Below are 57,671 nucleotides of genomic sequence, written 5' to 3'. Positions count from 1 at the left end.
ACAAGCTGGGCACGCTGACCACCTTTGCCGACTTGCCCCACACCGGCAAAGCTCACCGGGCCATGGCCGATGCGGAAATGGCGGCCAACTTGACGGCTCACCTGGCTGAGCAACTGCGCCAGAAGCACGGGTTACGTGAATTGAACCACGACCTGTTGTGCAGCTTGCAGAAAGTCCCGGCGGCGAAGATCAATGAGCATCTCAAGCGGTATCGCGGGTTTTAAAAGCGACCCTCTCCCTTTGGGAGAGGGCTATTTGATCTCCATCGAAAAGTGTACGGCCCCTTTTGGTGCGTTCTGTTACTTATTATTTCCCGGCGCCCTGTCTAAACTCTCCAGTCCCCTGCCTCTGCCCTTGAGCTGCCTTCATGCCTGCCGCACGTCGTTTTCCGCTACAACTGATCGGTGCTTTTTTTGCCTTGTACATCATTTGGGGCTCGACTTATCTGGCTATCCGCATCGGTATTGAGTCCTGGCCGCCGTTGATGATGGCTGGTGTGCGCTTCCTGATTGCGGGCAGCCTGATGTATGGCTTTATGCGCTGGCGCGGTGCCCCCGCACCCACTGCCGTGCAATGGCGTTCGGCAGCCATGATCGGCTTTCTGTTGCTGGCGTGCGGCAACGGCGGTGTGACCCTGGCCGAACACTCGGGCGTAGCTTCCGGCGTCGCCGCCCTGGCCGTAGCCACCGTGCCCCTGTTCACCCTGCTGTTTGGTTACTTCTGGGGCAACCGCAACACCCGCCTGGAATGGGCCGGGATTGTCCTGGGGCTGATCGGCATCGGCATGCTCAACCTGGGCTCCAACCTGCAGGCCAGTCCAATGGGCGCGGCGATGGTGATCTTTGCCGCCGCGGCCTGGGCCTTTGGTTCGGTGTGGAGCCGCCACTTGCCACTGCCAGCCGGGCCAATGGCCAGCGCTGCTGAAATGCTCACCGCCGGTGCCGTATTGCTGGCGGGCAGCCTGCTCAGTGGCGAGCGCATGACTCAAATGCCCACCGCTGCAGGCTGGGGTGCGCTGCTGTATCTGGTGTTCTTCGGCTCGATCATCGCCTTCAGCGCCTATATGTACCTGCTTAAGAATGTGCGTCCGGCGGCGGCCACCAGCTATGCCTACGTCAATCCGGCGGTGGCGGTCATGCTGGGGATTGCCTTTGCCGGCGAGAGCATCGGTTTTGAGGAGTGCCTGGCCATGGCGGTCATCATCAGTGCGGTGGTGTTGATCGGTTTGCCACAGTGGCGCAAGCAGAAACCGGCCTGAATTAGGGTAAACTGCGCGCCATTGCAACTTATGCACCCACGCGCTGACCTTTTTCGACGGTATCCCCATGACATTCGCCACCCTTGGCCTGATCGAACCCCTGCTGCGCGCCCTTGAGACGCTCGGCTACAAGACCCCAACCCCGGTTCAGGCCCAAGCGATTCCCGCAGTACTGGCTGGTCGCGACCTGATGGCTGCGGCCCAGACCGGTACCGGCAAAACTGGCGGTTTCGCTTTACCGTTGCTGCAGTCGCTGACCATGGAAGGCCCGAAAGTGGCCAGCAACTCGGTGCGTGCACTGGTGCTGGTGCCGACCCGCGAACTGGCCGAACAGGTTCACGAAAGCATTCGCCAGTACGCCGAACACCTGCCGTTGAGCACCTACGCGGTGTACGGCGGTGTCAGCATCAACCCGCAAATGATGAAAATGCGCAAAGGCGTTGATGTACTGGTGGCCACACCGGGCCGTCTGCTGGACCTCTATCGCCAGAAAGCGATCAAGTTCAACCAGCTGCAAACCCTGATCCTCGACGAAGCTGACCGCATGCTCGACCTGGGCTTCTCCGAAGAGCTGCGTGATATCTACCGCGCCTTGCCGAAAAAGCGTCAGACCCTGCTGTTCTCGGCGACCTTTTCTGACGCGATCCGCCTGTTGGCCGAGCAGATGCTCGACAACCCGCTGAGCATCGAAGTCAGCCCGCGCAACGTGGCGGCCAGCAGCGTCAAGCAGTGGGTCATCCCGGTCGACAAAAAGCGCAAGGCCGAGCTGTTTTTGCACTTGTTGCGCACCCAGCACTGGAAGCAGGTCCTGGTGTTCGCCAAGACCCGCAACGGTGTCGATGAATTGGTAGGCAAGCTGCAAGGTCTGGGGATCAACGCTGACGGTATTCATGGCGACAAGCCACAGGCCACGCGCCAACGGGCGCTGGACCGCTTCAAGGCCAGCGAAGTGCAGATTCTGGTGGCTACCGATGTGGCTGCCCGTGGCCTGGACATCGAAGACCTGCCGCTGGTGGTCAACTTCGACCTGCCAATCGTGGCCGAAGACTACATCCATCGCATTGGCCGTACCGGTCGTGCCGGTCAGAAAGGCGAGGCCATTTCCCTGGTCTGTGCTGATGAAGTGAACATGCTGTCGGCGATCGAGATGTTGACCCGTCAGACGTTGCCACGCCACGAAGAGCAGGATTTCGAGCCTGAGCACCGAGTGCCTGAAACTGATGCTTCGGGGCAGGTGATCAAAAAGCCGAAGAAGCCGAAAAAACCTAAAACCTCGGGCGGTGGCGGCAAGCGCAACCTGGGCAAATGGGTGGATAGCGGCGAAGCAGCACCCGCCGAGCCATCGGTAAAGCCGGTGCGCAAAGTGCCTGTATTCAACACCGGCCCGCGCAAGCGCAAGCCGTAAGCCCGGTCGAGGCTAAAAACTCCAACTGTGGGAGCGAGCCTGCTCGCGAACGGCCTTCGCGAGCAGGCTCGCTCCCACAGGGACGGTCAACGTTTAGCCTTCAACCAGCTTAATACCCCTAACCCTGCGGCACGACCACTGGCAAAACAGCCCGTGAGCAAGTAGCCGCCGGTGGGAGCTTCCCAATCCAGCATCTCGCCTGCACAGAACACGCCGGGTAATTGCCTGAGCATCAGATTTTCATCCACAGCCTCGAATCGCACGCCACCGGCGCTGCTGATGGCTTCGTCCAAGGGGCGGGCTTTTATCAGCTTCAACGGTAGCGCCTTGATGGCCTGAGCCAGTTGCGCCGGGTCATTGAAGCATTCTGCAGGCGCCAGCTCGCGCAACAGCGCCGCTTTTACCCCATCAATCCCCAGCTGGCTGTGCAAATGCTTGCTCATCGAGCGTGAGCCGCGGGGTTTGGCCAAGGCTGCCTGGATTTTATCCACAGGCTTGCCCGGCAGCAGGTCGATCAGGATCGTCGCTTCACCCTGTTGATTGATCGCTTCACGAATCGGCGCCGACCAGGCGTAAATCAAGCTGCCTTCAATGCCTGTGGCGGTAATCACGCATTCGCCCAGGCGCGGCGTGCTGTGTTCCAGGGCAATGGCGATGTTTTTCAGCGGGGCGCCGGCGAACTTGCTGCGCAGCACCTCGCTCCAGCCCGCCACATCAAACCCGCAATTGCTCGGCTGCAAGGGGGCCAGGTCAACGCCGCGCTCAGCCAGCAAGGGCATCCAGGCACCGTCCGAGCCCAGTCGCGCCCAACTGCCACCGCCCAGGGCCAGTAGCACCGCGTCGGGGTTGAGCTGCTTTTGGCCTTCGGGACTGTCCACCAGCAACTGGCCATCGGCCTGCCAACCCAGCCAGCGGTGGCGGGTGTGGATAACTACACCGGACTCGCGCAGGCGCTTGAGCCATGCGCGCAGCAGCGGCGCGGCTTTCATATCGGTGGGGAACACCCGGCCGGAACTGCCGACAAAGGTTTCGATCCCCAACTCATGAATCCACTGGCACAACGCATCGGCATCGAAGGCGCGCAGCAACGGTGCCATCTGCGGTGCGCGTTCGGCGTAGCGCGACAGGAAAGCCGGGTAGGCTTCGGAATGGGTGATATTCATGCCGCCGACCCCGGCCAGCAGAAACTTGCGGCCCACCGACGGCATGCCATCGTAGAGATCGACCTTCACCCCAGCCTGACTCAACACTTCGGCGGCCATCAAACCGGCGGGGCCACCGCCAATAATGGCGACGTGACGGGAAGGGAGTGTGGAGGGTTCAGTCATGGCAGGGCTGCAAATCGGCGAAATAGGCCGGGCATTCTACCTGACTGGGCGGAGCAGATCCCCTGTAGCAGCAGCCTTCGTCCCTCGGCAGCTGCTACAGAGATAGCGATGGCTGTACGAAAAACATACAGCCTTCTGGAGGCCATGTTCTCTGTGCCCTGCAGGCGCTTTCACTCAGGTTATCCACAGGCAGTTCCACAGGCATTGTGGGTAAAATCACACCTCAGTGACAACCTGATGACAGCCAGACCTTCTGTGCACTGTGATGCAATATCCCGTGGCGGCGCGCCAGGGCCTTACGATCCTTGCTGTATCCGCCGCCAATCACCCCGACCACCGGTATGTCGCGACCCAGGCAGTGGCGCATCACGCTCTCGTCACGGGCCGCCACACCTTCATCGGTGAGCTTCAAATAGCCCAGGGCGTCGTCTTTATGCACATCGACCCCGGCGTCATACAGCACCAGATCCGGTTGATACAACGGCAGCAGGTAATTGAGCGCCTCGTCCACCACTTGCAAATATTCAGCATCGCCCATACCCATAGGCAGGCCGATGTCCCAGTCGCTTTGCGCCTTGCGTGCCGGAAAGTTTTTTTCGCAGTGCAGGGAAACGGTAATGGCATCCGGCGTATGTTCAAGAATTCGCGCAGTACCGTCGCCCTGATGCACATCGCAGTCAAAAATCAGTACGCGGTTTACCCGGCCGCTTTCCAGCATATAGCGGCTGATGATCGCCAGATCGTTGAAGATGCAAAAACCCGCCGGGTGATCGTAGTGCGCGTGATGAGTGCCGCCCGCCAGATGGCAGGCCAGGCCGTGCTCAAGCGCCTGCTCGGCGGCCAGCAGAGATCCGCCCACGGCGCGAACGGTACGTCGCGCCAGTGCCTCGCTCCAGGGCAGGCCCAGGCGGCGTTGATCTTCGCGGGCCAGCTCGCCTGCCATATAGCGCTCGATATAGCTGCGGTCATGGGCCAGGGCGAGGATATCCACAGGGCATAATTCGGGACGCAGCAGCTCTGCATCAAGGGTCAGCCCGGAGTCGACCAGGTGATCGCGTAACAGGCGGAACTTATCCATAGGAAAACGATGCTCCGCTGGGAACTGCGGGCTGTAGTCATCGTGGTAAATCAGCGGCACTGGCATAGGGATTTTCGCGTCGTAACGAGCGCTGGATATTACCAGCGCTGTACACTCTCATCATATGTAAAGCCCGGTAACAAATCGGAGAGGACGGATGGAGCAGATCAAAGAGCTCGAAAGTGCCCGTTTGCACTTGCGCCCCTGGCGTGACACAGACTTGCCCGAGTTCGCTGCCATGTGCGCCGACCCTCAGGTGATGCGCTATTTTCCGGCGCCCCTGAGCCGCCTTGAAAGCGCCGCGCTGATTGGCCGGGTTCGTGGTCACTTTGCCGAATATGGCTACGGGGTATGGGCATTGGAGCGCAAGGACACCGGCGCCTTTATCGGCTTTACCGGGCTGATGAATGTGTCGTTCGAGGCGCCGTTTACCCCTGCCGTAGAAATCGCCTGGCGTCTGGCTCCCGAACACTGGGGCCTGGGTTACGCCAGTGAGGCGGCCTGGGCCGCGTTGCGCTGCGCCTTTGATCGTCTGGCCCTGGACCAGGTGGTGTCGTTTACCAGCGAGCTGAACCTGCCCTCGCAAAAAGTCATGCAGGCGATTGGCATGCAGCACGATGTCGACGGTGATTTTGAACACCCCTTGCTGCCCGCAGGCGACCCGCTCAGACCCCATGTGCTGTACCGGATCACGCGGGCACAGTGGCTGGAAACCCTGCACGGCTAGGCGGTGTGTTTAGCGGCGCAAGCCGAAAATTTTGACCTGCGTAACGAAGATTACGACGGTAATGCTCTGTGTGAGGAGAATCTGAATGAGCCAAGTGTTGGATGATCTGGTCAATTTGCTGACCCTGGAACCGATCGAAGAGAACCTCTTTCGCGGGAGCAGTCAGGACTTGGGCTTTCGCCAGTTGTTCGGTGGTCAGGTGCTCGGTCAATCGCTGTCGGCCATGAGCCAGACGGTTGAAGACGCCCGCCATGTGCACTCCATGCACGGCTATTTCCTGCGCCCTGGTGATGCCGGTTTGCCCGTGGTGTATCAGGTTGATCGCGTGCGGGACGGCGGCAGCTTCAGCACGCGCCGGGTGACCGCGATCCAGAAGGGCCAGCCGATTTTTACCAGCAGCGCCTCGTTTCAGTACGACGAAGGCGGTTTTGAACATCAGACGACTATGCCCGACGTTGTGGGCCCTGAGAATCTGCCCTCGGAACTGGACATGATGCGCCTGCGTGCGCACCTGATCCCCGAGTCGATGCGGGAAAAACTGCTGTGCGCCAAGCCTATCGAGTTCCGCCCGGTGGTAGGAGAAGACCCGTTCAACCCCAAGGTCACTGATCCGATCAAGTACGTGTGGTTTCGCGCCGACGGCACCTTGCCCGATACCCCGGCGCTGCATAAGTACCTGCTGGCCTACGCCTCGGACTTCGGCTTGTTGACCACGTCCTTGCTGCCCCATGGCAAAGGGGTATGGCAAAACGATATGCAGGTCGCCAGCCTTGATCACGCACTGTGGTTCCATGCCGACCTGCGTGCCGATGACTGGTTGCTCTACGCCATGGACAGTCCATGGGCGGGCAATTCCCGTGGATTCTCCCGTGGCAGTGTCTACAACCGCGCTGGCCAACTGGTGGCTTCGGTCACGCAGGAAGGGTTGATCCGCCATCGCAAGGACTGGGCATGACACTCAAGGAGGTCAAACACTGGGTTTTCGACATGGACGGCACCCTGACTGTTGCCGTGCATGACTTTGCCCTGATCCGCCGTGAGCTGGAGATCCCGGCGGATGCCGATATCCTCACTCATCTCAACGGCCTGCCCACCGAGGTGGCGGCGGCCAAACACGCCTGGCTGCTGGAGCATGAACGCGAGCTGGCACAGGCCTCCACCGCCGCGCCGGGCGCGGTTGAGCTGGTGCGCGACCTGGCGGCTCGTGGCTGTCGTCTGGGGATACTGACCCGAAATGCCCAGGAACTGGCGCATATCACCCTCAAGGCCATTGGCCTGGGCGAATGCTTTGCGCCCGAGGATGTACTGGGCCGGGACAACGCGGCGCACAAACCCGACCCGGACGGCCTGCTGCAACTGGCGCGGGCATGGGATGTAGCAGCGGCGAACATGGTAATGGTGGGGGATTACTACTTTGACCTGGCGTGTGGCCGCGCGGCAGGCAGCAAAACCGTGCTGGTCAATGTTCCTGAAAACCCGTGGCCGGAACTGACCGACTGGCATGCCAAAGACTGCTACACGCTGCGCCGGTTGCTCGGTTAACGAAATACGCGTAGCAGCTGCCGAAGGAACGAGGCTGCGTTCGACGGCGAAGCCGTCGTTAATCCAGGCAGCGCGGTGAGTCAGTTAAACCGTGCACTCAGACTTCACGATCGCTTTGCAATCGAACGCAGCCTCGTTCCTTCGGCAGCTGCTACACAGGGTGCTCTTACTCGCCAAACAACGCCTTCTGACCTTCAGGCGAGGTAAACATCTGATCGCCGTTGTGCCCCACCCCGGGCACTTCAATCAACCGTTGATTGAGCCCTTGTGGATGGCGCTGGGTCAAATACTCAAAGTAGTTCTTGCCCCTTACCAGCCTGAACGCCCCCTGGGCCTCGGCTTCGCAGCCTTTATCAAGCGCCGGGTGGTTGGGGTCGATGTCCTTGGCGCCTAGCAGATAGGTAATGTCGCGCTCTATATAGGCCTGTTCCAACTGTCGGTGTTTTTGCCCATCTGCGTAGGCTGGCAGATCCTTGAGCCCGTATTTCCAGGTATTGAAGCCCGGGCAGTTTGCAGCATCAAAGGTCGGAATCGGTCGCTGTGCATTGAAGTAGGCATAAGAAGACGGGTTGGCCACTACATAGCGCACCTTGATCCCGTCTGCCTGCAAGGCCTTGTCGGCCTGGGTGGTCAGGGCATAGCGCTGCACCACTTGGGCGCCGCCGGAGTGCCCGGCAATCACCACCTCGCGCAAGGCCGGGAAGCGCTTGCGGTCATCAAGACGCTCAAGGATCTGATCCAGTGCCGCGTAGGAACTCAGTGCCTGGGGGCTCACAGCAGGGGCACCGGCCATCCATTCATTGGCATGCCAGCGCAGCACATTGTCGGGCAAGGTATGGCGGGAGCCATCGCTTTCATTGAGGAACTGCGGTGCAATGACCAGGGTTGTGGACAGCTGCCCGGCCTGCGTCGCGGCTTGCTCGGCGCTGTGTAAATACGTCTGGGCGTTGCGCAGACGACCATGAATCACGATCAGTGCGCGTTGCACCTGAGGCAGTGGCTGTTTCCAGTCCTGACTCACCCCGACACTCAACTCGCCGGGGCCGATCTTGAGATGTTCGGGGCTGAGTTCTTTAACTCCGTGCTCGGCTGCTTGAACCACAGAGCAGGCCAGCATCAGGCCCATTAATGAAGCGATAGAGCGTATTCCCATTTAAAGCCTCGCTGCCGAGAAGGTATCGCACTGGTTGATATTGCCTTGGGCAAAACCGGTCTTGAACCACTTCACCCGTTGTGCCGATGTGCCGTGGGTAAAAGAGTCCGGCATCACACGGCCCTGGCTTTGCTGCTGCAAGCGATCATCGCCAATGGCATTGGCGGCGTTCAAGGCCGATTCTATATCGCCTGCTTCCAGCCAATTGTGACGTTTTTGCGCAAGGTTGGCCCACACCCCGGCCAGACAATCGGCCTGCAACTCCTGGCGCACCAGCAAGCCACCATCGCCTTCCATACGCTTGCCTTGTTGACGGGCCATCTGCATTTTCGACGACACACCCAGCAAGGTCTGCACATGATGGCCAACTTCGTGAGCGATCACATAAGCCTGGGCAAAATCGCCAGCAGCCTTGAAGCGTTGGGCCATTTCCTGGAAGAAACTCATATCCAGATAGACCTTCTGGTCGGCCGGGCAATAAAACGGCCCGCTGGCAGCTGTTGCAAAGCCGCAGGCCGAATTGATCTGGCCGCGAAACAGCACCAGGGTCGGGTCTTTATAGCTGCGTCCGGCTTGCTGAAACACTTGGCGCCAGGTGTCCTCTGTGTCACCCAGAATCGCCCGTACAAAATCGGCCTGCTCGTCATTGGCCGCCGGTGCGCGACCGGCTGGCTGGGTGACCTGAGGCGAAGACTGTTCGGTGAGCTGGCCGCTTAACTGTCCGAGGATCTGCATGGGGTCCTGCCCGGTCAACAAACCGATGCCAACAATCACCACCACGGCCATCAAACTCAGACCTTTGCCGCCGCCAAACCGCATCCCGCCACCACCACCGGTGCCTTGATCGCGTACGTCTTCGACATTATCGCTACGTCGACCTTTTTTCCAAAGCATGGGGGAGTCCTCTGATAAATCGTGTGTTCAAGTGTTGTTGCTGAGTCGGGACAATGCCAGCCCGGCTGTCAGACGTTTCTTGGGTGGGGGGCGAGTATGGCATTGCGCTAAAAAGACCTGAACGCCTTAATACAGTTCCGGGCATCGGGCTGAAGTGGTTGAATACGCCACGCCAATCCCCGCCCCGGAGTTGTTAGCCCTGTGAATATCGATACCCGTATCAAGTACCGCCACCTCGTATGCTTTTTGGAGATGGCGCGCCAGGGCAGCCTGGCGCGGGCGGCGGATGTGCTGGCGGTAAGCCAGCCGGCGATGTCAAAAACCCTCAAGGAGCTTGAGGAGTTACTGACGGTCAGCCTGTTTGTACGCAGTAAAAGCGGGGTCACCCTGACCGAGGCCGGGGTGGCCTTTCTGCGTTATGCGACACCTTCGGTGCAGGCCTTGCGTGAAGGTGTGAATGCTCTGCGGGGTGGCGAATACGTGGGCGGTACGGTGCGTCTGGGGGTGTTGTCGACGGTAGAAAGCCTGCTGATACCCGAGTTGGTGCAGCGCCTGCACGCCAGGCATTCGTCGCTGGTGGTGAGCGTCGTGACCGGGCCCAGCGCCTATCTGTTATCGCAGTTACGGGTAGGCGATGTCGATTTGGTAGTGGGGCGCATGACCGATAGCCCGGAAATTCAGGGTATGAATTTTGAGCATCTCTACAGCGAATCCATGACCCTGGTGGTGCGCGCAGATCACCCCTTGATCCGGGGACCGCTGGACCGCAGCCAGCTGGAAAATTACCCGCTGGTTTTGCCATTGGCCAACACCACCATTCGCACCTTTGCCGACAGCCTGTTTGTGCAGTGCGGCATCAGCCAGTCCCGCCAGCGCCTGGAAACCCTGTCGATCACCCTCAGCCGGCGTTATGTGCTGCGCAACGATGCGGTGTGGATCGCCCCGCTGGATGCCGTGCGCCTGGACCTGGCCAGTGGCGAGCTGCAAGAAATCGACCTGGGCCAGCGTGAGCCGGGCGGTTCGATCGGTATTTGCAGCAACGCCCATGTGCCGATGTCGGTGGCAGCGCAAGGGTGTGTCGAGGTTTTGCGTGAATTGGGCCAAGCTTACGGCGAAGGCATTTATCCATAACCATTTGGTTAAGGATAGGCCTGGCCTTTTCAATAGTCGTTACGCCCCTGTTGGTTAAAACTGGCGCCCAGCCTTTATAAAAACAACAGGAGATCGACATGTCTGATGCAGACAGCCGGCGCTTTATCATCCGTGACCGCAACTGGCACCCCAAAGCTCTGACCCCTGACTACAAGACTTCCATTGCCCGTTCCCCGCGTCAGGCGCTGGTGAGCATCCCGCAATCGGTGAGTGAGACCAGCGGGCCTGACTTTTCCCACCTTAAGTTAGGCAAGTTCGACAACGACTTGCTGCTGAATTTCAATAATGGTGGTTTGCCGATAGGCGAGCGAATCATCCTGGCAGGTCGCGTGCGCGATCAATATGGCAAGCCGATTCCTCATACCTTGGTGGAAATCTGGCAGGCCAACGCAGGCGGTCGGTATCGTCACAAGAACGACCGCTACCTGGCGCCGCTGGACCCAAACTTCGGCGGCGTAGGCCGCACCTTGACCGACAGTGAAGGTTATTACAGCTTTCGCACTGTCAAGCCAGGGCCCTACCCGTGGCGCAACGGGCCAAACGACTGGCGCCCGGCGCATATCCACGTTTCCATCAGTGGCCCCTCGATTGCCACGCGCCTGATTACCCAGCTGTACTTCGAAGGTGATCCGATGATCCCCATGTGCCCGATCGTCAAATCGATTACCAACGCCGATGCCGTGCAGAGCCTGATTGCCCGGTTGGACATGGGCGCGGCCAATCCGATGGATTGTCTGGCCTATCGTTTTGACATTGTGCTGCGCGGTCAGCGCCAGACTCACTTCGAAAACTGCTGAGGAGCCCCGTCATGCCTATCGAACTGCTACCGGAAACCCCATCGCAAACTGCTGGCCCCTACGTGCATATCGGCCTGGCGCTGGCTGCGGCCGGCAACCCGTCGCGTCCAGAGGAAATCTGGAGCGAAATGGCCAGAACCGATGCTGCGGGCGAGCATATTGTGCTGTTTGGCAACGTTTATGACGGTAATGGCCACCTGGTGCGCGACTCTTTTCTGGAGCTTTGGCAAGCCGACCATAAAGGGGTCTATGACGAAAACTTCGACTCGGAAAAAGCCTTCAACAGCTTTGGTCGCACCGCCACCACCTTCGATGCGGGTGAGTGGACACTCAATACCATCAAGCCGGGCGTGGTGAACAACGCAGCTGGCGTGCCGATGGCGCCGCATATCAACGTGTCGCTGTTTGCCCGGGGTATCAACATCCATTTGCAGACGCGGCTGTACTTTAGCGATGAGCCAGAAGCCAATGCCAAGTGCCCGGTGCTTAACCTGATCGAACAGCCGCAACGGCGTGAAACCCTGATCGCCCAGCGTTGCGAAGTAAATGGCAAAACGGCCTATCGGTTTGACATCCGCATTCAGGGCGAAGGCGAGACGGTGTTTTTCGACTTTTAAAAGGATATGAGGCAAATGCAAAATCTGTAGCAGCTGCCTCGTTCCTTCGGCAGCTGCTACGGGAATTATGTGCGGCTGCGCCGCTGCTGCCACGCCGCCGCCAACCCGCTGGCACAGATAATCGCAATACCGACCCGGCTGGCCAGATCTGGTGTGTGGTCAAATAGCAACCAGCCCAATATCCCCGAGAATACGATCTGGCAGTAACTGAATGGCGCCAGCAATGCCGGTGCAGCAACGCGAAACGATTGGGTCAGCAGCAAGTGCGCAGTCATGCCCAGGCTGCCCAAAGCCAGCATTTGCAGGCCGTGGGTCAGGGTTGGCGTTTGCCAGAAAAAAGGCACCAGCGCACTCATCACCAGCACATTGAACAGCCCGGCAAAAAAGTTGCTGGTGGTAGGGCTGTCGTACGCGCTGAGTTTGCGCGTGAGGATTTGATAGCAGCTAAAGCACAACGCCGCCGCCATCGGCAATAACACCGCTGGGGTAAACAGTTCGCCACCCGGGTGGATGATGATGACCACGCCGATAAAGCCGCACACCACCGCCAACCATTGCCCGCGCGTGACCGTCTCGCCCAGCAGCGGCCCGGACAAAGCCGCCACCAGCAGCGGTGCCAGAAAGTTGACCGCGGTATTTTCAGCCAGCGGGATAAACAGCAAGCCATAGGTGAAGAACAGGCCCGAGCCCAGCAGGCAGATAGCCCGCAACACCTGAAGCAAAGGCCGTTTGCTGCGCAGTACACGCAACCCCGACTGCGGCAGAAAGATCCCTGCCATCAATACGGTATGCACCAGGTAACGTGCCCACACCACCATCACCACCGGGTAAAAACCACTGAGGTACTTGGACAGCGCATCATGGCTGGAGAACAGCGCTGTGGCCGTCACAATCAGCAAGATGCCCTTCAAGGGTTGGTTCACCCCCGAAAGGGGTGTGGGTAATGTCATCGAATACCTCGGTGTTCTATGCGCTAAACCTGCGGGATTTTTCGCGGTGCCATGAAGTACATCCACACTAACGCAATGAAGTACATCGCTGGAATCATGGTGAACAGCAAGGTGTAATTATTGTTGGTGACCGTCAGCACATAGCCCACGAACTGGGTCATAAACATCCCGCCGATCGCAGCGCACATGCCGCCAAAGCCGAACACGGTGCCCATCATATGTTTGGGCGTGTAGTCCATCACCATGCTCCACACGTTGGCCGTCCAGGCCTGGTGCGCACCCAGGGCCAGGGCAATGGCGCCCACTGCGACCCACAGCTGGCTGGAGCCTGCGGCCATGACCACGCCGATGATGCTGATGGCACACAACAGCATCGACACCAGGCGCGCCTTGACTGCCGCCATGCCGCGTTTGATCAGAACCGATGACAGGATCCCGCCGCCCACACTGCCGAAATCGGCAGTGATGTAGATGATGATCAGCGGGATGCCCATTTGCGTCACGCTGATGCCCAGGTTGTATTGCTGGTTCAGGAACGGCGGCAGCCAGTACAGGTAGAACCAGAACACCGGTGCCGTCATGGCGTAGGACAAGGCGAATGCCCATGTGCCGCGCATCTTGAGGATGGTGCCGAACGAGACGGTGGTTTGCTCAGGCTCTTTCTCTTGTTGGATGTAGTCCAGCTCGGCCTTGGTGACGGTCGGGTGCTCTTCCGGGTTGTAGTACTTCAAACCCCAGAAGATCAGCCAGATACCGCCCAAGGCTGCCATGCACAAAAAGGCCGCCTGCCAGCCCCACACATGCAGTACCAGCGGCAACATCATCGGCGTGAACATGGCGCCTACGTTGGTGCCGGCGTTGAAGATGCCGCTGGCCACGGCGCGCTCGCTGGCCGGGAACCACAGGCGCGTGGTTTTTACGCAGGCCGGGTAATTGGCGGCTTCAGTGATGCCTAAAATAAAGCGGCAGATCATAAAACCCACCGCCGAAGTGGCCAGGCCATGGGCGCCGGTGGCCAGGCTCCACAGCAACACGGCGCAGAAGAACACGCGCTTGACCCCGACACGGTCGATCAGTCGGCCTTGCAGCACGAAGCCGATGGCGTAGCCCACCTGAAACCAGAAGTTGATGTTGGCGTAATCCATCGCCGTCCAGCTCATCTCCTTGGCCAGGATCGGTTGCATTACGCCCAGGGCAGCACGGTCGATAAAGTTGAGGGTGGTGGCGAAAAACACCAGTGCGAGCATGCCCCAACGGGTTTTGCCAGTCGCCAGGGTGCCGCGAATCTTGTCACCGATTCCTGCGTTTGGAGCATGGGCAGAAGTGGTGCGTGCAGTCGGAGAAGGGACCATGGATGTTTACCCGTTTCTTGGAATTTTTATGTGGTGTTGCACAACAAGTGACGCAGGGAGTACGGGCTTGATGGTGGCGAGTGGACAAAAAGTCGTCAATTCAAGATAGGCCATATTGTTCGATAATCGCACGCAAAACTAACCGGTTGGTACAGATTGGTTGCTCAATAATAGGGCGCCCTTAATAATCAAGCCATTAAGAAATGCCGTCGCCTGCAGGCTGCGCCAATCCTGGGAGTTATAAATGAAGCGTTCGATCGCCACGGTTTCCTTGAGCGGCACCCTGCCGGAGAAGCTCGATGCCATTGCGGCGGCAGGTTTTGACGGGGTCGAAATTTTTGAAAACGACCTGCTGTATTATGACGGCAGCCCCCGAGAGGTGCGTCAGATATGTACCGATCTGGGGTTGGAAATAAGCCTGTTTCAGCCGTTTCGTGATTTTGAAGGCTGCCGCCGCGACCGTTTGGCCCGCAACCTCGACCGCGCCGAACGCAAGTTTGACCTGATGCAGGAGCTGGGCACCGATCTGGTGCTGGTGTGCAGCAATGCCGCAACGGATTCGGTGGGTGACCGGCAGATTCTGCTCGATGACCTGAGCCTGCTCGCCGAGCGCGCCGGGGCGCGCAATCTGCGTATTGGTTACGAAGCCCTGGCCTGGGGCCGTCATGTCAACACCTGGCAACAGGTCTGGGACCTGGTGCGCGAGGTCGATCACCCCAACCTCGGCGTATTGCTCGACAGCTTCCACACCCTGTCCCTCAAGGGTGACCCGAGTGGCATTGCGCAGATTCCCGGTGACAAAATCTTCTTTGTACAGATGGCAGACGCCCCGATTCTGGCGATGGATGTGCTGGAATGGAGCCGTCATTTCCGCTGTTTCCCGGGGCAGGGCGAGTTCGATCTGCCAGGCTTCCTGGCACCGATCATACAAAGTGGCTACACCGGGCCGCTGTCGCTGGAGATCTTCAACGACGGTTTTCGCGCCGCTCCGCCCCGCGCCAATGCGGCCGATGGCTTGCGTTCTTTGCTGTATCTGGAAGAGAAAACCCGCGAGCGGCTTGCCCTGCAAAATGCCCCGGTCGCTACCCTGGAGCCACTGTTCGCCCCGCCCGCTGCCAGTTCGTACGATGGCATCGAGTTTCTCGAATTTGCCGTGGATGAAAGCCAGGGCGCGCAACTGACCCACTGGCTTGAGCGATTGGGTTTCAGCAAGGCCGGGCAGCACCGCTCAAAAAATGTGAGCTTGCTGCGCCAGGGTGATATCAACCTGATCCTCAACGCCGAACCCTATTCTTTTGCTCATAACTTTTTTGAAGCCCACGGTCCGTCTTTATGTGCCACTGCCATTCGGGTGCAAGACAGTGCCAGCGCACTGGCCCGTGCCGTGGCCTACAAGGGGCAGCCTTATCGCGGGCTGGTCGGCCCTAACGAACTGGAGCTGGCGGCAGTGCGTGCGCCCGATGGCAGCCTGATTTATCTGGTGGACAAAGACGCTACCGGCAAGCCGTTGTATGAATCTGACTTCAACCTCACGTCAGCCCCATCACCCCAGGGCGGCCTTAAACGCATCGATCATATGGCGACGGCATTACCCGCCGACAGCCTCGACAGCTGGGTACTGTTCTATAAGAGCCTGCTGGATTTCGAAGCCGATGACGAAGTGGTGCTCCCCGACCCCTATGGTCTGGTAAAGAGCCGCGCGCTGCGTAGTCGTTGCAGCTCGATTCGCTTGCCGCTGAATATCTCCGAGAACAGAAACACCGCCATCTCACATGCTCTGTCGAGTTATCGCGGCTCGGGTGTGCACCATATAGCCTTTGAGTGTGACGACCTGTTCGCCGAAGTCAGTCGCGCCAAAGCCGCAGGCGTGCCGCTGCTGGATATCCCGCTCAATTATTACGACGACCTGGCTGCACGCTTCGATTTCGATGACGAATTCCTGAGCAAACTGGCCTATTTCAACGTGCTGTATGACCGCGATGCCCAGGGTGGCGAGCTGTTTCATGTGTACACCGAGGCGTTTGAAGGGCGGTTTTTCTTCGAGCTGCTGCAACGCAAAAATGGCTATGCCGGGTATGGCGCGGCGAACGTTGCGGTGCGCCTGGCGGCGATGGCCAAGTCACGCAGTGGTGCGGTGCGTCAGGCAAAGTTGTAGGGCGACTTCCTTCATGGGGCGGGGCGCCCCATAATCCCGGGCACTCCAACCTGGCCGTGAGCCTTTAATGACCAATACTCCAGAAGTCGATACCGGCGCCACGGCACCGGTAGTCGAACCGCGCAAAAGCCGTAAGAACAACCCTGAAAAGACCCGGGAAAATATCCTGCAAGAAGCCATTGTCGAGTTCGTCGAACAAGGCCTGGCGGGGGCGCGGGTGGATGCGATTGCCGAGCGCACTAAAACCTCCAAGCGCATGATCTATTACTACTTCACCAGCAAGGAGCAGCTCTACGTCGAGGTGCTGGAGAAGTTGTACGGCGAAATCCGCAGCATCGAAAGCTGTTTGAATCTGGATCAGCTTGAGCCGGTTCTGGCGATTCAACGACTGGTGGAATTCACCTTCGACCACCACGACATGAATGCGGATTTTGTGCGTATCGTCAGCATCGAAAATATCCACAAGGGTGAATACATCAAGCGCTCCGAAGGCATCAAGGCCATGAACGACACGATCGTACAGGCACTTGAAAACATCCTGCAGCGCGGCGTTGAACAACGGGTGTTCCGCGCCGGGCTCAACCCGCTGGATGTGCATTTGCTGGTCAGCTCGTTCTGTTTTTACCGGGTATCGAATCGCTACACCCTGGGTGAAATTTTCCAGGTCGACTTCTCTGATCTGCAGGTCAAGCAGCGTCAGCGCGACATGATGTGTGATGCCGTATTGCGCTATTTGCAGGCGTGAACAGGCGGCACACTTTGTACTAATGAAACACAATACCAATTGAAAATCATTCTCGACAAAAAGTAAGATAGCGGCCCCTTTCCTTCATGCTCAGGGAGTCGGTTTGTTGGATACGGATCTCAAGGGCTTGTTCCTCAAGCATGCCAGTACCCTGCGCGGGTATCTGGCGCGCAAGGTACGAGACCCACAGCTGGCCGCGGACCTGGTGCAGGAAAGTTTTCTGCGCATGGCCGAGCGTGGCCGCAAAGAGCACATCGACAACTCCCCCGGTTACCTCTATCGCATTGCTGGCAACCTGCTGGTCGATCATATCCGCCAGGAAACCCGGCGCAAGACCGATACGGTCCCCCATGAAGCACTGGCCGAAATCGAAGACGAAATGGCAGGGCTGGAGGCCCAGGCGATGGCTGAACAACAGCGCATGGCTCTAAAGCAGGCATTGTCCGAATTGCCCGAACGCACCCAGGAAATCTTCCGTCTCAACCGCATCGAGGGCATGACCCATGCTCAAGTTGCGCGCCATCTTGAAATTTCCGACAGCTCGGTGCAAAAGCATCTGTCGAAAGCCTTGGCTTACGTCATGCAGCGTCTACAAGAGCCAGAGAAATAACTTTCAAATATGTGGATGAACGGCTTACTGAGTTTTAGCCGGCGAGACGTCACTGCTTATATATAACGAGAAATAGAGATTCACACCTGATGAGCCAAGGCCCCGAACAGCAGAGCATTACTGAAGCGGCCGCCGAGTGGGCGGTGCGTCTGCACGCGGGTGCGTTGAGCGAGGAGGCGCAGGCGCAGCTGGAGCAGTGGCTGGCGGCCGATAAGCGCCATCCAGAGGCCTTGCGCTTTGCCGAGCAGACCTGGGCAGCGCTGGGGGATTTGGCGCTGGAGCCGCGGCCTGTTGCCCATCGCCAGCGACCAGCAGAAGCCCGACCCGCGCCTGTGAGCCGACGTCGACGGCCGTTGCGCTGGGCCGGACGTGCTGCAGTGCTGTCGTTGGTAGTCGCAGTTGGCTGGTTTAGCGGCCCGACGATACTGATACAGATGCAGGCCGACTACCGCACAGGTGCGGGAGAAATCCGCACGGTTCAGCTCGACGACGGCAGCTCGGTACAGCTGGATGCCTCCAGTGCCATCAGCATCGACTACGACACTGGCGAGCGGCGTATCAGCCTGCTGGCGGGTTCGGCGGTGTTTGACGTGGCGCCCATGGACGAAGCCGAAACCCGGCCTTTTGTGGTGCAAAGTGCGGGCGGGCGTACCCGAGCGCTGGGCACGCAATTTGTGGTGGGCCGCGAAAGCCGCGATCAGGCCTGGGTCGGCGTGTTGCAACACAGCGTTGCCGTGAGCCTGCAAACGCCGCCGGCCCAAGGCGCAGCGCAGCAAACCCTTGAGGAGGGCCAGAGCGCCCGCTACAGCGCAGCGCAGGGTGTAGAAAAACTGCCCGGTTTCGACTTGAGCGCAGCCACCAGCTGGCGCCGTGGTGTGCTGGTATTTGACCGCCAGCCATTGGGCCATGTGATCGAGCAGCTCAACCGCTATCGCCCCGGCCAGATCATCTTGGCCAACCCGGCCCTGGCCAGTCGACAGGTCAGCGGCGTATTCCGCCTCGAAATGCTCGACAGCGCCCTGCACACCCTTACCCAGGAGTTGCAGGTGCAGCGCGTCGAACTGGCGGGCGTGAGCCTGGTGTATTGAGCCACCACAAAGCTCTGCAGCGCTTTTTGAAAATTAATCGCAAAAACCTTTACTGACTTTTCCCCCATCTTACGTCTTGCTATTGAGATTCATTCGCAAAGCAGCTCGTAAGCCTGGGGAAAATAAAAATGATGGGTAGTCAGCGCAAAGGGGTGCAATCCGCAAGTCGGTTAGCCTTTGCAGTTCATGTCGGGATTGTCGCCCTGTTGGCGGCGCAAATGCCGGTGCAGGCCGCAGAAAAAGTCAGCAGCGCCGTTCAGCAAGAATTTATCGCCTTCCATATTCCGGCCCAGCCGCTGGACAAGGCCGTGCTGATCTTCGCCGAACAGGCGGGCCTGCAAGTGCTGTTTGACAGCCAGATGCTGCGCGGCCTGAGCTCCGTGGCGCTGAATGGCGACCTTGGCGTGCAGGAAGGCCTGGCGCGCTTGCTGGGCAACAACCCGGTGGAGTATCGCTTTACCGGCGAACGGCAGATCACCCTGACCCGCGTCAGCGGCGAACACAACGGTGCCCTGGCCCTGGGTACTACCTCGGTGACGGCCAGTGAGGGTAATACTGCGGATTGGGTGTACCAGACCCCATCCTCCGTCGCTGTCATTACCCGTGAGCAAATCAACAAGCGTGCCCCCCGTCATGCCGCTGACATGCTTGAAGAAACCGCGGGCGTGTACACCGCCGTCAACCAGCGTGACCAGGGCCTGTCGGTCAATATCCGCGGGATTCAGGACTATGGCCGGGTCAACATGAACGTTGACGGCATGCGCCAGAACTTCAATGTCAACGGCCACCAGCAACGCAATGGCGTGATGCTGATCGACCCGGAAATGGTCTCCAGCGTTGAAATCGACAAAGGTGCCCAGTCCGGTATGGGCGGTGCTGGCGTATTGGGAGGCATTGCCAGCTTTAACACCCTGCAAGCCAGCGAGTTCCTGAAAGACGGCAAAGAGTACGGCGGGCGCATCCGGGCTGGCAGCGGTATCGGTAAATTGGGTAATGGCACCTATTTCAATGGCGGTGGCGTCTTCGCATTTGGCAATGATCTTGGCGATGTTTTGGTCGCTTATAGCGAACGCCATTTTGGTGACTACCGTACCGGTCGGCAAAACGCCGATAACCTGGGCGTAAATATTCTCAGCAAGAACAAATATCGCGAAGCCTGGAAAGACTGGCTGTCCAGTGAAGTAGGCGATACCGGCAGTGTGACCCGTTCGCAGATGGTCAAGTTCGGGCTGAACCTGCCCAACGACCAGCGAGCGCAGTTCACTTACCTGGAAACCGACAGCGATAGCGCTGACGCATGGACCAACCTCAATGCGACGAAGGATGGTTATGACTATGTTCGTACCGGTAAAAGCAATATCAATACCGGCAACCTGGCGCTGGACTACAGCTACAACCCGGATAACGAGCTGATCGACTTCAAAAGTAAACTTTATTACGTCAATACGCAGCTTGATCGACGTAATGCCCCCCACAAAGCGTCGGCTGATAGTGGTAATGCATTTGATGGTTACGAAGATGAGTTTCGCACCAGTACATGGGGCTTTCAGGTAGAAAACACGTCCCGGTTTGACTTCAACAACTACGGGCAACTGAGCTGGAACTATGGCCTGGAGAGTTATCAGGACATCTTTAAGTCCAAGAACAATCTGGTGCCTGCAGAGAATGAGACCGATCTGCCCTGGGTTGAGGGTGCTGACCCGGAAGGTAAACGTACCATGGCCAGCCTGTTCAATAACCTGCACTACCAGTACAGCTATTGGCTGACGCTGGATGCCGGGTTGCGTTATGACCGCTATCGTCTGGAAGGCAAGACAGGCATGAGCTTATGGCAAGCGCCAGTCACTCCAGGGGAGAATGGTGGCGAGGTGATGACATCGGGGAGTTCTGTAAGAAATGTTTATTTCTATGATTCCGATCGTGAAGAAGGCAAGTTTTCTCCGACGTTTGGTATAGGGGTAAAACCCGGAGTTGACTGGTTGCAGTTTTATGGGCGGTGGGGTCAGGGCTGGCGCCCGCCGGCGGTGACTGAGGTGTTTATGACCGGGCGGCCCCATGGGGGGAATGCGCCGGAGCGGGTTTACCCCAATCCATACCTGAAAGCTGAGGAAAACCAGGAATGGGAGTTCGGGTTAAATATCTTTAAAGAATCCCTGTTCTTTAATAATGATCGGCTCGGGGTGAAAGTTGCTTACTTTGATAACAACATCAAGAACTTCTCGTTTTTAAATTATGGCGTCTCTCTACCAGGTTCGGACGACATTTCCACGCCGGGTCGTTCGGCATATGTGAATAACCTGGCTGAGACCCGTTTTCGAGGTGTCGAATATCAGTTGAACTACGACATGGGGCGGTTGTATACCAATCTGAGTTATACGCATATGATTGGCAGTAATGACTTTTGCTCAAATGAATTCTATATGGGTGGGGCCAAAAAAAGGGGTGAGGTTATTAAGATAATCAAAGTGCCCTATACCCGGCCTAATGGCACGATTGGCTACACCAATACTCGAGTCTCTGAATGGCTCGATGACCCTGACAGAAACAACGCAATCACTTGCGGGGCTATCATGGGTAATGCGGCGCATATACCCGCAGATCGAGGGTCTCTAACGGTCGGAGCTCGTTTTCTTGAGCGGCGCCTGGACACTGGGATACGCTTGCGCTACAGCCCTGGTAATGACGCGAGCTTGAATGAGTGGAGTTACAACGGTATAGAGCAAGCACTCTGGCCTAAATACAGCGTGTACGACCTGTATGCAAGTTACTGGCCGACGAACACGTTGAATATTACCTTGTCGTTAGAGAACGCTACCGACGAAGCCTACTTTGTGGCCATGGGAGATGCCAGCAACTTGAGCATGGCGCGCGGTCGGACATTGAGCGGCATGCTCGAATATAAATTCTAAATAACGGGCTGTTTGCTTCGTTATATAAAAGATTGCTCGTTGTGAGCAAAGGCGTGCATCGCTGTACGCCACTTCACTGAAACTATCTAAGGAAGAAACTCAAGTCATGACTATTTCGATTAACTACAGCTCGTTTATTGGTTCTGATTCGATTGGTGACGTACTCAGCGACTGGGCTCAAGGTTTTAAAACTGCGGGTCACGGTCTAAGTAATACCGGTGGTTTCAACAGTGGTGTTAGCGCTCAAGATGGTGAGCAGTATGCGACGCATGGTGCCAATAAGTCGGACTACGCCTTTATCGCAGGAAGCGATACCAACAATGGCCTGCATTATGTGTATGACCCTAAAGTCTCTGCTGGCGACAACATGAACCACTACCTGTGGGGTGAACTGGACAGCGTGAGTTTGGGTGAAGTGCTGACTGGCGGCTCGGGTAGCGCGTTTGGCCTGGGCGACTACACCGTCTCCTTCAACGGCCTCGACCTGTCTGCCGCCAGCGATGCCGGCCGTGCGGGCAACGCTGTTCAGGACGTGATCTACGGCCTGATGAAAGGCGACGTATCGGGTCTGGAAGGCGTGCTCAACAACCTGCTGAGCGGGTTCGGCCTGTCTACCGATTCGACCTTCGACCAACTGGCTGCGGCCGGCCTGGCTCACGCCGATGCACCACTGGCGGCTGATATCAGCCTGGTGGGCGTGCTGGATGTGGCTCAGGACTGGGCACTGGCGGCGTAACTCCCGCCCACCTCAGTGAACTCCAATCCTGTGGGAGCCGGGCTTGCCCGCGATGGCATCGGCATGGTCTGGCAGTCAGACCGCGCCGCTTGCATCGCAGGCAAGCCAGCTCCCACAGGGTTTTCGGCCCATATCCTCGGAATCTTTCCATGACCCGGCCCAAAGCCAACGAGATGCTGGCTGCCTTGACGGCCTACAAACGTGCTTTTTTCAATATCGGCCTGTTCTCGGCCGTGATCAATTTACTGATGCTGGCCCCGGCCCTGTACATGCTGCAGGTATATGACCGGGTGTTGGCATCGGGCAATCAAATGACCCTGTTGATGCTGACGCTGATGATCCTCGGCCTGTTTGGCCTGATGGGGGCGTTGGAGTGGGTGCGTAGCCAGGTGGTGATCCGCCTCGGCACGCAGATGGACATGCGCTTGAATCAGCGCGTCTACGACGCCGCTTTCGAGGCGCAATTGCGCACCGGCAGTCCGGCAGCAGGGCAGGCGTTGAATGACCTCACCAGCCTGCGCCAGTTCGCGACGGGCAATGCGCTGTTCGCGTTTTTCGACGCGCCGTGGTTTCCGGTGTATCTGTTTGTGATCTTTATGTTCAGCCCCTGGCTGGGGCTGTTGGCCCTGGGCGGCGCGGTGCTGTTGATGCTGCTGGCGTGGGTCAATCAGCGCGTTTCCCAAGCGCCGCTCAAGGCCGCCAGCGAGTTGTCGGTGCAGGCCACCCAGCAGGCCAGCGCGCATCTGCGCAATGCCGAGGCCATTGAAGCCATGGGCATGCTCGACACCTTGCGCGGGCGTTGGCTGGCGCAGCACACGGCCTTTTTGGCGCAGCAGAATCTGGCCAGCGAAAAAACCGCCACCGTCAGTGCCTGGTCCAAGGGCGTGCGTCTGGCCCTGCAATCCCTGGTGCTTGGCCTCGGTGCCTTGCTGGCGGTGCAGGGGCAGATCACGGCCGGGATGATGATTGCCGGCTCCATTCTGATGGGCCGGGTGTTGAGCCCCATCGATCAGTTGATCGGCGTGTGGAAACAGTGGAGTTCGGCGCGGCTGGCCTATCAGCGTCTCGAAGCCTTGCTGCACAGCTATCCGGCTCGGGCGCAACGCATGGCTTTGCCCGCGCCACGGGGCGAGCTGGCGGTGGAGCAATTGAGCGCCAGTGCGCCCGGTACCCGTCGCGCCACCCTGGCCAACCTGAGTTTTACCCTGCCGGCCGGGCAGGTGCTGGGGGTGATCGGGCCTTCTGGTTGCGGCAAGTCAACCCTGGCCCGGCTGCTGATCGGCGTATGGCAGCCGCTGGCGGGCAAGGTGCGGCTGGACGGTGCCGAGCTGTCGCAGTGGGACAAACACCAGCTTGGCCCGCACTTGGGTTATTTGCCCCAGGACATTCAGCTGTTTGCCGGCACCATCGCGCAAAACATCGCACGCTTTGCCGAGGTGGATGCCGATAAGGTACTGGCCGCCGCGCAACTGGCGGGTGTGCATCAACTGATTCTGCAATTGCCCGACGGTTATGAAACGCGCCTGGGCGAGGGTGGCGCTGGTTTGTCCGGCGGGCAGAAGCAGCGCATCGGCCTGGCCCGCGCGCTGTACGGTCTGCCTGCGGTGATCGTGCTCGACGAACCCAACTCCAACCTCGATGAAGCCGGGGAGCAGGCCTTGTTGCAGGCCATTACCCAGCTCAAACAGCACAAGCGAACCCTGATTTTGATCACCCACAAACCCAATGTGCTGACCCTCACCGACCAACTGTTGATCCTGCGCGAAGGCCAGCTACAAGCCTTTGGCCCCACGGCCAAGGTGCTCGGCGCGCCCGCTGCAGCTAAACCTGCGGCGCCCAAGCCGGCGATGAACGTGAGCTACCGGCTCGGTACGGCAGAGGCGAACAAGGCATGACGCAGTTAAATGCCAAGGCCGTTGGCGACAGCAATGTGCTGCAACTGGATGACACCCGATATGCGCGCCTGGGCTGGTTGTTGATGCTCGGCGGCTTTCTCGGATTTCTCGGCTGGGCCGCATTGGCACCGCTGGATAAGGGCGTTGCGGTGTCGGGCAAGGTGATGGTTTCGGGCCATCGCAAAGTGGTGCAACACCCCAGCGGCGGGATTGTTGAGCGCATCGACGTGCGCGACGGCGACAAGGTGGCCGCAGGCCAGGTACTGATTCGCTTGAAGGAAACCCCGCTGCTGGGTCAGGCCCAATCCTTGCGCAGCCAGTTTTATGGCTCGCTGGCCAGTGAAGCGCGGCTTAATGCCGAGCGCGACGGTGTGGCCAGTGTGAGCTTTCCCACCGAGTTGACGGCATTGGCGAGCGAGCCGGAGGTGGCGTCCAATCTGGCTTTGCAACGGCAATTGTTCGATAGCCGGCGTCAGGCGTTGCTGCTGGATCAGCAAGGCATCGATGAAAGCATCGCGGGCGCCGAGGCGCAGTTGCGTGGGGTACGTGACTCCCAGGCCAGCAAGGTACTGCAACGCACGGCACTGGCCGAGCAGTTGCAAGGTTTGCGTGAGCTGGCCCGTGAAGGCTATATCCCGCGCAATCGTCTGCTGGACAGCGAGCGGGTGTACGCCCAGGTGCTGGGTTCGATCAGTGAAGACTACGGTCGCATCGGCCAATTGCAGCGACAAGTGCTGGAGATGCGTCTGAAAATCCGGCAATTGGCCGAGGAGTATCAAAAGGAAGTGCGTACGCAATTGGCCGATACCCGGGTTCGCACTGAAGACCTGCGCAATCGGCTGGCGTCGGCCGAGTTTGAACTGGCCAACAGCCAGCTGCGTGCGCCGGTGGCCGGGATTGTGGTGGGGCTGGATGTGTTTACCGAAGGTGGGGTGATCAAGCCCGGTCAGGCGCTGATGGAAATCGTGCCCCAGGGCGAGCCCCTGCTGGTCGAGGCCCGGGTGCCGGTCGAGCTGGCCGACAAGGTGCACGCCGGGTTGCCGGTGGAGCTGATGTTTTCGGCCTTTAGCCAGAGCACCACGCCGCGGGTGGCGGGGGAAGTGATGCTGGTGTCGGCGGATCGCCAGGTCGATGAACGCACGGACGAGCCGTTTTACACACTGCGTGCCCAGGTCACTGAAGCAGGCATGGCCCAGTTGGCAGGGTTGCAGATTCGCCCGGGCATGCCGGTTGAGGCATTTGTGCGCACGGGCGAGCGCTCGATGCTCAATTACCTGTTCAAACCGCTGCTCGACCGTACTCACATGGCATTGGTGGAAGAATGACCGTGCGCCAGTTTGTATGTGGATTATTGATGGTGTGCACGGGGCCGGTGCAGGCATTGGGGTTGCTGGACGCCTACGATCTGGCCGTGCGCAATGACCCGACCTTCCAGGCCGCCATCGAAGAGCGTGCCGCCGGTGAGGAGAACCGCGCCCTTGGCCGCTCCGCGTTGCTGCCGACCCTGTCGTGGAACTACAACAACTCACGCAACGAGTCTGAAGTCACCCAGGCCAGCACCCGGACCGATCGCGACTACCGCAGTTATGCGGCAACCTTGACCTTGCAGCAACCGCTGCTGGACTACGAAGCCTACGCACGATTCCGCCAGGGCGCGGCACAGGCGTTGTTTTCTGATGAACGCTTTCGCAGCAAAAGCCAGTATCTGGCGGTGCGGCTGCTCAATGCTTATAGCCAGGCCTTGCTGGCGCAGGAGCGCATTGAGCTGAGCCGTGCGCAAAAGCGTGCTTTTGCCGAACGTTTGCAACTTAACCAGCGGCTCCTTAAAGGGGGGGAAGGGACCCGCACCGATGTGCTGGAAACCCAGGCACGCCTGAGCATGGCGGTGGCCGAAGAAATCGAGGCGCAAGACAATCAGGACGCTGCCCTGCGGGAGCTGGAGGCGATGCTTGGCGAGCCGTTGCAGATCGAGCAGCTGGCCCCGCTGGCGGCGCACTTTGTGATTGCGCCGCTGGAGCCGCAGCGCTTTGAAAGCTGGCGCGAACTGGCACTGGCCAATAACCCGGAACTGGCCTCGCAGCAGCATGCGCTGACCTCGGCTGAGTACGAGGTGGAGCGCAAGCGGGCCGGGCACTTACCCAAACTCAGCTTGTATGCCAGCAGCCGTCAGACCAGTTCTGACTCCGAAAGTACCTATAACCAGAAATACGACACCAACAGTGTCGGCATTCAGCTCACCGTGCCGTTGTTTGCGGGGGGATCGGTGTCGGCATCGACCCGCCAGGCCGCGCGGCAATTGTCCCAGGCCCAGTATGAACTGGACGCGCAAACAGCCAGCACGCTGGTGGACCTGCGCAAGCAGTACAACCTCAATAGCAGTGCCGCGGCCAAGGTGCGGGCCTATGAAATGGCGGTGGAGTCCGCCGGTGCCCTGGTGCAGGCGACGCAGAAAAGCGTGAGTGGCGGCGAGCGGGTCAATCTGGATGTGCTGGATGCCGAGCAGCAGTTGTTCAGTGCCAAGCGGGATCTGGCCGAGGCACGCTATGCGTATTTATTGGCACGGGTACAGCTCAGGTATTACGCGGGGGTGTTGAACGAGGGGGATTTGCGGCAGGTGGCGGGGTATTTTCGGGCCCATTAAACATGGCCATATTGCGGCGTTACCATCGCGGGCAAGCCCGCTCCCACAGGTATTGCGCTGATCCTGTGGGAGCGGGCTTGCTCGCGATTCGGTCGACACGGTGTATCAGAACCTGTGTTTACCGACGAACCAGCAACACACCCGATTCCATATGGTGCGTCCACGGAAACTGGTCAAATACCGCGCAGCGCTCGATACGGTGAGTATCGTGCAGTTGGGCGATATTCTCGGCCAATGTCGCCGGGTTGCACGAGATATACAGGATGTTGTCGAAACGGCGGGTCAGCTCACAGGTGTCCGGGTCCATGCCCGCGCGAGGCGGGTCGACGAAGACGCTGCCGAACTCGTAGCTTTTCAGGTCGATGCCCTGCAAGCGACGGAACGGACGTACTTCGTTCAGGGCTTCGGTCAGCTCTTCGGCCGACAAGCGTACCAGCGTGACGTTATCCACAGCGTTGTCGCGCAGGTTGTTCAGCGCGGCGTATACCGACGTCTTGCTGATTTCGGTGGCAAGTACCTTACGCACACGGGTAGCCAGCGGCAGGGTGAAGTTGCCGTTGCCGCAATACAGCTCCAGCAGATCATCCGAACGCTCGCCCAGTGCGTCGTATGCCCAATTGAGCATCTTCTGGTTGACCGTACCGTTTGGCTGGGTGAACGCGCCTTCAGGCTGTTGATACGTGAAGGTGCGGCCTGCCACTTCCAGCTTCTCGACTACATGATCGCGGCCAATCACAACACGTTTGCCCTTGGAGCGACCGATCACGCTGATATCCAGGTCTTTGGCCAACTGCTCGGCGGCGGTTTGCCAGTGCTCGTCCAGCGGGCGGTGATAGCACAAGGTGACCATTGCATCGCCTGCCAGGGTGGTCTGGAACTCCACCTGGAACAACTTGTGGCTCAGGGCCGAACTGGCTTGCCAGGCAGCCTTGAGCTGGGGCATCAGTTGGTTGATGCGCAGGCTGGCGATCGGGAAGTCTTCGATCAGGATCGGTGTGCGCTTGTCGTCCTGGGCAAACATGGCGTAGTGACGCTCACCACCCTCGCGCCACAGACGGAACTCGGCCCGCAGGCGAAAGTGCTTGAGCGGCGAGTCGAACACCTGCGGCTCAGGCGCATCGAAGGGCGCCAGCAGCTCACGCAGACGGTTGGCCTTGGCTTCAAGCTCAACGGCGTAGGTAGCAGAATCAAACGGCAAGGCACTCATGCGTTAAACCAACCCAGCTTGACCACAAACAGAACCGACAAAATGATCAGCGGTGCATTCAACTCGCGGGCGCGGCCCGACAGCAGCTTGATCACGGTCCAGGAAATAAAGCCGAAGGCGATGCCGTTGGCGATGGAGTAGGTGAACGGCATGGCCAGGGCGGTGATTACCACCGGGGCGGCGACAGTTACGTCGTCCCATTCGATTTCTGCCAGGCCGCTCATCATCAGTACGGCCACGAACATCAGCGCAGGCGCGGTGGCGAAAGCTGGAACGCTGGCCGCCAATGGCGAGAAGAACAGCGCCAGCAGGAACATGATGCCAACCACAATGGCGGTCAGGCCGGTACGGCCACCGGCGCTCACGCCCGCTGCCGACTCGATGTAGCTGGTGGTGGTCGAAGTGCCCAGCAGCGAACCGGCCATGGCCGCGGTGCTGTCGGCGATCAGGGCGCGGCCCATTTTCGGCATGTGGCCGTCCTTGCCCATCAGCCCGGCGCGCTTGGCAACGCCGATCAGGGTGCCGGAGTTGTCGAACAGGTCAACAAACAGGAAGGCAAAGATCACGCTGATCAGGCCGATATCCAGCGCGCCTTTGATATCCAGCTGCAGGAAGGTCGGAGCCAGGGAGGGCGGCATCGACACGACACCACCGAAATCGGTCACGCCCATGGCAATCGAGGCAATGGTCACGGCCAGGATGCCAATCAGCACCGCCCCGCGCACTTTCATCGCTTCAAGGGCCACGATCAGGGCAAAGCCCAGGGAGGCGAGGATCACTTTTGGCTGAGCCAGATCGCCCATACCTACCAGGGTAGCCTTGTTGGCAACCACGATACCGGCGTTGCCCAGGGCGATCAGCGCCAGGAACAGGCCGATACCGGCGGCAATGGCCGAGCGCAGCGGTAGCGGGATGCTGTTGATGATCCATTCGCGGATGCGAAAGATCGACAGCAGGAAGAACAGCACTGCCGAGATAAACACTGCGCCCAGCGCGACCTGCCAGGTATGGCCAAGGTGCAGCACCACGGTGTAGGTGAAAAAGGCGTTCAGGCCCATGCCCGGTGCCAGTGCAATCGGGTAGTTGGCGATAATGCCCATGGTGGCTGAACCGATGGCGGCCGCCAGACAGGTGGCAACAAACACGGCGCCCTTGTCCATGCCCGTTTCACCGAGGATGCTCGGGTTTACGAACAGGATATAGGCCATCGCCAGGAAGGTGGTGATACCCGCAAGTATCTCGGTACGCACATTGGTGTTGTGTGCTTTGAGTTGAAACAGCCTTTCCAGCATGCCAGTCCCCGTGGCGCCAAATGCGCCGTGATTAAATCGTTTTCAACAGCAAAGCACAGACGCGGACCGCCTGAAGATTTTCTGTCTGTCGGAAAAAGCCGCGCATCATACCAGCAGCTCGTGGATATGGCTGCTTTGGTTACCTTGCGAGGCCATGTTTTATAACCTTGATGTGGCAGGCATACTGCGTGCCAGTTTTCGGAGGGACCCATGAAGCACTTCATCAAACCTGTTTCAGCCTGTTTTGGCCTCTTTATAAGTGCCGCTGTCAGCGCTGCGCCTGCCATGCCTTTGAGCACTGTCGAGATCCTCAAGGTAGCGTCTGTTTCCTGTGCGGTGGAGGATGTGTCCGATGGTCGCGAGCAGACCCGCTGCGACCATAACGGCCCCCATATCAAGGTCTATGTGCTGGAGCGCGGTTACGGCGGCCAGCCCAATGTGACACTGGACGGCCAGGAAGTGGATGGTGTACGGGCGCCGGTATGCAATCAGGGCGAGGGGCTGGTGGCCTGTAACGGTTCAGGCACCACCGTGGGGCACTTGTACACCTTTGATCTGGGTAACAAGAACGGTGGCTGGTTCGAGTTCAGTAACAGTTCGCTGGTACCGCCGCACAATCGGCTGGGTGTGAAGCTATATATAAGGTAGCAGCGGCTACAGAAAACCTCCGCCGTGGGAGCGAGCCTGCTCGCGAACGCTTTTCGCGAGCAGGCTCGCTCCCACGGAAGGGCTTGATCGGGAACAGAATATCTAGAGGGTATTGCGCTCTTCCACCATCCGGTCCCGATTGGCCAGCCCCGGGAACAGTTTTATCCACAGCCCGGTAACAATCAGCGTACCGACGCCGCCCAGCACGACAGCAGGCACTGTGCCCAGCCAGTGAGCCGTGGCCCCGGATTCAAACTCCCCCAACTGGTTGGACGCGCCGATAAACAGACCGTTAACCGCGCTCACCCGGCCACGCATCTCGTCCGGAGTCTCCAGTTGCACAAACGAAGCGCGAATCACCATGCTGATCATGTCCGCCGCGCCGAGTACCACCAGTACCGCCAATGAAAACCAGAACGAGGTCGACAGGCCGAAGGCGATGGTGGCAACGCCGAAGACCCCCACAGCGGTGAACATCACGCGCCCCACCTTGCGCTCCACCGGGAATCTGGCCAACCACAATGACATCAGCAAGGCGCCGATCGCCGGTGCCGAACGCAACATGCCCAGACCCCAGGGGCCGGTCAGCAGAATATCCTTGGCAAACACCGGCAGCAGCGCCGTGGCCCCGCCCAGCAGCACGGCAAACAGGTCCAGGGAGATAGCGCCCAGCACGTCCGGGCGACTGCGAATAAAACGAATGCCCGCCAGCAATGAGTCCAGCGTGGCCTTGGCCTTGTTCAACGGCAACTGACGGGCTGGCAGGTTGCTCATCAGCAGTGCCGCAATCAGGTACAGCGCCACGCTCGGGCCATACACCCACACGCTGCCAAAGGCATACAACAGGCCGCCAAACGCCGGTGCGACGATGGTGGCCGATTGCTGTGCCGCTTGTGCCGCCGCCACGGCCCGGGGAAACAGTTCAACTGGCACGATGGAAGGTAGCAGCGCCTGGGTGGCAGGCATTTCGAAGGAGCGGGCCGCGCCGAGCAAAAACGCTAGGATAAAGATCATTTCCCGGGTGATATGGTCGCTGGCACTGCTAATGGCCAGTGTCAGGGCAATCATCGCCTGCAGTGACTGGCACACGGCGGCCACCCTGCGGCGGTCATAGCGGTCGGCCACATGCCCGGTGTGCAGCATGAACAGCAGGCGTGGAGCGAACTCGATCAAGCCCACCCAACCCAGGTCCATCACGTTGCCGGTGAGCTGATAGAGGTTCCAGCCGATGGCCACTGTCAGCATCTGAAATGCACTGGCGGTGAAGATGCGAGCAAACCAGAAGGCCACAAAGGGTCGGTGATGGCGTAGCAGAAGGGGCTGGCTGGTCATGTGGGAGGATCGTGCTGAAGGGTTGGGGGAGGCCGAGATTATCACTGTTTTGTAACAAATAATGACTCAAAACATCATGATCTCCGGGAGCCTGATAAGGGATTTCTGCGATTCCCTGCACTTCTTGCAACGGTCTATATCAAGGGCTGAGGCATCGTGTCACGCGACAACAAACCACATTAGCCGTGTGTCAGGAATGGACTACTCTTTCCACCATGCTTGATCCAGATCAAAACCTCTCCGGTTTTGTCTGAGTGGCCAGTCGGCCAGATCCCTTTTTGTTGTGGTTAAAAAGCGAGCAGCGATTCGCAGCGGCCATGGCTTGCGGGGAAGTTGGATCCGGGCGCGACGCTCGGGTCCTCAACGACCTGATACCTGATAGAGGAAGACTTATGTTCGGTTTGGAGGCTCTCGATCTCGCCCGAATTCAGTTCGCGTTTACCGTGTCGTTCCACATTCTTTTTCCCGCCATTACCATCGGTCTCGCCAGTTATCTCATGGTGCTCGAAGGCATGTGGCTGAAAACCCGTGACGACACCTACCGCGACCTGTACCACTTTTGGTCGAAGATATTCGCCGTCAACTTTGGGATGGGCGTGGTGTCGGGCCTGGTCATGGCCTATCAGTTCGGTACCAACTGGTCGAGGTTCTCGGACTTCGCCGGTGCTGTTACCGGGCCGCTACTGACCTATGAAGTACTCACCGCATTCTTCCTTGAAGCAGGTTTTCTGGGGGTCATGCTGTTTGGCTGGAACCGCGTCGGTCGCGGGATGCACTTTTTCTCGACCGTCATGGTGGCCATCGGCACACTGATCTCGACCTTCTGGATTCTGGCCTCCAACAGCTGGATGCAGACCCCGCAAGGTTTTGAAATCATCGATGGCCGAGTCATTCCGGTGGACTGGCTGGCGGTGATTTTCAACCCGTCGTTCCCTTACCGTCTGGCGCACATGGCCACGGCCGCCTTTGTTGCCACGGCATTTTTCGTAGGTGCCTCGGCCGCCTGGCACCTGTTGCGCGGTCGCAATACACCGGCCATTCGTCGCATGTTCTCGATGGCGATGTGGATGGCCCTGGTGGTTGCGCCGGTGCAGGCCTTTATTGGTGACGCCCACGGCCTGAATACCCTTGAGTATCAGCCGGTGAAAATCGCCGCGATCGAAGGTCACTGGGAAAACAAGCCGGGTGAACCGACGCCGCTGATTCTGTTCGGCATTCCCAACATGAAAACCGAGACCACGGACTACAAGATCGAGGTGCCATACCTGGGCAGCCTGATCCTGACCCATAGTCTGGACAAGCAGATCCCGGCCATGAAGGACTATCCGGCAGCGGATCGTCCGAACTCGACCATCGTGTTCTTCACCTTCCGCATCATGGTTGCGTTGGGCATGTTGATGATCTTTATCGGCCTGTGGAGCGTGTGGCTGCGGAAACGCGGCACCCTCTACGAGAACCGCTGGTTCTTGCGCCTGGTGCTGTGGATGGGGCCATCGGGCCTGATCGCGATCCTCGCGGGCTGGTTTACTACCGAGATTGGTCGTCAACCGTGGGTGGTCTACGGGCTGATGCGCACGGCTGATGCTTCGTCCAACCACAGCGTCACGCAAATGAGCATCACGCTGGTCATGTTTGTCGTGGTGTATTTCTCGCTGTTCGGTGTAGGTCTGGGCTACATGATGCGTCTGGTACGCAAGGGCCCGATCACCCACGAAGGCGATGACGAAACCCACGGTGGCCCAGGCCAGCAACGCACGCCTGCCCGTCCTCTGTCTGCAGCCCATGAGGGTACAGATGAAGGCCACAGCGACAGCCTGACGAAGGGGAATTGAGTCATGGGTATTGATCTGCCACTTATCTGGGCAATCATCATCATCTTCGGGATCATGATGTATGTGGTCATGGATGGTTTCGATCTGGGGATCGGCATCCTCTTTCCCTTTATCAAGGGCGAGAAAGATCGCGATGTGATGATGAACACGGTCGCCCCTGTCTGGGACGGTAACGAAACCTGGCTGGTACTGGGCGGCGCGGCGCTGTTCGGTGCCTTCCCGCTGGCCTACTCGGTCGTGCTGTCGGCGTTGTACCTGCCACTGATCCTGATGCTGATGGGCCTGATCTTCCGCGGCGTGGCCTTTGAGTTCCGCTTCAAGGCACGCCCGGAAAAACGCCATATCTGGGACAAGTCCTTTATTGGCGGTTCGCTGGTGGCGACGTTCTTTCAGGGCGTGGCATTGGGGGCCTTTATTGATGGCCTGCCGGTAGTCAACCGCCAGTACGCCGGTGGCGGGCTGGACTGGCTGTCACCGTTCACGGTGTTCTGCGGTATTGCCCTGATCGTGGCGTACGCCCTGCTGGGTTGCACCTGGCTGATCATGAAGACCGAAGGCGAGCTGCAAGAGCGCATGCACAAGCTGGGTCGCCCGCTGGCACTGGCCGTACTGGTGCTGATGGGCATTGTCAGCCTGTGGACGCCGCTGGCCCACACAGACATCGCGGCCCGCTGGTTTACCCTGCCTAACCTGTTCTGGTTCCTGCCGGTGCCGATCCTGGTGCTGGTGACCATGTACGGTCTGCTCAAGGCAATCGCGCGCAAGGCCCACTACACGCCGTTCCTGCTGACCCTGGTGCTGATATTCCTGGGTTACAGCGGCCTGGGCATCAGCCTGTGGCCGAATATCATTCCGCCTTCGATCTCGATCTGGGACGCGGCGGCACCGCCGCAAAGCCAGGGCTTCATGCTGGTGGGCACCCTGTTTATCATCCCGTTCATTCTGGGCTACACCTTCTGGAGCTACTACGTGTTCCGCGGCAAGGTGACCCACGAAGACGGTTATCACTAGTAGCAAGTGCCGCTGTGGCCTGAGGGCCACAGCCTTTTCCCCAAGAGGAGGCCCCACATGGCTGGCAAGGATTATCTACACGACGTGCAAGAATGCGAAAAGAAGCCTTTATGGCAACGCATAGGCTGGCTGCTGGTGATCTGGACCGGCAGTGTGGCCACCCTGGCAGTATTTGCCTGGCTGATCCGCATGTTCATGACGGCGGCAGGCATGAAAAGCCACTGACTTCCCATCCCGTTGCCTTGCGGCTACGGTTTTATGACCCGCTTCGGCGGGTTTTTTTTGTACTGTCTTCTGTGGGAGCGAGCCTGCTCGCGATACAGGCGCTGCGCGCTTGTCGGTTCAATCGAGTCGGCGCTTTGCGGGCAGGCCCGCTCCCACAAGGGGCTTGCAAGGATCAGGTTTACTTGCGCGCCTTGAGGATCACGAACTTGGGCGTGGCGGCCACTTGCTCGACACCACGAAACAGCTTGGCCAGCTTGCTGTGATAGCCCAGGTGGCGATTGCCGACGATATACAGCGCCCCGCCCACCACCAGCGCTTCACGCGCCTGCTGGAACATGCGCCAGGCCAGAAAATCCCCCACCACCTGTTGCTGGTGAAACGGCGGGTTGCACAGCACCACGTCCAGTGAGTCCGGTGCCTGGCTCGCCAGCCCGTCATCGGCCCGCACTGTCACTTCGCGATCACCCAGGGCCGCTTGCCAGTTTTCCCGGGCGGACTGCACGGCCATAAACGACTCGTCGACCAGCGTGTACTGCGCTTGCGGGTTGGCCAGTGCGCTGGCAATGGCGAGCACGCCGTTGCCGCAGCCCAGGTCGGCAACCCGGGCCGAGCCCAGGTTTTTCGGCAGGTGGGGCAGGAACGCCCGGGTACCGATATCCAGGTCTTCGCGGCAGAACACGTTGGCATGGTTGAGCAGCTCGATGGCCGGCTTGTCCAGTCGATAGCGGGTAGGGTAGGGCGAGGTAAATGGTCCCAGGCCCTGTGCTGTGGCGATCAGCAGCCGGGCCTTCTTGACCGCCAGCGAGGCATGCATCGGGCCGATATAACGCTCCAGCAAATCGCCAGCAGCCCGCGGCAGGTGCTTGACCATCGCGCCCGCGATCACTTGGGCACCCGGTGCCAGCTGACCTTGCAGGCGGATCAGTTGTTCTTCAAGCAAGGCCAGGGTCTTCGGCACGCGTACCAGCACGCAGTCGAATGGCCCTGCCAGTGGTTCACTGGCCGGAATGATCGAGACCGCATCGTAAGCATGGCCGTTGTGCACCAGGTTTTTTTCCAGCGCTTGCATGGCCAGGAAGGAGTCACTGCTGCTGGTGACCTGCATTGTGCCCACCAGGCTGATCGCCAGGGCCCCAAAGCTGTCATTGAGCACCAGCACCCGGCTGTTTGCGGGCAGCGCCTGTTCGGCCAAGTGATTAAGCAAATACTCATCCGCCGCATCAAAGGCCTGCAAGGGCTCGTTCTGCTGCTCGGGTTGGCGGATCAGGCGAAGTTGGGCGAAAGGGCTTTCTAGCACGGGCATTTATACAAACTCTGAGGAATCAACTGTTGCATGGCCTGCCCCTGAGGGAGTCTGGCAAGCAGAAGCGTCCGTGGGTTTTACAGGTGGCGGTGATTTTACTTTTTTTTACCGAAGATTACCTGATGGGTTTATTGCTGCTGCGCAGGGCAGGCCTACAACAGGCCTGACTTGGCCGCCATGACCACCGCGGAGGTTTTGTTGTTGGCCCCCAGTTTTTTCATGGCGCTGCTGATGTGAAAGTTCACGGTACGGGTGCTCAGGCCCAGAATCATGCCGATGTCGGAAGCGATTTTACCTTCGGCAGTCCATTTCAATATCTCCAGCTCGCGACAAGACAGGCGGATGATATGAATCTCCAGCCGGTGATGAAGGTGGCAGCGCTCGAGCATGGCACTGTGCAGTTGGTTGCAGAGCCACAACACATTGGCAGCCTTATCTGAAAACTCGTCCTCGGTGACTGGCGTGCTTTTTCTGGCGAGGCTCAACATGCTCACAGCGCCATTGGGGTCGTGTACCGATTGCGACCAGCCATAGGTCAGCCCGCAGTTTTGCGTGGCTCTCCACTGGTCAGGCGTCTCACGAAAGACATCAGAACTCCAGATAATGGGCAGGATCGATAACTGGCAGTGGGTCAGCAGAGGGTTTTTTTGCGAGAGGTGACCTTTTTCATATCTATCGACATAGTCATTTGGATAGTTTGTAATTACTTTGCTATTCGTTGTGATGTTTCCAAGGCGAGGAATCATTCGAAAGAAGAAATAGTCAAAGCCGTATTCTTCTATTCGTTTGAGTGTGTTTGAACAGAGTTCAGCCTCGCTTATGCAAGAAAGGTAATGGTTTTTACTGATTGAATGATGTGCGGTCATAAGGCGCTCCTGCGGCCCGGCAGTAAGTAAGCGGTGTTGTGAGATAGCCCGTTAAGAAGATTTTAGGTGCTGTTTCGAATAATGCTAATTATTCGAAAGTAGGGGTTGGTATGTGAAAACTTTGTTAGTTGTAGATGTGGGTGCTCATGTAATAACAGTATCTAATTATACGTTTTCGGGTGTTTCTATATAGCAGTTGCGTGGGGTTAACGGCACCGGATCCAAAAGCTCAATGCAAAGCTATCTTTCCGGCTGCAGTCCGGGCGGTGTTTGCGATGCGGCTGGATGCCGTAAAGCCATCACAAACCATCGGTTTTTCTCAGGCCCTCTTTGCGCGACACTAGGGCATTCGCCATTGGAGTGCCCCATGACTGCCACTGCAGAAAAATTCACCCAACAGACGCTTCTCGACGTCACACCGCTGACGCCCAGCCTGTTCACGTTGCGTACCACACGTGATCCGGGTTTTCGCTTTCGCGCAGGGCAATTCGCCAGGCTGGGGGTGACCAAGGCCGATGGCAGCACGGTGTGGCGCGCCTATTCAATGGTCTCTTCCCCCCATGACGAGTTTCTGGAGTTCTTTTCGATCGTGGTGCCAGGCGGGGAATTTACCAGTGAGCTCAGTCGCCTGGAAGTGGGTGACACCTTGTTGGTGGAGCGTCAGGCCTACGGCTTCCTGACTCTGGACCGCTTTGTCGACGGTCGTGACCTGTGGCTGTTGGCAACCGGCACTGGCATCGCGCCTTTCCTCTCGATCCTGCAGGATTTTGAGGTGTGGGAAAAGTTCGAGCGCATCGTGCTGGTTTACAGCGCCCGCCATGCCTGCGAAATGGCCTATCAGGAACTGATCGCCGGGTTATGCAGCCGTGAATACCTGGCCGACTATGCGCACAAATTTATCTACATACCGGTGGTTACCCGGGAGCAGGTACCCGGTGCATTGAACGGGCGCATTACTGCATTGATCGAAAATGGCGAACTTGAACACGCCGCAGGTATTGAATTGAGCAGTGAGCACTCACGGGCCATGTTGTGCGGTAACCCGCAAATGATCGATGACACGCGCAAGTTGCTCAAGGCACGGGACATGCAGTTGAGTCTGAGCCGCCGGCCAGGTCAAGTTGCTGTTGAGAACTATTGGTAGTTGTTTTGTATTGTGTGTGACATGGAAAAACAAAGGCGCCCCTGAGGGCGCCGTTGTTTTTATTGAGCACTTATGGCCGGTTATTTTGAACTTTGAGCAAGTCGCGAATTTCGCCCAGTAGTTCCTCTTCTTTAGAGGGCAGCGGTGGTACGCTCGGAGCGACCGCCTCTTCGCGTTTCAGGCGGTTGATTGCCTTTACACCCATAAAGATAGCGAACGCGACGATGATAAAGTCGATCACGCTCTGGATGAATTTGCCGTAGGCCACAACCACTGCTGGCGCATCGCCAACGGCGGCTTTCAGCGTAATGGCCAGGTCACTGAAGTCGACTCCGCCAATCAGCAACCCCAGTGGTGGCATGACCACGTCCCCCACAAAGGACGAAACGATTTTGCCGAATGCCGCGCCGATAATGATACCGACGGCCATATCGACCACGTTCCCTTTGACCGCGAAGGCCTTGAACTCACTTATCACGCCCATAGGTTATTCCTTGTTACAGATGAGGTTGGTGGGTGCAGTGTAAATCAGCATGGCTGATCTTGCCCGTACAGCTGTTTGCGGGTAAGCAATCGACCCGTTTGGCCGTGAGAAGTTTTCTATTGGCTTTCACTACGCGATTGAATGGCGCAATACCAGACCTTTTTCTCAATGGCCGGCTTGAGACCTTTCTATTTAGAGTTTGCGTTGCATGCCTCTAGCCTTTGGTCAGCGCTCCATTGCGCAACCAATAACCAGAGGACTTACGCATGACCACCCCCCTAGGCTTCGGCGCGCTTTCACAGCGCCGCCTGCTGTGTGTATTAAGCGCCAGCCTGCTGTCGGTTACAGCCCAGGCCGCCACACTGACCCGTGACAACGGTGCCGCTGTCGGTGACAACCAGAACTCCCAGACGGCAGGGGCCAATGGTCCGGTTCTGCTGCAAGACGTGCAGCTGCTGCAAAAGCTGCAGCGTTTTGATCGCGAGCGTATCCCGGAGCGAGTTGTTCACGCTCGTGGCACAGGCGCACACGGCACGTTTACAGTCACCAATGACTTGAGCGACCTGACCAAGGCCAAAGTATTTGCCAAAGGCGAAACCACCCCGGTATTTGTGCGTTTCTCGGCCGTGGTACACAGCGCCCACTCCCCAGAAACCCTGCGTGACCCACGGGGTTTTGCCACCAAGTTCTACACCGCGGACGGCAACTGGGACCTGGTGGGTAACAACTTCCCCACCTTCTTTATCCGTGATGCGATCAAGTTCCCGGACATGGTTCACGCCTTCAAGCCTGACCCGCGTACCAACCTGGATGACGACTCGCGCCGTTTCGACTTCTTCTCTCACGTACCGGAAGCCACACGCACCCTGACCGAGCTGTACTCCAACGCGGGTACCCCCGCCAGTTACCGGGAAATGGATGGTAACGGTGTACACGCCTACAAACTGGTCAATGCCAAGGGGGACGTGCGCTATGTGAAGTTTCACTGGAAGAGCCTGCAGGGGTTGAAAAACCTTGATCCGAAACAAGTGACGCAGGTTCAGGGCCAAGACTACAGCCACATGACCAACGATCTGGTTACGCATATCAATAAGGGTGACTTCCCCAAGTGGGACTTGTATGTGCAGGTCCTCAAGCCTGAAGACTTGAAATCCTTTGATTTCGACCCGCTGGATGCCACCAAGATCTGGCCTAACGTGGCTGAGCGAAAAGTCGGGCAAATGGTCCTGAACCGCAACCCGGCCAATGTCTTCCAGGAAACCGAGCAGGTCGCCATGGCCCCGGCCAACCTGGTACCAGGTATCGAGCCTTCCGAAGACCGTCTGTTGCAGGGCCGGGTGTTCTCCTATGCCGATACGCAGATGTACCGCCTGGGTGCCAATGCCATGCAATTGCCGATCAACGCCCCCCGGGTCGCGGTAAACAATGGCAACCAGGACGGCGCGATGAACCTGGGCCACACCACGTCGGGGGTGAACTACCAGCCAAGCCGCTTGATGCCGCGTGAAGAGCCGCAAGCTGCGCGCTACAGCGAAATGCCATTGGCGGGTACTACCCAGCAAGCGAAGATTCAGCGTGAGCAGAACTTCAAGCAGGCCGGTGATCTTTACCGTTCATTCAGCCAGAAAGAGCGTCAGGATTTGATTGAAAGCTTCGGTGGTTCGCTGGCAACTACAGACGATGAAAGCAAGCACATCATCCTGTCGTTCCTTTACAAGGCCGACCCTGAGTACGGCACTGGCGTAGCCAAAGTGGCCAAGGGCGATCTGAGTCGGGTCAAGGCGCTGGCTGCCAAGCTGGCGGATTAACCCGCAGCCCTCACCCCGATCCTCTCCCTTTTGGAGGGTCGGGGTGAGGGCTTTTGATTCAGGAGAGAAGCATGCGAACGTTTATTTCCCTGGCCTTGCTGTTTTTCAGCGGCCTGAGCCTGGCCGATGGGGCCGACACCCGGGGCCAGCTTCAGGATTACTTTTTTGATGCCGCCCGTCGTGGCGATGTGCCAATGCTCGAGACCTTTATCGAATCCGGCTACACCCTCGATATTCAAGACAGCAAAGGCTATACCGCGCTGATTCTGGCTGCCTATAACGGCCAGCCCAAGGCGGTGGAGCATTTGCTCAAGGCAGGCGCCAATGCCTGCGTGCAGGACAAACGCGGTAACACGGCCCTGATGGGGGCGATTTTCAAGGGTGAACTCAAGATTGCCCACCGCCTGATGGCAGCCGACTGCAACCCTGATCAGCGCAATGGTGCAGGGCAGACGGCGGCCATGTATGCAGGCCTGTTCCAGCGGGTCGAGTTGCTCAAGGATTTATCCCGCAAAGGGGCTGACCTGAATGCCGTAGATGCATCGGGCAACAGTGCCGCTCGGCTGGCCAATGGCGAAATCCGCATGCCCGTAGCGCGCTGACCAAAGCCTAGTGGGCTATCATCGCGGTTTTTCCGTGGAGTTCAGATGGCCAAGCCCAAGCGCATTTACGGCTGCACCGAGTGCGGCGCAACTTTCCCCAAGTGGGCCGGGCAGTGCGGCGAGTGCGGCGTCTGGAACACCCTGGTGGAAACCATCGTTGAAAGCGGGGCTGCGGCGCCGCCCAGCGGCCGTACCGGCTGGACCGGACAACAGGCCCAGCTCAAGACCCTGGCTGAAGTCAGCATCGAGGAACTGCCGCGCTTCTCCACCGCTTCTGGCGAGCTGGATCGGGTGCTTGGCGGCGGTCTGGTGGATGGCTCGGTGGTGTTGATTGGTGGCGATCCGGGGATCGGCAAATCCACCATCCTGCTGCAAACCTTGTGTCAGATGGCTACACGCATGCCTGCGTTGTACGTCACTGGCGAGGAGTCCCAGCAGCAAGTGGCCATGCGCGCCCGGCGCCTGGGGCTGCCGCAGGATCAGCTCAAGGTGATGACCGAAACCTGCATTGAAAGCATCATCGCCACTGCCAAGCTGGAAAAGCCCAAGGTCATGGTCATCGACTCGATTCAGACCATCTTTACCGAGCAACTGCAATCGGCCCCCGGCGGCGTGTCGCAAGTGCGTGAAAGTGCGGCCTTGCTGGTGCGTTATGCCAAGTCCAGCGGCACGGCGATTTTCCTGGTGGGCCATGTGACCAAAGAAGGCGCATTGGCCGGGCCGCGGGTGCTGGAGCATATGGTGGATACCGTACTGTATTTCGAGGGTGAATCCGACGGGCGGCTGCGCTTGCTGCGGGCAGTGAAAAACCGTTTTGGCGCGGTCAACGAGCTGGGCGTATTCGGTATGACCGACAAAGGCCTGAAGGAAGTTTCCAACCCTTCCGCAATTTTCCTTACCCGCGCCCAGGAAGAAGTCCCTGGCAGTGTGGTGATGGCCACCTGGGAAGGGACTCGCCCGATGCTGGTGGAGGTGCAGGCGCTGGTGGACGACAGCCATATGTCCAACCCGCGGCGGGTGACCCTGGGCCTGGACCAGAATCGTCTGGCCATGTTATTGGCCGTATTGCATCGACACGGCGGTATTCCAACCCACGATCAGGATGTTTTCCTGAACGTGGTGGGCGGGGTCAAGGTGCTGGAAACCGCATCGGACCTGGCGCTCATGGCCGCCGTGATGTCCAGCCTGCGTAATCGTCCGTTGCCCCATGATCTGCTGGTGTTCGGTGAAGTCGGCCTGTCGGGTGAGGTGCGCCCTGTGCCAAGCGGCCAGGAGCGGCTCAAGGAAGCGGCCAAGCACGGTTTCAAGCGCGCCATCGTGCCCAAGGGCAATGCGCCCAAGGAGTCGCCGCCGGGGCTGAAAGTCATTGGCGTTACCCGTCTGGAACAGGCGTTGGATGCGTTGTTCGAATAAGCGTTCAAAGGTGTAAAAAATCTGCAAGGGTTGGGCGCGGTATCGGGCTGACAGCCTGGGACAGACAGCGGCGTTGCACGGAAAAAATGTGCAGCACCGCCTGCCAAAAAACCGCAAAAGAAGGCTCTAGACCAATGTTGGGGGCTGGTCTTTAAAGCCAGTAGCGCTAAACTCCGGGTGCAGTCTTTCTTGTCCAACTGGCCGGAATTAAAAAAATGAATAATAAAAATAGCCTGCTCCGCCACATCCCGTGGCTGGTGCTGGCAATTGTAGGAGCCTGCGCCCTTGGCGTAGTGGCATTGCGCCGGGGCGAGGCGATCAACGCCTTGTGGATTGTTGTGGCAGCTGTTGCCATTTATCTGGTTGCTTACCGTTATTACAGCCTGTTTATCGCCACCAAGGTGATGCAACTGGACTCCAGCCGCGCAACACCTGCGGTGCTCAACAACGACGGTCTGGACTATGTGCCGACCAACAAACACATTCTCTTTGGTCACCACTTTGCCGCTATTGCTGGCGCTGGCCCTCTGGTCGGGCCGGTATTGGCCGCGCAAATGGGCTACCTGCCGGGCACGCTCTGGCTGATCGCCGGCGTGGTGCTGGCCGGTGCGGTGCAGGACTTCATGGTCCTGTTCATGTCCACCCGCCGCAACGGTCGCTCCCTGGGCGATATGGTGCGCGAGGAAATGGGCAAGATCCCGGGCACCATCGCGCTGTTTGGCTGCTTCCTGATCATGATCATCATCCTCGCGGTGCTGGCGCTGATCGTGGTCAAGGCCCTGGCCGAGAGCCCGTGGGGCATGTTCACGGTGATGGCGACCATCCCGATCGCGATGTTCATGGGCATTTACATGCGCTACATCCGCCCGGGCCGCATCGGTGAAATCTCCATCGTCGGTGTGCTGCTGCTACTTGGCTCCATCTGGCTGGGGGGCCAGATTGCGGCGAGCCCCGAGTGGGCGCCGGTGTTCACCTTTACCGGTACGCAAATCACCTGGATGCTCATCGGCTACGGCTTTGTTGCGGCGGTTCTGCCGGTATGGCTGGTACTGGCACCTCGTGACTATCTGTCGACCTTCCTCAAGATTGGCACTATCGTTGCGCTGGCCATCGGCATCCTGGTCACCATGCCCGAGCTGAAAATGCCCGCGCTGACCCAGTTCACCGACGGCACCGGCCCGGTCTGGAAAGGCGGCCTGTTCCCGTTCCTGTTCATCACCATTGCCTGCGGTGCGGTATCGGGCTTCCATGCGCTGATTTCTTCGGGTACTACGCCAAAACTGCTGGATAACGAAAGCAACGCCCGTTATATCGGTTACGGCGGCATGCTGATGGAGTCCTTCGTGGCCATTATGGCGATGGTTGCTGCTTCGGTGATCGAGCCGGGTGTGTACTTCGCCATGAACAGCCCGGCAGCGATTGTCGGCGGTGACGTGGTTACCGTTGCGCAAAACATCACCAACTGGGGCTTTGCCATTACCCCGGATGCGTTGACCGCGCTGGCCAAGGACATCGGTGAAACCACCGTCCTGGCACGTGCCGGCGGTGCACCGACCCTGGCGGTGGGTATCGCGCAGATCCTGCACAACGTGTTGCCGGGCGAAAACACTATGGCGTTCTGGTATCACTTCGCCATTTTGTTTGAAGCCCTGTTTATCCTGACCGCAGTTGACGCCGGTACCCGTGCCGGTCGCTTTATGCTGCAAGATTTGCTGGGCAGCTTTGTGCCTGCACTCAAACGTACCGAGTCCTGGGGCGCCAACTTGCTGGCCACCGGCCTGTGTGTGGCGATGTGGGGCTACCTGCTGTATCAGGGCGTGATCGATCCACTGGGCGGCATCAACACCCTGTGGCCGCTGTTCGGTATCTCCAACCAGATGCTGGCGGGTATCGCGCTGATGCTGGCAACCGTTGTGCTGATCAAAATGAAGCGCCAGCGCTACATTTGGGTGACCATGCTGCCAGCCGTCTGGCTGCTGATCTGCACCACCGTGGCAGGCTTTATCAAGCTGTTCGACGCCAACCCGGCAGTGGGCTTCCTGTCCCTGGCCAACAAATACAGCACTGCGCTGGAAGCCGGCCAGGTGATTGCCCCGGCGAAAAACATCGACCAGATGCAACATGTGATCATCAACGCCTACACCAACGCCGGTCTGACCGTGCTGTTTCTGTTCGTGGTGTTCAGCATTCTGTTCTTTGCGATCAAAGTGGGTGTCGCTGCATGGGGCAGCAAAGAACGTACGGATAAAGAGTCGCCGTACCAAGCCATGCCAGATGCTTGATAGAGGGTTGCAACCATGTTCAATGACCTGAGTCGCCTCGGTAAATACCTCGGTCAGGCCGCACGCCTGATGGTCGGCATGCCCGACTACGACAACTACGTCGAGCATATGCAAACCAAGCACCCGGACAAGCCGGTGATGAGCTACGAGGCGTTCTTTCGTGAACGCCAGGAAGCGCGTTACGGCGGCAAGGGCGGGCCCAAGTGTTGTTAACCCGTCAGGGCTGAGCTGTATCTGACTGTGGGAGCGGGCTTGCTCGCGATAAGAGCGGCGCGGTGTGTCAGTGACACCGTGTCGCCTGAATCGCGAGCAAGCCCGCTCCCACATTTGTTTTGGCGTTATGTTTAAGGAGGCACTGCATGACCTCTCCAATCCCCGTCACCATTCTCAGCGGCTTCTTGGGGGCCGGTAAAACCACCTTGTTGCGTTATTTGCTCAAGGCAGAACACGGCCTGAAAATCGCCGTGATCGAAAACGAATTCAGCGATGCCGGGATCGACACCCAACTGTTGGGGGACGAGCCGGTGCAAGTCATGACCCTGGCCAATGGCTGTGTGTGCTGCACCATCCACACCGACCTGACCAAGGCGCTGTACCTGCTGCTTGAGCGTCTGGACAATGGCGAAATTGCCTTCGACCGCCTGGTGATCGAGTGCACCGGCCTGGCCGACCCGGCACCGGTGGCGCAAACCTTTTTTATCGATGAAGAGCTGCGCGAGCGTTATCTGCTGGACGGCATTATTACCCTGGTGGATGCAGCCCACGCCGATGTGCATTTGAGTCAGACCATTGCCCAGGCGCAGATCGGTTTTGCTGACCGCTTACTGGTGAGCAAGCGCGATCTGGTGGATGACGCCACCTTTGATGCCTTGAGCGAGCGTTTGACCCGTATCAACCGCCGGGCGCCGATCCGCGTGGTTGAGCACGGCAAGATCGATCTGGCCGAATTACTGGATGTGCGCGGGTTTAACCTCAACGCAGACTTGGGGGGTGGCCTGAGCTTGCGCCCGGTACAGCCTGCGGCCTCTATCGACCGTATCTCCAGTCTGGTGCTACGCACCGATAAGCCGCTGGATATCGACAGCCTTAGCGCCTTCATGAACGAGCTGCTGGAAGAGCACGGCAAGCAATTGCTGCGCTACAAAGGCGTGCTGAGCATTGCCGGTGAAGATCGCAGACTGGTGTTTCAGGGGGTGCTCAAGTTGTATGGCTTTGATTGGGACACCGAGTGGGCCGAAGGTGAAGCCCGTGAAAGTGTGATGGTGTTTATTGCCGATGATTTGCCAGAGGCCAAGATTCGCGAGGGTTTTGCCCGGCTTGGGGTTTGAGTGATAGCTGACCCTCTCCCTCCGGGAGAGGGTCAGGGGCTTTTGATTTTTTTGTCTTACTGCAATAACAGCTATTTCGCACAACTTCACGGTTGTAAAATCAATAGGACACATTTCTTTCAATAATATTTAAAAGAAATACCATTTTTTTATGTTCGGCTGTTTCGCCAAGATAGTAATGAGGTGAGCCCTTGGCTTTTCTTACGCCGATATACTTGTTGTTATGGGTTTTAAGTGTGATGAGGGTATGGGGTTCACTCAAGTTCCTCTCTGTCACTGTTCGGTTGTTTTGATCGAGTAGTGTGAAGGCAAGTGGATGCTTTAGTGTCGGACTTCTCGCATAGAGTATATCCATATGGTTTATGGCCAGCCGGTGCCGGTCATACTGGCCAGGGTGTTTGATATGTATTTCATAGCCCTTGGCGGTATGCCGGAAATAAAGCTTGAGCGTAGCCTTGATCCCGCCTGTGGCGTGGGCTTGAATGCCCATGGCTGCGGAGTCGTCCCTCAACTGGGGTTTGCCGGAGAAGACACCGCCACTGCCCAGCAAGTCAGTTACTATGACCGATTGGCCATGAAGAGCCCCTAAAAGATGAAGGTTATGGTTCGGTATATGCAAGGTGGCGATAAAGGAGTGTTGCGAATCGTTAGTCATTGTCTGAACTCTGCAGTTGATAAGAATGCATAAATTCAGACTAGGCTGTTATTGTTCGGGGGGAGCGGCCAAGTGTTTCAAAATAACAGATGCAATAAAAAGCCCGGCTTGAAAGCCGGGCTTTTTATTCAGCTATTTGCGATCAGTTGCCGTATACCGGCAGCTTGGCGCAGATGGCTTTGACTTTCTCGCGAACGGCGTCGATAACGGCTTCGTTGTTGATATCTGCCAGGATGTCGCAGATCCAGCCAGCCAGCTCACGGCACTCTTCAACTTTGAAGCCGCGAGTGGTGACAGCTGGAGTACCGAAACGCAGACCCGAAGTGACGAACGGGGAGCGTGGATCGTTTGGTACGGAGTTTTTGTTTACGGTGATAAAGGCTTTGCCCAGAGCAGCGTCGGCGTCTTTACCGGAGATTTCCTGCTTGATCAGCGACAGCAGGAACAGGTGGTTTTCAGTACCGCCCGAAACCACGTCAAAACCGCGTTCGATAAATACCGAAGCCATGGCCTGAGCGTTTTTTACCACTTGTTGCTGGTAAGCCTTGAACTCTGGTTGCAGAGCTTCTTTGAAGCACACGGCCTTGGCCGCGATAACGTGCTCCAGCGGGCCGCCTTGCGAACCCGGGAAAACAGCCGAGTTCAGCTTTTTCTCGATGTCGGCGTTGGCCTTGGCCAGGATCAGGCCACCACGTGGACCGCGCAGGGTCTTGTGGGTAGTGGTGGTCACTACGTCAGCGAATGGAACCGGGTTCGGGTAAACGCCAGCAGCCACCAGACCGGCTACGTGTGCCATGTCCACGAACAGGTAGGCGCCAACTTTGTCAGCGATGGCACGGAAACGTGGGAAGTCCAGAACCTGCGAGTAGGCAGAGAAGCCAGCCACGATCATTTTTGGCTTGTGCTCAACGGCCAGGCGCTCAACTTCGTCGTAGTCGATCAGGCCATTGGCGTCGATGCCGTACTGGATGGCGTTGTACAGCTTGCCCGAAGACGAAACGCTGGCACCGTGGGTCAGGTGACCGCCGTGAGCCAGGCTCATGCCCAGGATGGTGTCGCCAGCCGACAGCAGGGCCAGGTAAACGGCGCTGTTGGCCTGGGAACCGGCGTGCGGTTGAACGTTGGCGTAATCGGCGCCGAACAGTTCTTTTGCACGGTCGATAGCCAGTTGCTCTACCACGTCTACGTATTCGCAGCCGCCGTAGTAGCGCTTGCCAGGGTAGCCTTCGGCGTATTTGTTGGTCAGAACCGAGCCTTGAGCTTCCATCACCGCTGGGCTGGTGTAGTTTTCCGAAGCGATCAGCTCAATATGTTCTTCCTGGCGCTGAGCTTCTTGCTCCATGGCGGCAAAAAGGTCGGCGTCGAACTTGGCAAGTGTCAAATCACGGCTGAACATGGCGGTCCTCAAGGATCGGGGGCAGAAAAGGAGGGCATTCTAACTCAATGGGTTTTATCTGGCATATGAATGCGATTCACGGTGAGCAACTATGAGCTTCAAGCTTGTAGATCCGCGCTTGCCGCTTGCAGTTGCTCCACCAATTGGCCCGCCGGCATCGGTCGCCCGAACAGATAGCCTTGCACTTCGTCGCAACCGTGTTCACGCAAGAAATCCAGCTGCTCGTGGGTCTCTACACCTTCGGCGATTACCGCAAGGTTCAGGCTGTGGGCCATGGCGATAATGGCCCTGGCGATTTGCGCGTCCTGCTCCCCGGAGGGCAGGCCGTCGACAAAGGTACGGTCGATTTTCAGTACGTCGATGGGGAATTGCTTGAGGTAGTTGAGCGACGAATAACCGGTGCCAAAGTCGTCCACGGCAATGCTCAGGCCGAGGTTTTTCAGGCTGGCCAGGATATGCAGCGCTTCGCTGACCTCGCGCATGAGGATGCTTTCGGTCAGCTCAAGCTCCAGGCAGGCCGGGGACAGGCCGGTTTCCTTGAGGATATTGGCAATGCGCGTACCCAACTGGCCGTCGGAGAACTGGCGCGCCGATATGTTGACCGAGACTTTGGGCACGCGAACCTTGGCCTGATGCCAGAGCTTGAGCTGGCGACAGGCCTCGGCCAGCACCCAGTCGCCGACTTCGACCACCAGTCCCAGTTCTTCGAGTACCGGGATAAAGTCGCCGGGTGGCACCAGCCCGCGCCTTGAGTGATTCCAGCGCAACAGTGCCTCAACGCCGGTCAGACGTTTGCCGTCGCCGCTGAACTGCGGCTGGTAATAAAGAATGAATTCCTGCTGCTCCAGGGCATGACGCAGGTCGCTTTCCAGTTCAAGGCGCTCAAGAGCGCTGGCGTTCATGTCTGCCTGGTAGAACTGGAAGTTGTTTTTGCCGCGCTCCTTGGCGTGATACATCGCGGTATCGGCGTTTTTCATCAACTGGCTGAGTTCGTTGCCGTCTTGCGGGCTCAAGGCAATACCAATACTGGCAGTTACAAAGAACTCGCGGCTTTCGAGTACAAAGGGCTTTACCAGACTGGCGAGGATCTGTTCGGCCACATTGATAGCGCGGTTCAAGGCCTTCTGACGGGTGGTGCGAGGCTGCAGAAGCAGGGTGAACTCGTCACCGCCCATGCGCGCCACAGTATCGTCGTCACCCACACAGGCAAGCAGGCGGATGGCCATGTCCTTGAGCATGCGGTCGCCGGCTGCGTGGCCCAGGGAGTCGTTGATCGGTTTGAAGCGGTCGAGGTCAAGAAACATCAGCACCACCCACGACTTGTTGCGCTCGGCCTGTTGCAGCGCGGTGTGCAGACGGTCCTGGAACAGGGTGCGATTGGGCAGGTGAGTCAGGGCGTCGTAGTAGGCCAGGCGGTGGATTCGCTGTTCGCTGGCCTTGCGCTCGCTGATATCACTGAAGAAGCACACATAGCTGGCCAGATCGCCTTCATCATCGAGCACTGCCGTGATGCCGACCCAGGCCGGGTAGTGTTCGCCGTTCAGGCGCTTGAGCCAGACTTCACCCTCCCATGTGCCGTGCAAATGCAGTTGCTTGAGCACATAGGCGAGGTGTGCGCGTTGTTGGTCATCGACAGTGAGCATGCTTGGTAGCTGGTCGAGGACTTGTGCGACGGCGTAACCGCTGACCCGGCTGAAAGCCTCGTTGGCTTGCACGATATAGCCTGCAGGGTCGGTAATAAGGATGGCCGAGGTGGAGTGTTCAAAAACCGTGGCGGCCATGCGCAGGTCTTTTTCGGCACGGCGTTGCTGGCTCATGTCGCGACCAACACCCAGAATGCCTTCAAAACCGTCGTCTTCATCCCATACCAGCACCAAACGCAGTTCGATGGGCACCTTGTGCCCGTCAGCGCGCAGGCAGTCGAACAGAAACAGCTGGGTTTGTACCTGGGCACGCAAAGCCGACAGTTGCTGGGGCTTGTGCAGTGCGCCACGGATACGCTCGATCAGGTTGTAGATACCCTCCAGCTGTTGCGGCGTGGCAATAATAGACTGCCAGCCATTGTCGAATACCCATTGTGCGTCATAGCCCAGTACAGTCTGTATGGAGGGGCTGAGGTAGTTCATGCGCAGCGAGCTGTCAGTGGAGAAAATCACGTCGCTGATGCTTTCGGCCAGCATCCGGTAGCGTTGCTCGCTGTCGCGCAATGACTCGCTGGCTTCAATCTGGTCGGTGATGTCCTTGGCCACCCCTACAATTCGCGAGACTTGATCACCTGTATGACGGGCAAAGGCTTGCTCACGGATGTCAAAGCGCCGCCAGGTACCCTGCTGATGGCGAAACCGCAGTTGGCATTGCATCAGTTGCTTGTAACCGTTTTCCTGCTGCTCTTTGCGCAACTGGTGATAGCGCTCGGCGTCTTCAGGGTGCAACAGCAACTCCCAGAAGTAAGCGCCCATTTCCTGCAGTTCAACAGCGCTATAGCCCAGGGTCTGGCCAAGGTGATGGTTGCTGAAAATGATCCGCTGGCTGATTACATTTTGTACATATAGATGGTCGGGAACGGTTCGCACCACATCGGACCAGAAGCTTTCGCGCTCTTGCAGGGACAGTTCGATCAACTTGCGGCTGGTGATATCACTGATGCTCAAAATGACTGCATGGTAGTCCTGCTGATCCACAGGCAGACGCAGCACCAGCCATAAGTGCTGGTCGCGACCGCTGGCATCGGTCAGTTTTATTTCCAGCTCAAGCTGTTGCTGCTGGTCGAGCACGGCCTCGACGACCTGATAGCCAATGGCTGAACTGCTCAGCGGGCAGCCGTTGATCAGCTTGTGCCAGGCACCTTCTCCTGAATCGACCTCCAGCAGCTGCATGGCTACCTGGTTGACTTCGGTGATGCGCAGTTGCTCGAATAACTGGCGACGATGTTCCGGATGATCGCTGAGCCAATGCTTGAGGGCATCAGTGTCATGGAGTTTTTCGCGCTCAAGAAACCCTGGCAGGCTGGACAGGTCGAGCACGCAGAGGGCGACCCCGGTGCCTTCAAAAATATCGTGGTAACGCCGGCGGCCTTCATGCAACTGGCGCTGGCGGCGGCGCATGTTTAACAGCGCCATAATGGGCAGCAACGAAAACACCAAGCCGAGCAGGCATTTGCCGATCAGTCCGGGCAGCAGCTGCTCGATTGCCTGGCGGTCATTGAACAGCCCGCGCAGTTGCCAGTCGCTATGGCTGATAGCTGCCAGCAGTACGGTGTCGTCTTCATCGCGCTGGCTCAGGGCCGAGGGGGGCGAGACGTTTTTATCCGCGCGGCTGAGTACCTTGCGGGTCTGGCTGTTTTCCACCAGCCACTGCGGCCGGTTGCTGCTGTTGGCGTTCTGATGCGTGAGGTTTTGCAGCAGGTCCGGGCTCATGCGCAGCAGCCAGTAGCCGTCGATGGCGCCGCTGGGCTGGCGCAGCAACAGGTAGATGATGCTGGCATCACTGTTGTTGCTGAAGTAGTAACCTTCAGTGCGGTTGCGCGACGGGCTGCGTTTGACCCAGTCGGCCAGATACGCAGCGTCGGGGCTGGTCCCGGTACTGTCGAGCAACACTTCGCCGGCCGGACTGAGCAGGGCCAGGCTTTGCAGGGATGGCAAGGACTGGCCCAGTTGCTTGACCAGCGCCTGTTGCTGGCGCTGGTTTCTTGGCGACTTGTCTACGGGCAGCAGATTGAGCGCGGTTTCGGCCCGCAAGGCCATGCTCAGGCCGATATGGTCGGCCAGGTCGGCGCTGTAGTTGATGCTGGTCTGGCGCTCTTGCTGCAGGGTTTCCTGAAACTGCTCGACCAACAGCCAGAACAGCATCGCCAGCAGCAGTAAAACCAGGGTCGCCAATGCACTTTTCAACGTTCCGCGCACAGGTGTCCCGAGTAATTGGCTGGACGCTTTGACACGAGTGGGCGGGGTGACATTGGGCAACTTGTGATCCTGCGATTTGGCGGCAATGGCGCGAGGCCCCCTAAAGGCGCCAAGCATGCCTTGGGTTGTGGCAAAGTGCCAGTCCTCTGGTCTGCGCTGGTTTGCCCTGCATCACGCATTCAGGTAGATTCTGGGGTCTACATTTGTGCTTTTTCTGCGAGCAGGCATTGATCTCGATCAGTCCCTGACTTTCTGCTATGGCCTGATCCGGGCATTGCTCGCGCCTTATTCACCCGTCACTGACCCTAGGTTATCCATGGCTCAATGCGTGGATCTACCCTATTAGATTTTAGTCATGTTTTACGATCTGAAGCCGAGCCCTGACGGTTACTAGTTCTCCAGCCGACCCAGCATTTTTTCGCTCTCAGTCCTGCATCAGGGCAAAGATTTTAGTTAGGTTTTGATGATTTTGAGCCAATTTCAACTCCAAAACTTAACTTTTCTAAGCGTGCCTCCTTGTCAGGTATCACGATGCAGATATAGACGCTGGGAACATGATGCTGTATCGGAGGAAATGCAGAACCTGCTGAGCAAATCACCGGAGATAATGCAAGTCCGAAAGCGGACGGTTGAGCATCCCTTCGGGACGCTAAAGCAATGGATGGGTGTGACGCGCTTCCTGACCCGAAGGCTGGCCGGAGTGAGCGCAGAGTTGAGCTTGAATGTGCTCGCCTATAATTTGAAACGGGTTATGAAAATCATCGGCGTTAATGGTTTGATGAAGGCGCTGTCGGCGCAAAAAAAAGGCTGACTTTGGCCCATCCGAGAGGCTGTAAAGCAGCGTTGACCTGTTCCAGGTCGCTACCCAGACCCGAAGCATTTACTGTGCGATCACTCAGCCAACGAACGTCAATGCTTCAAGACGATAGGGCCCATGAGCGTTTTTACACACTCTGGGCCGTTTTCGGCCTGTGGCGAGAGGCAAAAACCGGCCAAAAGGAGGCGGCCGGCATCGGAGCTGCTCCTAGCACGAATTCGCAAAACTCAGGTAACTGACTCCCCAGAAATGTCGACAATGCCGCACCGCACCAGCACTCTTAACGATCCGCACACTGAGCTGGCGTACAAAATATAGGAAGGTCTAGCGATATCTAGTGATGTATAGCGAATTTCGCTATACATCACTAGATATCGCTATATTTCGCGCATTGCTCGATCACCGATGACCGCGTATCTACATGCGCTGCCGCCCAAGCTCAAGATTCGGGTCGCAGATGGCAGTAATTTTAGCGGAGTTCAGTTCATCGTAACGGGCGACTACCGGCCAATAGCGGTCATCGACCGTCAACTAAAGCAGGGGCGACTCAACATGAGCGCCGGAAAAACTCTAGCTTTGGGCCTCGTCGTCAGCGCAGGCTCATACCCATCCTGGGTTAGCACCTTTGCTTTAATGTCAATGTGTTAACTGCGACAGCCGGGATAGTTGTCGCGGCTGATCTACGCGTTAAGGATTAGCCTCGGCCAAGCCTGCTTCAATGAAGCGCACCGAACTCTCCATGGCCTGCTGACCTTCTGGCAGCATGGTGGCGTAGAAGTGCCAGGCGTGGAACATCGCAGGCCATACTTCCAGGTTTACGCGAACGCGGTTATCAGCCAGGTGAGTTGCAAGGCGCATTGCATCACTCAACATCAGCTCGTTCTCGCCGATCTGCACCAGGATTGGTGGAAGACCGGTGACGTCCGCGAACACAGGTGAGGCCAGAGGATGATTGGCCAATGTGTCGCCTAGGAATGCTCTGGCGAGGATGTCCAGGACAGGCTTGGAGTTCAGAGGATCCAGACCTTCACGGTTGCTCATGGAAGCACCGGTGTGTTCAAGGTTCGCCCATGGTGAGATGGAGGAGCCAACCGCAGGCAATGGAAGCCCTTTCGACTTAGCAGCAACCATGATGCTGACAACCATCGCGCCGCCAGCCGACTCGCCAGAGAACGCAATTTTGTTAGCTGGGATTTTCTGCTCAAGCAGCCATTCGTAGGCGCGCAATGTGTCGTCAACAGAGGCTGGGAACTTGTGCTCAGGAGCAAGACGATAGTCTGGCATGTACACACGAGCACCGAGCATTTTCGCGTAATTGCCACCGATGCCGTGGTAGCCGTCTGGACGACCTACAATGTAGGCGCCGCCGTGGATATACATCACTACTGCGTCAGTTTTGATCTCGTCCGGGGTAACCAGTGTGCCGGGGACGCCGCCCATGTTGACTGCTTCGAATTTAACGCCAGCTGGCGCTGGATTTTGCGCGAGCATTTTTGCGTAAGAGTCGCGGATGTCGCTCATTTTTGTGGTGGTATCAATTCCCTTAAGAACGGGTACCAGATCGCTAAGGCTGTTGGCCCAGGTTTGGACGGCTGCTTGGACTTTAGTGTTCATAATGACCTCAATTGATCGATGGGAGTGGATTAGCTAATTGAGATACTATGCTTAGTATTGGGGAATAGGGTTCCCCATAACAGGTGCTAAGCCGCCCGAACGTTGAGACCCTTGAGGCCCCATGGAACTCCATAACCTGAATGATATCGCAGCGTTTGTAAGCTCGGTAAACGCTGGAAGCTTCACTGCGGCGGCCAAGCAGCTTGGCCTTACGCGCTCTGCAGTGGGGAAGTCGATAGTCAGGCTCGAGGCTCGTTTACAGGTACGTTTACTGAATCGTACTACGCGCAGTTTAAGCATGACGGATGACGGCCAGGTTCTGTATGAGCGTTGCGTGGGCGTTCTTCAGGATCTGGACGACGTGGAGGATGCCCTTGCGTTTCGTCGTTCAACACCCAGTGGGCGACTGCGGATGAGCCTGCCGGTAGCATTAGGCAGACTTCATGTCCTTCAGCACATCGAGTGCTGTCTTAAGGATTGGCCCTCCTTGAGCGTCGATATCACATTTTCCGACAGGCTGGTCGATCTGATCGATGAGGGATTTGATTTGGCCATGCGTATCGGGCCACCGAAGGAAGACTCTCGGTTGCTCACGCGTACCGTGGCCTATCAACAAATGATTACCTGCGCTTCACCCAAGTATCTGGCTGAGCATGCCGAGCCCAAAACGCCTGAGGATTTGTCCGAGCACCAGTGCCTGCATTTCGTGAGCGGTGGGAGATTGCTTCCTTGGAATTTTCGCGTGAATGGTAGCTCCGTGCCCGTTACTCATGGTGGAAGGCTACAGATGGACAGTGCTGAGTCATTGCACCAGTCAGCTGTCGCTGGCCTAGGCATCGCGACTCTTCCTTCCTATGTGGTAAATGACGATTTGAGGAGCGGCAAACTCGTTCAATTGCTCGCAGGGTATGCAGAGGCCGCAGAGCCTATTCGGGTGATTTACCCTAGCAAGCGACATCTCTCTCCAAAAATTCGTCTCTTCATCGATAAGCTTGTGGAGGCTTGGTCGCCTTGTCCGCCATGGGAGCGTGATTCGGCAATTCCTACGTTTGCACCCTAAGCGAAGCCGTCTGGCTGAACCGACGCTCAGACACCCTAGATCACCTCGACCTTAATCATGGCGTCTGTATTTCCAACAGTTTACAACTCAAATATTTGAAGGGACGCTATTGGCCGCTCTCCGCCGATCACAACAGGCAGAAAACGGCCATCTCTGGTCACCCCTACCTAAGTGACAGCTCTAAATTCTGCGGCGCATTCTCCCTGGAGGCGCCCCATAAACCTCCTTAAATTTTTTGCTGAACGCCGCCTGCGATTGGTAACCAACCTGCAAGGCAATATCTTTTAATCCCAGATGCGAATGACTCAGCAGGCTGAACGCCAATTCCATACGGACTTGCGTAAGCAATACCCATGGCGACACACCAGCCACACGAACGAACGCCCGCATGAAAGATGCTCGGGACATGCACGCGATATCTGCTAGATTTTGGATGGTCCACTCGTGCGCAGGATCAGCCAACATCGCCTGCCATACGGGGCCCAGACGTTTATCGCTGAGCAAGGCGAGCGTGCCGATGTCTTGGCCATGGCTAGATAGATGGGCGCGAAGGATCAGGGTGAATAACGCCTGAGAAAGAGCATCGAGCAAAAATTTTGCTCCAATCTGATCGCCGTCTGCTTCCCCGCGTAATAAATCGACCAGAGACTGTAATGGTCCATCCGCTGGGAGCGTGCCGCTGGGTATCAACAGGTAGTCAGGTAATGAAGCAAATAGCAACGAAGTTCGGTTGAAGTGAAAGCAGCCGCATAGCATGTCCAGATCCGCACTCACGCCGCCAATGCGATGTATGGGCAATATGCCAGCGTCGATACGCTTTGCCGATACCAATGTTGGCGCAACAGCTTTGCCCGGACTATGCAGCACATGCGGCGCACCACCCGGCAGGAGCAGAACGTCGCCGGCGCGCATAGAAAGACGCTGCCCGCTTGGAAGCTCCACCCGACACTCACCCGACAGCACCACGTGGTATGGCGCTTTGCCCAGCGCTTCCTGCTCATGCTCCAGGGACCAGTCACCCTGAAATTGGCAACGTAAATCCAGACTGCCACGAACATTGGCGAGGCTGATGAGCTTGTCGATCGAATTCATTTGAGCGCATCGCAGAAAAAACAGAGCGTATCGAACTAATCAAAATAGGACTAGGGCATACACTAAACAAGGTTAAACATTACACCCAACCCCCCTCAGGAGTTACCGCAATGTTCATTAACTGGTCCGAATTATTACCCTCCATCCAGAAAGCTTTCGGCGCGCTGGGCAAAAGTAATCCAAAAATGGTCAAAGCCTACATGGCCCTCGGAGAAGCCTCTGCCGAAAACGATGTGCTCGACACCAAGACCCGCGAATTGATCTCCATTGCAGTCGCCATCACTACACGCTGCGACGGCTGTATTGCAGCTCACACTGATGCGGCCATTAAGGCTGGTGCGAGCCGCGAGGAAGTGGCTGCGACCTTGGCCACTGCGATCTCGTTGAACGCAGGCGCCGCTTATATTTATTCACTGCGCGCTCTTGAGGCGTACGACACCTTGAAAAAATAGCTCTTTCGCCATAACTCCACCGGCCCCGCACACTTAAACGTGCCGGGGCTTACCTGATACATCCAGACGTCAGCCACTTGTTGAGACGATCGAACAATAACTTGAGCATGACGCACAAAAGCGTCTCGCGGCTAAGCCTCAGACTGGTTTCACATTCCAAATATTCGGATAAGTCTGATGCTCGCTTCATTCACTACATGGCTGCAATTCATCAGCAAGCTCGACACCCTTGGCACACACCTCATGAGACTGGCGATCGCCGTAGTTTTCTTGTGGATCGGGGCGCTCAAATTCGCGCCTTACGAAGCCGATAGCATTACCCCCTTTGTCGCCAACAGCCCGTTTATGTCTTTTTTTTATGAACATCCCGAGGATTACAAGGCACACCTGACCCACGAGGGTGAATTGAATGCGGAAAAGCGCGTCTGGCAGACCGCAAATAACACATACATCTTTTCCAACGGCCTGGGCGTAGTAGAAATTCTGATCGGTCTGCTGGTGCTTTCCAACCCGATCTCGCGACGCGCCGGTCTGCTTGGTGGGGCGCTGGCCTTCGGTACACCGCTGGTGACCTTAACCTTCCTGCTCACCACACCTGAAGCCTGGGTACCGGATCTTGGTGATGGTGAACATGGCTTTCCATTCCTGTCTGGTGCAGGACGCCTAGTGCTCAAAGATCTCTTGATGCTGGCCGGCGCTCTTCCGGTGATGGCTGATTCCGCCCGTCAGTTATTGCAAGAGCGGCGCCCCTAGTTTTCTTTTAAAGCCTTGAAATCTGAATCGCCTCAAGCTTCGTAGTGTAGTGGTCTAATGAAACCGGACACCCATTTAGGCGAGAATGCTCGCCAGATCGAGGTGTCAGATGACCAAACAA

Annotated in this window: 49 protein-coding genes and 1 pseudogene (1 of these 50 running past the window's edge); 33 read left to right on the top strand and 17 right to left on the bottom strand. The window is 58.0% G+C overall.

Annotation, left to right across the window (positions count from 1 at the left end; genetic code table 11):
- The 3 genes from GHN92_RS17355 to GHN92_RS17345 form a co-directional block, all read left to right on the top strand.
- Window positions 1-224: the final stretch of a PolC-type DNA polymerase III gene (locus GHN92_RS17355; protein ID WP_095018408.1), read on the top strand. 388 nt of this gene lie to the left of the window's left edge; 224 of the gene's 612 nt are visible here — the last part of the coding sequence; the start codon falls outside the window, past its left edge; its stop codon occupies window positions 222-224.
- A 143-nt stretch (window positions 225-367) separates the two neighbouring features.
- Window positions 368-1,258: a drug/metabolite exporter YedA gene (gene yedA, locus GHN92_RS17350; RefSeq protein WP_094999398.1), complete on the top strand. Its 891-nt coding sequence runs from the start codon at window positions 368-370 to the stop codon at window positions 1,256-1,258.
- A gap of 67 nt (window positions 1,259-1,325) precedes the next feature.
- Window positions 1,326-2,663: a DEAD/DEAH box helicase gene (locus GHN92_RS17345; RefSeq protein ID WP_094999397.1), complete on the top strand. Its 1,338-nt coding sequence runs from the start codon at window positions 1,326-1,328 to the stop codon at window positions 2,661-2,663.
- An 86-nt stretch (window positions 2,664-2,749) separates the two neighbouring features.
- Here the strand turns inward: GHN92_RS17345 and GHN92_RS17340 are convergent, their stop codons facing one another.
- Together GHN92_RS17340 and GHN92_RS17335 are read right to left on the bottom strand one after the other, a co-directional pair.
- Window positions 2,750-3,991, bottom strand: coding sequence for a TIGR03862 family flavoprotein (locus tag GHN92_RS17340; protein WP_153380656.1), 1,242 nt, complete (start codon window positions 3,989-3,991; stop codon window positions 2,750-2,752).
- A gap of 223 nt (window positions 3,992-4,214) precedes the next feature.
- The gene (locus GHN92_RS17335; protein ID WP_095018406.1) at window positions 4,215-5,135 is read right to left on the bottom strand and encodes a histone deacetylase; all 921 of its coding nucleotides are present in this window, start codon (window positions 5,133-5,135) and stop codon (window positions 4,215-4,217) included.
- Between the two features lie 91 nt (window positions 5,136-5,226).
- On the opposite strand from GHN92_RS17335, the gene GHN92_RS17330 reads away from it, so the two are divergent.
- The 3 genes from GHN92_RS17330 (at window position 5,227) to GHN92_RS17320 (ending at window position 7,338) form a co-directional block, all read left to right on the top strand.
- Entirely contained in the window at window positions 5,227-5,796 is a 570-nt protein-coding gene (locus GHN92_RS17330) for a GNAT family N-acetyltransferase (RefSeq protein WP_095031771.1), read from the top strand.
- A gap of 85 nt (window positions 5,797-5,881) precedes the next feature.
- Window positions 5,882-6,751 (top strand): acyl-CoA thioesterase II, encoded by an 870-nt coding sequence (gene tesB, locus GHN92_RS17325; RefSeq protein WP_094999393.1) that lies wholly within the window; start codon window positions 5,882-5,884, stop codon window positions 6,749-6,751.
- A complete protein-coding gene (locus GHN92_RS17320; RefSeq protein ID WP_094999392.1) occupies window positions 6,748-7,338 on the top strand; it encodes an HAD family hydrolase in 591 nt (196 codons plus the stop codon). The genes tesB and GHN92_RS17320 overlap by 4 nt, the downstream gene beginning before the upstream one ends.
- Before the next feature lie 166 nt (window positions 7,339-7,504).
- Here GHN92_RS17320 and GHN92_RS17315 read toward each other — a convergent pair whose 3' ends face one another.
- Both GHN92_RS17315 and GHN92_RS17310 read right to left on the bottom strand, forming a co-directional pair.
- Window positions 7,505-8,491 carry an alpha/beta fold hydrolase gene (locus tag GHN92_RS17315; RefSeq protein ID WP_095021301.1) on the bottom strand — a complete coding sequence of 329 codons (987 nt, stop codon included), beginning with the start codon at window positions 8,489-8,491 and terminating at the stop codon, window positions 7,505-7,507.
- Window positions 8,492-9,385: a neutral zinc metallopeptidase gene (locus GHN92_RS17310; protein WP_094999390.1), complete on the bottom strand. Its 894-nt coding sequence runs from the start codon at window positions 9,383-9,385 to the stop codon at window positions 8,492-8,494.
- A 201-nt stretch (window positions 9,386-9,586) separates the two neighbouring features.
- Between GHN92_RS17310 and pcaQ the strand changes: the two genes are divergently transcribed.
- The 3 genes from pcaQ to pcaG all read left to right on the top strand — a co-directional run bounded on the left by pcaQ (window position 9,587) and on the right by pcaG (window position 11,951).
- Complete coding sequence (gene pcaQ / locus GHN92_RS17305) at window positions 9,587-10,516, top strand: pca operon transcription factor PcaQ (protein ID WP_094999389.1); 930 nt, start codon at window positions 9,587-9,589, stop codon at window positions 10,514-10,516.
- A gap of 98 nt (window positions 10,517-10,614) precedes the next feature.
- Complete coding sequence (gene pcaH, locus GHN92_RS17300) at window positions 10,615-11,334, top strand: protocatechuate 3,4-dioxygenase subunit beta (RefSeq protein WP_094999388.1); 720 nt, start codon at window positions 10,615-10,617, stop codon at window positions 11,332-11,334.
- A gap of 11 nt (window positions 11,335-11,345) precedes the next feature.
- The gene (gene pcaG, locus GHN92_RS17295) at window positions 11,346-11,951 is read left to right on the top strand and encodes a protocatechuate 3,4-dioxygenase subunit alpha (protein ID WP_153380654.1); all 606 of its coding nucleotides are present in this window, start codon (window positions 11,346-11,348) and stop codon (window positions 11,949-11,951) included.
- Window positions 11,952-12,016: 65 nt separating this feature from the next.
- Here pcaG and GHN92_RS17290 read toward each other — a convergent pair whose 3' ends face one another.
- Window positions 12,017-12,901: a DMT family transporter gene (locus GHN92_RS17290; RefSeq protein ID WP_094999386.1), complete on the bottom strand. Its 885-nt coding sequence runs from the start codon at window positions 12,899-12,901 to the stop codon at window positions 12,017-12,019.
- A 23-nt stretch (window positions 12,902-12,924) separates the two neighbouring features.
- Window positions 12,925-14,253 carry an MFS transporter gene (locus GHN92_RS17285; protein WP_094999385.1) on the bottom strand — a complete coding sequence of 443 codons (1,329 nt, stop codon included), beginning with the start codon at window positions 14,251-14,253 and terminating at the stop codon, window positions 12,925-12,927.
- 244 nt (window positions 14,254-14,497) lie between these two features.
- On the opposite strand from GHN92_RS17285, the gene quiC reads away from it, so the two are divergent.
- The 9 genes from quiC to GHN92_RS17240 all read left to right on the top strand — a co-directional run bounded on the left by quiC (window position 14,498) and on the right by GHN92_RS17240 (window position 27,032).
- Window positions 14,498-16,408: a 3-dehydroshikimate dehydratase QuiC gene (quiC, locus tag GHN92_RS17280; RefSeq protein ID WP_153380652.1), complete on the top strand. Its 1,911-nt coding sequence runs from the start codon at window positions 14,498-14,500 to the stop codon at window positions 16,406-16,408.
- Between the two features lie 67 nt (window positions 16,409-16,475).
- Window positions 16,476-17,153 carry a TetR/AcrR family transcriptional regulator gene (locus GHN92_RS17275; RefSeq protein ID WP_095021298.1) on the top strand — a complete coding sequence of 226 codons (678 nt, stop codon included), beginning with the start codon at window positions 16,476-16,478 and terminating at the stop codon, window positions 17,151-17,153.
- Between the two features lie 103 nt (window positions 17,154-17,256).
- The gene (locus tag GHN92_RS17270; RefSeq protein WP_095039261.1) at window positions 17,257-17,763 is read left to right on the top strand and encodes an RNA polymerase sigma factor; all 507 of its coding nucleotides are present in this window, start codon (window positions 17,257-17,259) and stop codon (window positions 17,761-17,763) included.
- A gap of 89 nt (window positions 17,764-17,852) precedes the next feature.
- A complete protein-coding gene (locus GHN92_RS17265) occupies window positions 17,853-18,851 on the top strand; it encodes a FecR family protein (protein WP_095023435.1) in 999 nt (332 codons plus the stop codon).
- Between the two features lie 128 nt (window positions 18,852-18,979).
- Entirely contained in the window at window positions 18,980-21,760 is a 2,781-nt protein-coding gene (locus GHN92_RS17260; RefSeq protein WP_150628302.1) for a TonB-dependent receptor, read from the top strand.
- 106 nt (window positions 21,761-21,866) lie between these two features.
- On the top strand, window positions 21,867-22,496 hold the full coding sequence (locus GHN92_RS17255; RefSeq protein WP_150628301.1) for a heme acquisition protein HasA: 630 nt from the start codon (window positions 21,867-21,869) through the stop codon (window positions 22,494-22,496).
- 149 nt (window positions 22,497-22,645) lie between these two features.
- Window positions 22,646-24,391 carry a type I secretion system permease/ATPase gene (locus GHN92_RS17250; protein WP_153380650.1) on the top strand — a complete coding sequence of 582 codons (1,746 nt, stop codon included), beginning with the start codon at window positions 22,646-22,648 and terminating at the stop codon, window positions 24,389-24,391.
- Window positions 24,388-25,716, top strand: coding sequence for an HlyD family type I secretion periplasmic adaptor subunit (locus GHN92_RS17245; protein ID WP_095027003.1), 1,329 nt, complete (start codon window positions 24,388-24,390; stop codon window positions 25,714-25,716). Before GHN92_RS17250 ends, GHN92_RS17245 begins: the two co-directional genes overlap by 4 nt.
- A 29-nt stretch (window positions 25,717-25,745) precedes the next feature.
- A complete protein-coding gene (locus tag GHN92_RS17240) occupies window positions 25,746-27,032 on the top strand; it encodes a TolC family outer membrane protein (protein WP_095027013.1) in 1,287 nt (428 codons plus the stop codon).
- 118 nt (window positions 27,033-27,150) lie between these two features.
- Here the strand turns inward: GHN92_RS17240 and trmA are convergent, their stop codons facing one another.
- Window positions 27,151-28,239 (bottom strand): tRNA (uridine(54)-C5)-methyltransferase TrmA, encoded by a 1,089-nt coding sequence (gene trmA, locus GHN92_RS17235; RefSeq protein WP_094999375.1) that lies wholly within the window; start codon window positions 28,237-28,239, stop codon window positions 27,151-27,153.
- Complete coding sequence (locus tag GHN92_RS17230; RefSeq protein WP_094999374.1) at window positions 28,236-29,531, bottom strand: NCS2 family permease; 1,296 nt, start codon at window positions 29,529-29,531, stop codon at window positions 28,236-28,238. The genes trmA and GHN92_RS17230 overlap by 4 nt, the downstream gene beginning before the upstream one ends.
- Window positions 29,532-29,741: 210 nt before the next feature.
- On the opposite strand from GHN92_RS17230, the gene GHN92_RS17225 reads away from it, so the two are divergent.
- A complete protein-coding gene (locus GHN92_RS17225) occupies window positions 29,742-30,179 on the top strand; it encodes a DUF4879 domain-containing protein (protein ID WP_094999373.1) in 438 nt (145 codons plus the stop codon).
- A gap of 102 nt (window positions 30,180-30,281) precedes the next feature.
- Here the strand turns inward: GHN92_RS17225 and GHN92_RS17220 are convergent, their stop codons facing one another.
- Window positions 30,282-31,511: an MFS transporter gene (locus GHN92_RS17220; RefSeq protein WP_095018390.1), complete on the bottom strand. Its 1,230-nt coding sequence runs from the start codon at window positions 31,509-31,511 to the stop codon at window positions 30,282-30,284.
- A 392-nt stretch (window positions 31,512-31,903) separates the two neighbouring features.
- Here GHN92_RS17220 and GHN92_RS17215 point away from each other — a divergent pair, with 392 nt between their 5' ends.
- From GHN92_RS17215 to GHN92_RS17205, 3 genes are read left to right on the top strand one after another with little or no spacing between them, the layout of a single operon-like run.
- The gene (locus GHN92_RS17215; RefSeq protein ID WP_094999371.1) at window positions 31,904-33,343 is read left to right on the top strand and encodes a cytochrome ubiquinol oxidase subunit I; all 1,440 of its coding nucleotides are present in this window, start codon (window positions 31,904-31,906) and stop codon (window positions 33,341-33,343) included.
- 3 nt (window positions 33,344-33,346) lie between these two features.
- Window positions 33,347-34,354: a cytochrome d ubiquinol oxidase subunit II gene (gene cydB, locus GHN92_RS17210; RefSeq protein WP_095018389.1), complete on the top strand. Its 1,008-nt coding sequence runs from the start codon at window positions 33,347-33,349 to the stop codon at window positions 34,352-34,354.
- A gap of 57 nt (window positions 34,355-34,411) precedes the next feature.
- Window positions 34,412-34,579, top strand: coding sequence for a DUF2474 domain-containing protein (locus GHN92_RS17205; protein WP_016779358.1), 168 nt, complete (start codon window positions 34,412-34,414; stop codon window positions 34,577-34,579).
- A gap of 178 nt (window positions 34,580-34,757) precedes the next feature.
- Here the strand turns inward: GHN92_RS17205 and GHN92_RS17200 are convergent, their stop codons facing one another.
- Together GHN92_RS17200 and GHN92_RS17195 are read right to left on the bottom strand one after the other, a co-directional pair.
- The gene (locus GHN92_RS17200) at window positions 34,758-35,882 is read right to left on the bottom strand and encodes a class I SAM-dependent methyltransferase (protein WP_133143790.1); all 1,125 of its coding nucleotides are present in this window, start codon (window positions 35,880-35,882) and stop codon (window positions 34,758-34,760) included.
- Between the two features lie 152 nt (window positions 35,883-36,034).
- The gene (locus GHN92_RS17195) at window positions 36,035-36,748 is read right to left on the bottom strand and encodes a LuxR family transcriptional regulator (RefSeq protein WP_095023428.1); all 714 of its coding nucleotides are present in this window, start codon (window positions 36,746-36,748) and stop codon (window positions 36,035-36,037) included.
- A gap of 367 nt (window positions 36,749-37,115) precedes the next feature.
- On the opposite strand from GHN92_RS17195, the gene GHN92_RS17190 reads away from it, so the two are divergent.
- Window positions 37,116-37,892 (top strand): ferredoxin--NADP reductase, encoded by a 777-nt coding sequence (locus tag GHN92_RS17190; protein ID WP_094999367.1) that lies wholly within the window; start codon window positions 37,116-37,118, stop codon window positions 37,890-37,892.
- A 70-nt stretch (window positions 37,893-37,962) separates the two neighbouring features.
- Here GHN92_RS17190 and mscL read toward each other — a convergent pair whose 3' ends face one another.
- Window positions 37,963-38,376 carry a large-conductance mechanosensitive channel protein MscL gene (mscL, locus tag GHN92_RS17185; RefSeq protein ID WP_094999366.1) on the bottom strand — a complete coding sequence of 138 codons (414 nt, stop codon included), beginning with the start codon at window positions 38,374-38,376 and terminating at the stop codon, window positions 37,963-37,965.
- 266 nt (window positions 38,377-38,642) lie between these two features.
- On the opposite strand from mscL, the gene katB reads away from it, so the two are divergent.
- The 6 genes from katB to yjiA all read left to right on the top strand — a co-directional run bounded on the left by katB (window position 38,643) and on the right by yjiA (window position 45,809).
- Window positions 38,643-40,184 (top strand): catalase KatB, encoded by a 1,542-nt coding sequence (katB, locus tag GHN92_RS17180; RefSeq protein WP_094999365.1) that lies wholly within the window; start codon window positions 38,643-38,645, stop codon window positions 40,182-40,184.
- Between the two features lie 71 nt (window positions 40,185-40,255).
- Complete coding sequence (locus tag GHN92_RS17175; RefSeq protein WP_095018386.1) at window positions 40,256-40,786, top strand: ankyrin repeat domain-containing protein; 531 nt, start codon at window positions 40,256-40,258, stop codon at window positions 40,784-40,786.
- 45 nt (window positions 40,787-40,831) lie between these two features.
- Entirely contained in the window at window positions 40,832-42,199 is a 1,368-nt protein-coding gene (radA, locus tag GHN92_RS17170; protein WP_083369766.1) for a DNA repair protein RadA, read from the top strand.
- A 215-nt stretch (window positions 42,200-42,414) separates the two neighbouring features.
- Window positions 42,415-44,481: a carbon starvation CstA family protein gene (locus GHN92_RS17165; RefSeq protein WP_094999363.1), complete on the top strand. Its 2,067-nt coding sequence runs from the start codon at window positions 42,415-42,417 to the stop codon at window positions 44,479-44,481.
- Between the two features lie 15 nt (window positions 44,482-44,496).
- Window positions 44,497-44,694, top strand: a complete 198-nt coding sequence (locus tag GHN92_RS17160; RefSeq protein WP_007937254.1) for a YbdD/YjiX family protein — start codon at window positions 44,497-44,499, stop codon at window positions 44,692-44,694.
- Between the two features lie 146 nt (window positions 44,695-44,840).
- Window positions 44,841-45,809, top strand: a complete 969-nt coding sequence (gene yjiA, locus GHN92_RS17155) for a GTPase (RefSeq protein ID WP_094999362.1) — start codon at window positions 44,841-44,843, stop codon at window positions 45,807-45,809.
- A gap of 100 nt (window positions 45,810-45,909) precedes the next feature.
- Here the strand turns inward: yjiA and GHN92_RS17150 are convergent, their stop codons facing one another.
- From GHN92_RS17150 to GHN92_RS17140, 3 genes are all read right to left on the bottom strand, one after another.
- Window positions 45,910-46,464, bottom strand: coding sequence for a hypothetical protein (locus GHN92_RS17150; RefSeq protein ID WP_133143787.1), 555 nt, complete (start codon window positions 46,462-46,464; stop codon window positions 45,910-45,912).
- A 142-nt stretch (window positions 46,465-46,606) separates the two neighbouring features.
- Window positions 46,607-47,860 (bottom strand): serine hydroxymethyltransferase, encoded by a 1,254-nt coding sequence (gene glyA, locus GHN92_RS17145; protein ID WP_088378929.1) that lies wholly within the window; start codon window positions 47,858-47,860, stop codon window positions 46,607-46,609.
- Between the two features lie 98 nt (window positions 47,861-47,958).
- Window positions 47,959-51,822 carry an EAL domain-containing protein gene (locus tag GHN92_RS17140; RefSeq protein WP_094999966.1) on the bottom strand — a complete coding sequence of 1,288 codons (3,864 nt, stop codon included), beginning with the start codon at window positions 51,820-51,822 and terminating at the stop codon, window positions 47,959-47,961.
- 475 nt (window positions 51,823-52,297) lie between these two features.
- On the opposite strand from GHN92_RS17140, the pseudogene GHN92_RS17135 reads away from it, so the two are divergent.
- Window positions 52,298-52,573, top strand: a pseudogene (locus GHN92_RS17135) (transposase); the annotation flags it as partial.
- A gap of 693 nt (window positions 52,574-53,266) precedes the next feature.
- On the opposite strand, the gene GHN92_RS17130 reads toward GHN92_RS17135, so the two are convergent.
- Window positions 53,267-54,193, bottom strand: a complete 927-nt coding sequence (locus GHN92_RS17130) for an alpha/beta hydrolase (RefSeq protein WP_016779374.1) — start codon at window positions 54,191-54,193, stop codon at window positions 53,267-53,269.
- Window positions 54,194-54,314: 121 nt separating this feature from the next.
- Between GHN92_RS17130 and GHN92_RS17125 the strand changes: the two genes are divergently transcribed.
- Complete coding sequence (locus GHN92_RS17125) at window positions 54,315-55,253, top strand: LysR family transcriptional regulator (protein ID WP_016779375.1); 939 nt, start codon at window positions 54,315-54,317, stop codon at window positions 55,251-55,253.
- Window positions 55,254-55,433: 180 nt separating this feature from the next.
- Here GHN92_RS17125 and GHN92_RS17120 read toward each other — a convergent pair whose 3' ends face one another.
- Entirely contained in the window at window positions 55,434-56,345 is a 912-nt protein-coding gene (locus GHN92_RS17120; RefSeq protein WP_047273856.1) for an AraC family transcriptional regulator, read from the bottom strand.
- 110 nt (window positions 56,346-56,455) lie between these two features.
- Between GHN92_RS17120 and GHN92_RS17115 the strand changes: the two genes are divergently transcribed.
- Together GHN92_RS17115 and rclC are read left to right on the top strand one after the other, a co-directional pair.
- A complete protein-coding gene (locus GHN92_RS17115) occupies window positions 56,456-56,797 on the top strand; it encodes a carboxymuconolactone decarboxylase family protein (RefSeq protein ID WP_016779377.1) in 342 nt (113 codons plus the stop codon).
- 177 nt (window positions 56,798-56,974) lie between these two features.
- Window positions 56,975-57,550, top strand: a complete 576-nt coding sequence (gene rclC, locus GHN92_RS17110) for a reactive chlorine resistance membrane protein RclC (protein ID WP_016779378.1) — start codon at window positions 56,975-56,977, stop codon at window positions 57,548-57,550.
- Window positions 57,551-57,671: the final 121 nt, after the last annotated feature.

The sequence above is a fragment of the Pseudomonas sp. FSL R10-2964 genome (genome assembly GCF_009600035.1).
Classification (GTDB): domain Bacteria; phylum Pseudomonadota; class Gammaproteobacteria; order Pseudomonadales; family Pseudomonadaceae; genus Aquipseudomonas; species Aquipseudomonas bubulae.
This window is presented reverse-complemented; position numbering and strand designations above follow the sequence as displayed.

Coding starts and splice junctions, on each gene's coding strand:
- yedA (WP_094999398.1), top strand. CDS start 368: ATGCCTGCCGCACGTCGTTTTCCGCTACAACTGATCGGTGCTTTTTTT.
- GHN92_RS17345 (WP_094999397.1), top strand. CDS start 1,326: ATGACATTCGCCACCCTTGGCCTGATCGAACCCCTGCTGCGCGCCCTT.
- GHN92_RS17340 (WP_153380656.1), bottom strand. CDS start 3,991: ATGACTGAACCCTCCACACTCCCTTCCCGTCACGTCGCCATTATTGGC.
- GHN92_RS17335 (WP_095018406.1), bottom strand. CDS start 5,135: ATGCCAGTGCCGCTGATTTACCACGATGACTACAGCCCGCAGTTCCCA.
- GHN92_RS17330 (WP_095031771.1), top strand. CDS start 5,227: ATGGAGCAGATCAAAGAGCTCGAAAGTGCCCGTTTGCACTTGCGCCCC.
- tesB (WP_094999393.1), top strand. CDS start 5,882: ATGAGCCAAGTGTTGGATGATCTGGTCAATTTGCTGACCCTGGAACCG.
- GHN92_RS17320 (WP_094999392.1), top strand. CDS start 6,748: ATGACACTCAAGGAGGTCAAACACTGGGTTTTCGACATGGACGGCACC.
- GHN92_RS17315 (WP_095021301.1), bottom strand. CDS start 8,491: ATGGGAATACGCTCTATCGCTTCATTAATGGGCCTGATGCTGGCCTGC.
- GHN92_RS17310 (WP_094999390.1), bottom strand. CDS start 9,385: ATGCTTTGGAAAAAAGGTCGACGTAGCGATAATGTCGAAGACGTACGC.
- pcaH (WP_094999388.1), top strand. CDS start 10,615: ATGTCTGATGCAGACAGCCGGCGCTTTATCATCCGTGACCGCAACTGG.
- pcaG (WP_153380654.1), top strand. CDS start 11,346: ATGCCTATCGAACTGCTACCGGAAACCCCATCGCAAACTGCTGGCCCC.
- GHN92_RS17290 (WP_094999386.1), bottom strand. CDS start 12,901: ATGACATTACCCACACCCCTTTCGGGGGTGAACCAACCCTTGAAGGGC.
- GHN92_RS17285 (WP_094999385.1), bottom strand. CDS start 14,253: ATGGTCCCTTCTCCGACTGCACGCACCACTTCTGCCCATGCTCCAAAC.
- quiC (WP_153380652.1), top strand. CDS start 14,498: ATGAAGCGTTCGATCGCCACGGTTTCCTTGAGCGGCACCCTGCCGGAG.
- GHN92_RS17275 (WP_095021298.1), top strand. CDS start 16,476: ATGACCAATACTCCAGAAGTCGATACCGGCGCCACGGCACCGGTAGTC.
- GHN92_RS17265 (WP_095023435.1), top strand. CDS start 17,853: ATGAGCCAAGGCCCCGAACAGCAGAGCATTACTGAAGCGGCCGCCGAG.
- GHN92_RS17260 (WP_150628302.1), top strand. CDS start 18,980: ATGATGGGTAGTCAGCGCAAAGGGGTGCAATCCGCAAGTCGGTTAGCC.
- GHN92_RS17255 (WP_150628301.1), top strand. CDS start 21,867: ATGACTATTTCGATTAACTACAGCTCGTTTATTGGTTCTGATTCGATT.
- GHN92_RS17250 (WP_153380650.1), top strand. CDS start 22,646: ATGACCCGGCCCAAAGCCAACGAGATGCTGGCTGCCTTGACGGCCTAC.
- GHN92_RS17245 (WP_095027003.1), top strand. CDS start 24,388: ATGACGCAGTTAAATGCCAAGGCCGTTGGCGACAGCAATGTGCTGCAA.
- GHN92_RS17240 (WP_095027013.1), top strand. CDS start 25,746: ATGGTGTGCACGGGGCCGGTGCAGGCATTGGGGTTGCTGGACGCCTAC.
- trmA (WP_094999375.1), bottom strand. CDS start 28,239: ATGAGTGCCTTGCCGTTTGATTCTGCTACCTACGCCGTTGAGCTTGAA.
- GHN92_RS17230 (WP_094999374.1), bottom strand. CDS start 29,531: ATGCTGGAAAGGCTGTTTCAACTCAAAGCACACAACACCAATGTGCGT.
- GHN92_RS17225 (WP_094999373.1), top strand. CDS start 29,742: ATGAAGCACTTCATCAAACCTGTTTCAGCCTGTTTTGGCCTCTTTATA.
- GHN92_RS17220 (WP_095018390.1), bottom strand. CDS start 31,511: ATGACCAGCCAGCCCCTTCTGCTACGCCATCACCGACCCTTTGTGGCC.
- GHN92_RS17215 (WP_094999371.1), top strand. CDS start 31,904: ATGTTCGGTTTGGAGGCTCTCGATCTCGCCCGAATTCAGTTCGCGTTT.
- cydB (WP_095018389.1), top strand. CDS start 33,347: ATGGGTATTGATCTGCCACTTATCTGGGCAATCATCATCATCTTCGGG.
- GHN92_RS17205 (WP_016779358.1), top strand. CDS start 34,412: ATGGCTGGCAAGGATTATCTACACGACGTGCAAGAATGCGAAAAGAAG.
- GHN92_RS17200 (WP_133143790.1), bottom strand. CDS start 35,882: ATGCCCGTGCTAGAAAGCCCTTTCGCCCAACTTCGCCTGATCCGCCAA.
- GHN92_RS17195 (WP_095023428.1), bottom strand. CDS start 36,748: ATGACCGCACATCATTCAATCAGTAAAAACCATTACCTTTCTTGCATA.
- GHN92_RS17190 (WP_094999367.1), top strand. CDS start 37,116: ATGACTGCCACTGCAGAAAAATTCACCCAACAGACGCTTCTCGACGTC.
- mscL (WP_094999366.1), bottom strand. CDS start 38,376: ATGGGCGTGATAAGTGAGTTCAAGGCCTTCGCGGTCAAAGGGAACGTG.
- katB (WP_094999365.1), top strand. CDS start 38,643: ATGACCACCCCCCTAGGCTTCGGCGCGCTTTCACAGCGCCGCCTGCTG.
- GHN92_RS17175 (WP_095018386.1), top strand. CDS start 40,256: ATGCGAACGTTTATTTCCCTGGCCTTGCTGTTTTTCAGCGGCCTGAGC.
- radA (WP_083369766.1), top strand. CDS start 40,832: ATGGCCAAGCCCAAGCGCATTTACGGCTGCACCGAGTGCGGCGCAACT.
- GHN92_RS17165 (WP_094999363.1), top strand. CDS start 42,415: ATGAATAATAAAAATAGCCTGCTCCGCCACATCCCGTGGCTGGTGCTG.
- GHN92_RS17160 (WP_007937254.1), top strand. CDS start 44,497: ATGTTCAATGACCTGAGTCGCCTCGGTAAATACCTCGGTCAGGCCGCA.
- yjiA (WP_094999362.1), top strand. CDS start 44,841: ATGACCTCTCCAATCCCCGTCACCATTCTCAGCGGCTTCTTGGGGGCC.
- GHN92_RS17150 (WP_133143787.1), bottom strand. CDS start 46,464: ATGACTAACGATTCGCAACACTCCTTTATCGCCACCTTGCATATACCG.
- glyA (WP_088378929.1), bottom strand. CDS start 47,860: ATGTTCAGCCGTGATTTGACACTTGCCAAGTTCGACGCCGACCTTTTT.
- GHN92_RS17130 (WP_016779374.1), bottom strand. CDS start 54,193: ATGAACACTAAAGTCCAAGCAGCCGTCCAAACCTGGGCCAACAGCCTT.
- GHN92_RS17125 (WP_016779375.1), top strand. CDS start 54,315: ATGGAACTCCATAACCTGAATGATATCGCAGCGTTTGTAAGCTCGGTA.
- GHN92_RS17120 (WP_047273856.1), bottom strand. CDS start 56,345: ATGAATTCGATCGACAAGCTCATCAGCCTCGCCAATGTTCGTGGCAGT.
- GHN92_RS17115 (WP_016779377.1), top strand. CDS start 56,456: ATGTTCATTAACTGGTCCGAATTATTACCCTCCATCCAGAAAGCTTTC.
- rclC (WP_016779378.1), top strand. CDS start 56,975: ATGCTCGCTTCATTCACTACATGGCTGCAATTCATCAGCAAGCTCGAC.